Consider the following 48,113-nt stretch of genomic DNA (forward strand, 5'->3'; position numbering starts at 1 on the left):
TATCTGCGAAACAGGCTCGGAAGGCCTCGGGAATGACTCAGCCTGTTTATCTCTCCCTCAGGCGTCCCTGAGGATCTTAATACATGCAGACAACAAGGTCTGCACGTATAAGGAATGACGGATTTGGGGTCAGTATTGCGAATGCTTGCTTTGTCAATGTTCTGAAGCGCCAGTCAAACTGGCGCTTCAAACATTATCGGCGCAGCAGCGCGGGATCAGCCCGCCAGCTTCGGATACGCATCGGCAATCTTGTCGCCGGTGAAATGCGCTATCCAGCCTTCCGGGTTGTCGAACAGGCGGATGGCGGTGAAATGCGGCTCCGGCCCCATATCAAACCAGTGCGCGGTGCCGGCGGGAACGGAGAGCAAGTCGTTTTTCTCGCACAGGATCTGGAAAATCTTTCCTTGCAGATGCAGGCAGAACAAGCCGGCGCCCTCAACGAAGAAACGCACCTCATCCTCGTTATGCGTATGCTCGGAGAGAAACTTGGCGCGCAGCTCCGCGCGCTGCGGACTGTCCGCCCGAATGCTGATGACGTCCACCGACTGGTAGCCTTTTTCCGCCACCAGCCGGTCGATGTCGTGCTTATAGGCCGCCAGCACCTCCTCGGAGGAGGGATTGGCGCTTAACGGCTGCGTCGCCTGCCAGCGTTCAAACCGCACGCCGATATCGTCCAACTGCTGACGGATGGCCTGCGCGTCCTGGCTTTGCCAAATCGGTTGGCCGGCGTCGCTATCGCTAAAGATGGTCAGTGCGCTCATTGGGAATACTCCTCTACATCGATCTGGTCAAAACGTGCCACCTGGCGGTGACGGCTCAAATCATCAGCATCACCGCGGATCAGCTGACAGGTGTGCCACCCGGCCTGCTGCGCGGCATCCAGCTCCTGACGAATATCCGACAGGAACAGCAGTTCTCCGGCGGGCAAACCGATGGATTGGGCGATGGCGCGGTAAGACGCCGCTTCACGCTTGGCGCCGACGCGGGTATCAAAATAATCGCTGAACAGCGGGCGCAGATCGCCCGCTTCGCTGTAGCCAAACAGCAGTTGCTGCGCCTCCACCGATCCCGATGAATAGACATACAGCCGGATGCCCCGGCGCTGCCAGTCAGCCAGCTGTTGCGCCGCGTCCGGGTAAATCTGACCGCGAAAATCGCCGTTATGATAACCGCTGCGCCAGATAATGCCCTGCAACAGCTTGAGCGCCGTTGATTTGCGGTCCTGCTCCATAAAGCGGTGCAACGCCGAAATCAACGCCTCGTCGTCCGCCTCCGGCGCGTCCAGCTCCTGGCGCAGCAGCGTCAATGCATGCGCAATTTCCCCATCGTCGCCCTGCCGGCGCACCGTTGCCGCCAGCCGCTCGCGGGCATAGGGAAACAGTTGGTCGTGGACAAAACGGATATCGCTGGTGGTGCCTTCAATGTCCGTCACTATCGCCTTAATCACGCGGTTGTGGCTCATTTGGCCTCCAGCAGCAGACGCTGCAGTTCGCACTGAAACAGGAACTCCAGTCCTTCAAGATGGCGTCGCGCCTCTTGCACGCCGTCGCCCCAGCAATAAAGGCCGTGGCCGCGCACCAGAAAGCCGTAGCGCAGCGGCGTTTGCTCCGCGCGGGCCGCCACTTTCCGCGCCAGCGCCGCAATATCCTGATCGTTATCGAAGATGGGGATCGTCACGGCATCCAGATGGCTTTTCTGTCCCGCCAGCGACTTCTGCATTTCATAGCCGTGCAGCACCAGCTCCGCGCCGGCGATCGCCCTGGAGAGCACGGTCGCATTGACCGAGTGAGTATGCAGCACCGCCCCCGTCTGCGGGTAAGTGCGGTACAGCAGGGTATGCAGCCCGGTTTCCGCGGAAGGGGTGCGCCCGCTGGGCACATGGTTGGTGGCGATGTCCACCAGCAGGAAATCCTCCGCCTGTAAGCTGCCTTTGTCCTTGCCTGATTCGGTAATCAGGCATTGCCGCTCATCCAGGCGTACCGACATATTGCCGCCGGTCGCCGGACACCAGCCCTTCTGCCCTATCCAGTGACAGGCGGCAAGCAGCGCCGCACGTTGCAGGTTTTCTGTCATTGATACTTCCCGTTTTGTAGGTACTTAGTACCTTTAGTTATGAGTTAGCACTTAAAGGAATTTAGCCGTTTATACGTCCAAGCGGCTTGATTGCCAAATACTAACATCGTGATATATTGGCAGACAATACAGGCTTGCAGGAGTCCTTACCAGTCATGAGCGCCGCCCTTATTCCCGAAAGTAAACTGCCTTCCCTCGGCACTACCATTTTTACCCAGATGAGCATGCTGGCTCTGCAGCATAAGGCCATCAATCTATCGCAGGGATTCCCCGACTTCGACGGTCCCGACTATTTACAGCAGCGCCTGGCGTACCACGTCAGTCAGGGCGCCAATCAGTATGCGCCAATGACCGGCGTCGCCCCGCTGCGCGCCGTCATCGCCGAGAAAACCGCCGAGCTTTACGGCTGGCGGCCGGACGCCGATAGCGAAGTCACCGTCACCGCCGGCGCCACCGAGGCGCTGTTTGCCGCCATCACCGCCCTGGTTCGTCCCGGCGATGAAGTCATCTGTTTCGATCCCAGCTACGACAGCTACGCCCCGGCGGTGGAGCTGGCCGGCGGCGTACTGAAACGCCTGGCGTTGCAGCCCCCGGCCTTTCACGTCGACTGGGCCGAGTTCTCCACGCTGGTCAGCGAACGCACCCGCCTGGTGATCCTCAACACGCCGCACAACCCTTCCGGCACCGTATGGCGGCGAGAGGATTTTCAACAGCTGTGGCAGGCCATCGCCGCGCACGAAATCTACGTGCTGAGCGACGAAGTGTATGAGCATATTTGCTTCACCGAAGAGGGACACGCCAGCGTGCTGGCGCATCCGTCGCTGCGTCAGCGGGCCATCGCCGTTTCCTCATTCGGCAAAACCTTTCATATGACCGGCTGGAAAGTCGGCTACTGCGTGGCCCCCGCCGCGCTGAGCGCCGAAGTACGCAAAATCCATCAGTTTCTGACCTTCTCCGTCAATACGCCGGCCCAGTTCGCCATTGCGGATATGCTGCGCGAGCACCCCGAACACTGGCGCACCCTGCCCGACTTTTACCGCGCCCGCCGCGATCGTTTCGTCAATGCGCTGGCGCCGAGCCGGTTTGAGCTGTTGCCCTGCGAAGGCACCTACTTCCTGCTGGCGGATTACCGCGCCATTTCCGATCGGGATGACGTCAGCTTCTGCCGCTGGCTGACCGAAGACGTGGGCGTGGCGGCGATCCCGCTGTCGGTATTCTGCGCCGAGCCGTTCCGGCACACGCTGATTCGGCTATGCTTTGCGAAACAGGAACCCACTCTGGATGCGGCGGCGGAGCGCTTATGTCGACTTTAAAAATCACCCTATTGCAACAACCCCTGACCTGGCAGGACGCCGAGGCCAACCTGAAGCACTTTGATACGCTGCTGGCGGATATTACCGGCCGCGATGTGATCGTGCTGCCGGAGATGTTTACCAGCGGTTTTTCGATGGAGGCGGCGAAGAGCGGCGTTGAGCAGCCGGTGGTGGAAAAGTGGCTGCATCAGTGGGCGCAACGCAATAACGCGCTGATCGGCGGCAGCATTGCGTTACGGACGCCCAAAGGCGCGGTAAACCGCTTCCTGCTGGTCTCGCCCCACGGCGACGTTTACCATTATGACAAACGCCACCTGTTTCGTATGGCCGATGAGCACCATCACTATCAGGCGGGCGCGGAGCGGACCGTTATCGAGTGGCGCGGCTGGCGGATTTGCCCGCTGATTTGTTATGACCTGCGCTTCCCGGTGTGGTCGCGCAACCGGCAGGATTACGATCTGCTGCTGTATGTGGCCAACTGGCCGGCGCCGCGCGCGGCGCACTGGCAGACATTGCTGGCGGCGCGGGCGATAGAGAATCAGGCGTACGTTGCCGGCTGTAACCGCGTGGGCACCGACGGCAACGGCCACAGCTATCGCGGCGACAGCCTGATCGTCAACGCGCAGGGGGAAATCCTGACTTCCGCGCCGCCGAATCAGGCCGCCCGGCTGGATGCGGAGCTGTCGCTGGAGGCCCTGCAAAGCTACCGCGAAGCTTTCCCGGCATGGCGCGACGCCGACCGCTTTTCGCTGTAAAGCGCCAACGCCGGCGTCAGCGGCAAGGCGGCGATGACGCCGGCGCGTCGAGACAGATATCATCTTCCTCGACGCGCAGCGCCAGCCGCTGGATGATGTCCCGGCGCAGCAGATACTTTTTGATTTTTCCCGATGCCGTGCGCGGCAGCGAGTCGACGATAACCACCCGTTCCGGGTATTTGTATTTGGCGACCCGTTTGCGGCTGAAGAAAGCGACCACCTCTTCCAGCGTCAGCGTCCGGTAAGGCGCTTTCAGGACCAGATAGGCGCAGGAACGCTCTCCCAAACGCGCGTCCGGCATGGCGACCACCCCCGCGTCGCGCACGCGCGGATGCTGCAGCAGAATCTCCTCCACTTCCCGGCTGCTGATATTCTCGCCGCCGCGCACGATGATATCCTTTTTCCGGCCGGTGATTTTGATGTAGCCGTCCTCATCCATGCGGCAGAGATCGCCGCTGTAGTACCAGCCATCCTGATCCAGCGCGCGGGCGGTCAGTTCGGGTTCGTCCAGATATCCCATAAACACGTTGGGACCGCGGGACGCCTCTTCCCCCTCTACGCCCCGGGGCACCGTTTGGCGCGCCTTGTCGACGATCTTGATTTCCACCCCGGGGGCGGCGGTGCCGTCGGTATTGATCACCCGGGAGAGCGGATCGTCGAGCTTAACCACCGCATGGGGCGAACTTTCCGTCGCGCCGTAAACGCTCAATAACTTTATGCCGGCCTGTAAACAGTCGCGGCTGATTTTTTTCGGGATGGTGGTGCCGCCGCACAGGAAGAAGCGCAGTGAAGAGAGGTCGTAGCGGCGCTGCTGCACGCAACACAGCAGGTCGTAGACAAAAGGGGTGGCCCCCATCACGCAGGTGCATTTTTCCCGCTCCAGAAACGTCAGGCACTCCGACGGATTAAAAATATCCAGCAGCACGCTGCGCGCGCCGATGATAAAGGGCGCGGTGACGCCGTGCAGAAAACCGGTGGCATGAGCCAGCGGCGCGGGCATCAATATGGTGTCCAGCCAGCTCAGGTTCAGCGTCGCGCAGTAGGCGCGCTCGCTGGCGAGAATATTGTTATGGGTGAGCATAACGCCCTTGGGCACCCCTTCCGTACCGGAGGTGAACAGCACCGCGGCCAGGTCGTCGCCGTGCGTCCTGACGGGATTTTCCAGCGGGGAATAGTCTTGCAGCAGCTGGCTGAGCGCCGGCGTCGAGGCGGCGGGCGCCAGCTTATCGACGGCCACCACCCGCTGTAGGTGCGGCAGTTGAGAACGCAGCGGGGCGACCCGCTCCAGCGGACTGGCGTTCTTGAACAGGGTCGGGGCGAACAGGACGCGGGCCTGGCTCTTGTTAAGCGTCCAGATAAGTTCCGTCTCGCGGTAAGCGGGCAGCAGCGGAACCGAAACCGCCCCGGTTTTCAGGCAGGCCAGATAGATAATGGTGAATTCGCACCAGCCGGGAAGCTGAAAAGCCACCCGGTCGCCGGGCCGGATGCCCGCGTCCAGCAGGTAGGCGGCCACGCTTCCCGCCGCGCGATCCAGTTGCGCATAGGTATATGACGCCCCCTGATTGTCGAGGACGGCGATCTTTTGCGGGGCGACCTTAACCGACTGATGCCAATAGTCGGCGAGCGACGCGTCTCCCCAGAAACCCTGTTGTCGGTAATATTCCCTGCGCGCCGCGTTAAATTTTATCGTGACAGTCATTCGCGTTATCCCGGTTATCAATAACAACCGTGCAGTGCCGTTTATCGTTAATAGCCGACATATCGCCTAACCCAAGGGCGCCGTCGGCCGCCAGATTTCCCCGTTAGCAGGGGTTAGCCGAAACGGAACTCGATACCGAAGGTGCCCTGCGGATATTCCCACTTCTCCAGGATGGTATCGCCGCACAGCACCCGGCAGGTGCCGCACTCTAGGCACCCCGCGTAGTCAAAATGGATATTGCCTTCGGCGTCCTGTTTATACAGGCCGGCGGGACAGGCGTGCACCAACAGGCGGAACTGTTCCGCATCCGGGTTATCAACCAGTACGATGTGCGGGTTGCTTTCATCCACGCGGAATTTATCGACCCCCAGTTTCACATCCACATTTACCGTTTTGTCGTCGTTCATAGCGCGCCCGCCCCTTTAATGCCGTCTTTCAGCAGATTCATCAGCCCCACCTGTCTGGCCCGTTTCACTATTTTTGTCCTCAGGGGTTTAGCGGGGCTGCCGTCGATAATGAACATATCGCGCATGATGTCGGCGGCCATGCGCGGGTATTGGTCGAACAGGCGGGGGGTTTCCATCAGCGCCGGCAGCTTGCGGTAGTGATGCATATCGCGCAGCACAAAGCTCTGCTCCAGCTTTTTGCGGTATCCCGCCAGCCCGCCGGCGGAGAAATCCTGCTGGTTTTTCGCCTCAATGGCGGTCAACGCGGCCGCTTCCGCCGAGGCGACGGCCAGATCCATACCGCGCACGGTATAGCCCAGATTCAGGCACATCCCCGCCGCGTCGCCGACGATCATCACCCCGTCGTCCGCCAGCGGCGGCACCATCGCCAGGCCGCCTTCCGGTACCATATGCGCGGAATACTCCAGCAGTTCGCCGCCCGCAATCAACGGGCGGATGGCGGGATGGCGTTTAAAATCCTCCATCATCTGCGGGACGCTTTTGCTGGCGCGCGCCATATCGCCCAAGCCGCAGACCAGCCCTAGCGACAGCGTATCCCGATTGGTGTAGAGGAAACCGCCCCCCATCAGGCCGTTCGACGGCGCGCCGGCGAACAGCCAGGCCGCCCCTTCGCCGGCGGAGAGGTTAAAGCGGTCTTCTATCTGCGACGACGGCAGCGAGATCAGCTCTTTGACGCCCACGGCGTAGTGATGGGGCGACGGCGGCGGCACCATGCCGATAGAGCGGCCGAGCAGCGAGTTAACGCCGTCGGCCAGAATAACCACGCTGGCTTCCAGCGCATCGTCGCCGGCCTGTACGCCGGTAACCCTGTTGCCTTCCCGCAGCAGCGCATCCACCCGGACGCCGGGAATAAACTGCGCCCCCGCCGCCTCGGCTTTTTCCATCAGCCAGGGGTCGAACAGATTGCGCAGCACGGTGTAGGAGGCTTGGGACGGACTATCCGGCTGCTGGCTATGGAAATCCAGCGTGACGGCGCTGTCGTCGGTGAGAAAGGAGATTTTCTCCCTGGCGACCTTGCGCTCGACCGGCGCCTCCTGCGCAAAGCCGGGCATGATTTTTTCCAGGCTATGGGCGTAAAGACGCCCCCCGGTCATATTCTTACTGCCCGCGGAATTGCCGCGCTCGATGACCAGCACCTCCAGCCCGGCTTGCGCCATGATATAACCGGCGACGCAGCCCGCCACGCCCGCCCCGACCACGATGGCATCGAATTTTTCTTCCGACATGCTTTTGCTCCCCGGCCCGCTACCGTTTTTATGGGGCGGACCGTTTATTATTAGCGGTTTAGCTGTTCAATCAGGGCCGGCACGACCTTGTAGATATCCCCCACCAGGCCGTAGTCGGCGTACTGGAAGATCGGCGCGTTCTTGTCTTTATTGACGGCGACGATGATCTTGGCGCCGTTGCCGCCGACCATATGCTGGATCTGCCCGGAAATGCCCAGCGCCAGATAGAGATCGGATTTCAGCAATACGCCGGACACGCCGATATAGCGCTCGCGCTCCATCCAGTGTTCGCCCTCGGCGATCGGCCGCGAACAGCCCACTTCCGCCCCCAGAACGCTTGCCAGCTCCTGCACCATGCGCAGGTCGTCCTGCGCCGCCAGACCGCGTCCCACGCCCACCACGCGTTTGGCTTTGCTCAGATCCACGCTGCTCAACGATTTGCTGCGGCGCTCCTTGCACAGGATCTCCTGCCGCGGCGCGACATAATCCACCTGGCGGACGGGGCTGGGGTGAGCGGAATCGGCCGGGGCGGGCTCGACAGCGCCGGGAGCCAGCGTGACGACGGCAATCGGGGTATTGATTTTTTCCCGGCCGAAGGCCAGACCGCCGTACATCCGGTGTTCGGCATAGGTGCCGTCATCGTCGACGCTGAACGACGTAACGTCGTTGACCACCGCCGCATCAAGCAATACGCCCAGTCTGGCGGCCAGCGCTTTGCCGCGTTTGGTCGCCGCCAGCAGGATAAGCGTGGCGGGCCGCTGCTGAGCCGCGGGTTTCTCGATAAGGGAAACCAGGGTTTCCGCATAGTTTTCCACCCGCTGCAGGGCCGACTTCTCATCCAGCACGTAGAGCGCATCCGCCCCCAGCGGCAGAACGGACGGCACGGCGTCGGCCGTGGGCAGCAGTACGTCGACGCGTTCGCCCCACTGCCGGGCGCCGCTCAACAATTCGGCGTAGCGAGCGGGGTTGTCGCTGAATACCCATACGTTGGCTAATTTACTCATGATTGTTTTTCTCCGTTGCGGGTTAGTTCAGCGCTTTTTTCAGGTGTTCCGCCAATTCAGCAACCGCTTCCGGCGAATCACCTTCGATGATGACGTGTTTACGTTCCGCCTGCGGCGGTACGTGGATTTGGGTCAGTTCGGTATGGGGCGCCGCCGGCGACCAGTCGATATCGCCGCCCTGCCAGTGCGTGACCGGTTTTTTGCCCGCGCCGAGGATGGCCTTCATGGAGGGAATTTTCGGCACATTGATATCCGAAGTGACGCAGAGCGCGGCCGGAAGCGTCAATTCCAGCACTTCCACTTCATCTTCCAGGGTGCGTTCAACCAGGACGCGGTTATCGACCAACTGGATATTGCTGACGGCATTGACGGTGGGAAGCTGCAGCAGCTCGCCCACCAGCAGCCCGACCTGCTGGGCGTACAGGTCGCCGGAGCCTTCGCCGAACAGCAGCAGATCGAAGCCGATCTTGCGGGCGGCGGCGGCCAGCGCCCGCGCCGTGTCATAAGGCAGCGCGTGTTCCAGCTTTTCGTCCTGAACCAGATAGAGTTCCTGCGGGCCGCGCGACAGTACGTCTTTACGCACCTTGGTGTTGTCCAAAAACTTACCGCCGGCGCTGAGCGCGACGACCTGGTCGCCATCGCCGGCCAACTGCACGGCCGCTTCAATGGCATTCAGATCGAACTGGCTGATTTTGGCATCGGCGCGCTCAAAATTGAGCGTGCGCTGTGCGGTAACCACAATGTCTTGCTCTTCGGGAACCAGCTTGAAGCAGGTTATTACTTTCATGATCTCTCCTATCGGCAATAACGGATATCTGGGATAGCAGTGAAGGCTTCCGAAACAGAATGAAGATTTCGTCACGACAAACCCCATTTATCTCAGAGGGATATACAAAATCGTATGGTGATATAGTGATACTGCGGCGCAGAAAAAACGACATGATAATATGTTTTAGTTACCAACTATCTTGCAAAAAAACAGGCTGATGATTAACCCGGCCTAATCATTTATTTTTATTCTCTTCGTGCGGATAATTGGTAAGAAACAGCATGACGTTAAACATGAAATTAACACTCAAAGAGGCATGGGAATATCAGGATGTGATACACATCATAAATACTCGAAAAAAATCTTTAGCGAGATCGACAAAAGAAAAAATCAACTTTGCATTGTAAATTCGATGTATCTATTTTGTATGTTATGAGTCAATTCATGGCCTGAAATAGAGAAAATAAAAGGCTTCCGCGCGGTAACGTTCTGGCGTTTTATGCTGCTTTCAGGTTGACGTACTATCTTGCATGGCATACAAACAATCTTGTTTGGCGGCGCTGCTTTCGTGCTATATATTGTCATCGGTTGCTATATCGCACCCCTAATAATTGGCTTACACCTAAATGTGGAGGTAGTCATGTATCAGCGCTGGTTTGACGATAAAGCGGACGCCATTTTTGAAAACGGACGAACCCCTAAACTCTCCAGATTCGTCATTAGCGACGACCCCAACTGGGAATCCGGTCATCATGTACATGAAGCCGAAACCGAACTGATCTACGTAAAAAAAGGTGTGGTCAAACTGACCATCGACTCATCGAACTACGTCGCCAGAGAAGGCGATATCGTGGTCATTGAGCGCGGCAGCCTGCACGCCGTGGCGTCTGACGCCGCATCGCCCGCCACCACCTATACCTGTGCGGTTTATGGCTTCAAGATTAACGGACTGGAAGAAAATCGCCTCATGCAGCCAAACTGTTGTCCGGTGGTATCGGCGCTCAAAAATAAAGAGGTGATAACCAGTATTTTTCAAGAAATCAGCATTACCTTCCCCCAACAAAAGAACGGTATCTCATCGTCGGTTTATGATGCTTTTGGCTATGTGCTGACGGTGATGTTTTACGAGAACTTCAAAAGCGCGTATCGCTCCGACTCCGGGCAGATAATCAAAGACGCTTTGGTTAAAGATATTCTGGTTTATTTAAACAATAATTACCGGGAAAGAATTACTCTGGAACACCTGGCGAAAAAATTCCGCGCCAGCGTGAGTTATATCTGTCATGAATTTACCAAAGAATATCATATTTCGCCCATCAACTATGTTATTAAACGTCGAATCACCGAAGCCAAATTTGCGTTAACCAATACGGAATTATGCCTGAACGAAATATCTTTCCGCGTCGGATATGATAACGTCGATCACTTCACTAAATTATTTATTCGCCATGTCGGCTGCTCCCCCTCGGAATACCGGAAACAGTTTAAAAGCGATCTGAACGGGCTGGAATATAGCGCGGAATTTGACCGGAAGCCGGAAGTATTGATTTAACTATAATGCCGCGATACAACGCAATCAGTTCACCCAACCCGGCGTGAACTGATTGCCGATGATAACTACTTATTTTGATAATCCTTCAAAATCTGGCGCCCGGCGATATAGATCATAATCTCATCGGTGCCGCCGCCGATTCGTTCACAGCGCACGTCGCGCCAGAATCGGGAAACGCGGGCATCATCGGTATATCCCAGCCCGCCCATGATTTGGATCGCGTCATCAATCACTTCAAGCGCGGTGCGGGCGCAATACAATTTGCACAGCGCGGCGCTGGTTCTCAACGACTGCCGCATATCCGCCTGCCAGGCCACCTTCAACACCATATTGCGCATGTTTTCGGTTTTGATGGCCATCAGCGCCAGCTTTTCCTGAATCATCTGATTATGGCCGATGGGCTTGCCGAACTGAATGCGCTGGTTGGCATAGCGGGCGGCGTCTTCAAACGCGCACTCGGCGAAACCGGTGCTGCGCGCGGCGTTAATCAGGCGTTCCATTTCAAAGTTGTACATCACATTCAGGAAGCCCATGCCTTCTTCACCGACCCTGTCGCTCTCCTCCACCTCGACATTGTCCAGGTAGACTTCGCAGGTGCTCAGCATATGCCAGCCAATCTTGCGCAGCGGATTGATTTTGATGCCCGGACGATTCGATTCCACCCACCACAGGGTAAACGCCTTTTTCGGGTCCTGCGGCGCGGGATCCCGCGCCAGCACCAGCATATAGGGGTACTCTTTCGCCCCGGTGATAAAGGTCTTCTGGCCGTTCAAATACACTTTGCCGTTCTTGCGCGTGTAGGTGGTGGTGGCGCTATTGTTGTCCGAACCGGCGCCGGGTTCGGTGAGAGCCAGCGCATAGGCGGGATCGCCGGTGGCCAGGGTGCTTTCCGCCGTTTTCCGCAGCTGTTCCGGCGAACCGAACCGCAGCATACTGTGAATACACTGCCCGTTGGTGATCAGAAATGCGGGAGCGCCGCATTTTGACACCTCCATCAGCGCCAGCATTTGCGTGACATAGTCGGCGGGAATGCCGTTATATTCCTCCGGCACGCCCAACAGGGAAATACCGTTGTCGGATAGCGCCTTCATAAATTCTTTGGGATAGGTGCCCGTCTGGTCGCAGGTTCTGAAATATTCTTCGGGGAATTCATTGGTAATGAGTTCCCGAATACTGGCCAGCAGCAACTCTTGCTCTTCGGTTAAACCAAAGTTCATATTCTGTACTCCTGTTGTTAGTTACCTTCAGGTAAAACAAATCCCATGGCCCGGTCGAAAAACATTCTTTCATCCATTAACTTCAGGTCAGCGGATATAATCGGCTGGAAGTCCATTTGCGCTAATATATCTCTGTCCAGGTCGACGCCGGGGGCAATTTCAATCAAATGCAGGCCATCCGGTTTTAAGGTGAATACCGCGCGTTCGGTGATGTAACGCACATCCAGTCCGCGCTCCAGGGCGATTTTTCCGCTGAAGGTGACCTCCGGTATTTGTTTTATAAATTTCTTGACCCTGCCCTCCTGGACTATTTTCAGTTTCCCTTCGCCGACGTCGGTTTTTAAACTGCCCGCGGTTAAGGTTCCGCAAAAGATGATTTTCTTCGAGGTGGCGCTAATATCGATAAAGCCGCCCGTCCCCATAATTTTGCCGTTGAATTTATGCACGCCGACATTACCCTGGCTGTCCACTTCGGCAAAACTCAAATAGCAGACGTCCAGCCCTCCGCCGTGATAGAAGTCGAACTGCGAGGTCATGTCCAGAATGGCGCGCGTATTGACGTTGGCGCCAAAGGCGACGCCCTGGGTGGTGATGCCGCCGATAGGGCCGGTCTCCACCGTCAGGACGAAGTCGTCGGCGCAGCCCTCTTCTCTGGCGACCAGGCCGATGCCGTCCGCGATGCCGACCCCGACGTTACCCACCGCGCCTTTGCGCATCTCAAACAGGGCCCGCCGCGCCACCAGCTTGCGCTGATTGAGCGGAATAGCCATTTGCGTGCTGTCATCCAGCACGAAGTCGCCGGAAATAAAGCGGTTAACCGGCGCGCCGCCGTAAAGCTGCGTTTGCGTCGGATCGACGACGACGATATCCACCAGATAGCCGGGAATTCTCACCGATTTGGGATGCAGCGTGGCCTTTTTGACCATCTTCTGCACCTGCATCATCACAATGCCGCCCTGGTTATGCACCGCCTGGGCGATAACCAGGGCGTCCAGATACATCACCTCATCTTCAAAAGAGGCATAGCCTTCGCTATCGCAGGTCGTGGCGCGGATAAAGGCGACGTTCGGCGCGATGGCCTTATAGAAGAGGTATTCCTGCTTATCGATTTCCACCAGTTTGATCAGATCTTCCCTGGTCACTTCATTGAGTTTCCCGCCCTGCTGCCGCGGGTCGACGAAAGTGCCGATGCCGATATTGCTTAAAATACCGGGCTGGTGAGCGGCCGAGGCGCGGATGGCCTGGGTCAAAATGCCTTGCGGATAGTTGTAGGCGCTAATCTTGTTCTGTTCGGCCAGGTCGGAAATACGCGGCGATTGACCCCAATGACCGCACAGCGCCCATTTGACCAGTCCTTCCTGCGCCAGCGGGCTAATGCCTCTTTCCGCCCGATCCCCCAACCCCGTCGGGCTGATTAAGGCAAGGTTACGCGGCGACTGGCTGGTTTTATAGCGTTCGGCCAAGGCGGTAATTAACGTGGTCGCTTCAAGAATTCCCCCGCCTGCGCCTAATACGCAAAGCGTCGCTTCATCCGGAATATAGTTGACCGCCTCGGCGGCAGATAATACCGGGACCCTGCCATTTACTCTTTGCGGCTTTTCCAATTTCATAGGTACTCCTAATCATGACCGAATATACCCGATAACTTTTCAGATGCGGCAAGCCAACACACCTGCCGCTTGAATGCCAACGGGTATGGCTGTTTATTCAGGAACCCGGACGGATTCCTGTTTTAAGGTTTAAATAAACGCGGTTTTATGATTGATGTAATATATTTAAAACGGCCCTCAAATCTTTAATCGCTATCTGCCCGGGAGCCGATGCTTTTTTCAACGCGCCGAACGTTGCCGCCGACCCGAATACTTCACCCGATAAGCGTGAAATAATGCCCGACTGCGCCATAGACATGGTAATAATGGGGCGGTCGGCATATTTCTCATACATTTCCAGCGTGGCGGCCAGCAGCGTCAGAACATCGTTTTTGTTTTGCGGCATCAGGGCGATTTTCGGAATATCGGCCCCCAGCTGCTGCATTTTGCGCAAACGGCCGACGATCTCGTCTTTAGGCGGAGTTTTATGGAAATCATGATTGGAGACAACGACTTTCACCCCGCGGGCATGGGCATGGGCTATGGTCGCGCCGACGGCTTGATCGCCGGTAAAAAGCTCCAGGTCGATCATGTCTACCAGGCCGCTATCAATCAGCTTTTGATTCAGGGAAATATAATCATCGGACGATATCTCTTTCTCCCCTCCCTCCTTGGCGCTGCGGAAGGTAAAGAGGATCGGCCGGTGGGGAATGATGCCGCCGAGCTGGCGCGCCGCGTCAATCACGCTGTCGATATTCGCCACATCGGCAAAATGATCGCTACGCCACTCCAGAATATCGAAGTCGAAATCGCGGTAATATTGCGCTTCCGACTTCACCGCCGACACATCTTTTCCCATCAATGAGACGATAATTTTGGGCGCGCCCTCGCCTATCACCACGTTTTTCACTGTTACGGTTTTCATTCTTTTCCCTTCCATTAATGCCTTGCAGCCATAAATATAAACCACGCATCCGCCGTTCTATTCTTTGGCGATAAGAGACGTAACATAATCCGTAACCGATAATTATGCGTTGAACCCCATAACCTTTTTAATATATTCCAGCGGAAAATCTTTCCCGGTCCACAGCTTGAACTGTTCCGCGCCCTGCCATAACAACATCCCATAGCCATCGACCGTTTTACAGCCGACCTCCGTCGCCATTTGCAATAGCTTGGTGATATGGGGGTTGTAGACGCATTCGGAGACCAGCAAATCAGGGCGCAGCATCGATTTGTCGCTGACGACGCATTCATTTTCCAGCGGCTTCATCCCCACCTTGGTGCCGTTGGTCAGGATATCGGCATCGGCAATCGCCCGGGCGAACGCTTTCTGGTCGGCCAGATCGGTAACCGTTACCGTACAATCCGTATTGTCGTTAACCCGTTTCGCAAAGGCGAGCGCCTCTTCGTAGAACTCATCGCGGCGGTTAAACAGCATGATTTCCCTGATGCCTTCGATAGCCGCCTGCGCGCCGATGGCGGTAGATGCCCCGCCGGCGCCCACCAGCACCATTTTTTTACCGACAATATCAAAACCGGTTTCTTTAATGGCCCGAATATGTCCGGTTCCGTCGGTGTTGTATCCTCTGAGGTAATCATTGTCGTTTACAATGGTATTAATGGCGCCAACCAATTTGGCCGCGGGGGTTAATTCATCCACATATTTACAAGCCAGCTGCTTGTTAGGCATGGAAACGCCGGTACCGCGCATTTTTAAGGCCTTAAGCCCCTCAATCGCCTTGCCAAAAGTGGTGTTGTCGACCTCGAAAGCCATATAGGTATAAGGCAAGCCGACTTTTTCCAGCGCTTTATTCTGCATTTCGGGAGACAGACTGTGTCTGATGGGATAAGCCATTAATCCGATCAGCTCATATTTTGCAGTAACATCCATTATAAACTCCTCACTGTATTATTATACTGCCTGATTCACGCCCTATATTCTTTACACTTCAAGATAACGGGCGTATTTAATTTTCGATAATGCTCACGTCTATTGATAAGATTACTGAAAGAATCGCTCGCCAAAACGCAAATCATTTTCTGGAATTTTGAATACCTTATAGTAACGAACAAAGACCACTATCGCGGTGATAAAGGCGATGCTGGCGAATACCACATCCAGTAATATGATGTATTGCAAGCCAATGGTGGATAAATAACCGGTAATCAGCGGAATAACGAAATTGGCCAATCCGCCCATCATCATATAAACGCCGGTGACTTTGGCTTTGCTTTTGGGAAAAAACTCCGACATAACGGAAACGCCAAGCTGTAATATCCCGCCGGCGGCGGAGAACCCGATGATAAACGACCCCACATTACACACCAGCGGCGACGGATAGAGATAAATAACGATCCCGGTAATAACGGCTAATCCGGCGTTAAAGACATTGGCCCACACCGGGCGAACCATGCTTTTGAGCAGGAAGGCAAAGAAAAATACGCACACCAGCGAGCCCAGGCTATAGTAGGAGATGGTTTTTAACGCCTCGGCTTCCCCCATGCCGCCAAAGGCCATCGCGTATTTCGGCATCCACACCACGATGACGTAAAAGGTCGAGAATGCCGCCACGCCAAACACGATGGAGGCCACGCCTTCCAGCCATGCCAGCGGCTTGCTGTTCATCTGCGGCAGCTCTTTGGCGATGCTGGCGTCCACCAGTTGGCTGGGGAATTTACTCTTCAGCACCAGCAGCGTGACCAGAAGGAACAGCACGCCGGGTATAATCATCGCGTAGCCGTACCATATCTGACTGACCAGCAGGTAGCTGACCAGCATGGGATAAAACATCTGACCGAAAGAGACCATGGCCTTAACCAGGATCACCGCGGAGCCCGACGTTTTGGGATAGCACTCCATCAGCGCCGGATAACCGCCGGTGTCCAATGCCGCATTCGCCGCGCCGACGCAGAAAGCCAGCACAAACGCCACGATCAGATTAGGACTGAGCAGGATGCCGAAGAAGAACAGCAGATATAGCGCGATACCCAGGAAAATAACCGAGCGCCGGCCAAATTTATCCGAGATGACGCCGAAGAACAGGATGCTGATCAGCCTCCCCAGCCCTATCCCGGAAATCACGTAGGCGATCCCGGCGCTATCGGTGTTAAACTTTTCCGCCAGAGGCGTCATATTCTGCGCCAGGGTAATAACGCTGACGCCGTGAAGAAAATAGCTCAAATATATGCCGATGACGGCTAATAAAAATGGCGTGTTGAAGGCCTTGTTCTGGCTCATGCTTTTCTCCGCTTATCGTTAATGTTTTCATTACATAGATTTTCCGGACGGGATTATGCTGGCCGTCTTACTTTTCTTTTTGCTGTTTTTTGTCAGGTTGAAATCACAGTTCTTATAAAACACCGTTAAATTAATACCTGTATTTAATGTATATAACCATGACAATGATTAACACGTAAGATAAGGTTTTTGTTTTCAATTTTATTGCATGGCGCAGGGAAGGCCCCCGCCTCCCTTGTTGATAATTTGTTTGTTATTTTACAAAATCAACACATAGCCTGAATGATAAAGGACGCGCCGTGGCGGCGCGGCACAATTTTTTCATTTTGCGAAGTAGTTAAAACTTATTTAAGCCAAAGAGTGATGGATAACGTAAAATATTTTTATCCGCAACCCGGCGGCCAGGTCACGATTATCATTATCTCTGTTTGGCTGCGTCTTAAATTAACAACTTATTTACCGTGCCATGCCGCCTTAAGCGGTAAAAAGGACATGCTATATTGCACGGCGCCATAATAATTTTGCACGCCGCTCGCCGGGGTCCTTGCGCTTCCCTTCCACTCTGTATAATTCTTCGATGTTATTAAGCGACCGGATATCCCTCAGCGCCGGGTAATATGACTCGGCCAGCGGCAGATGCCGCCGGCCGGCAGTAGAGTGAATAGCGCGTTAATGCCACGAGAAACCGTATGAATTTAAAGCAATTACACTATTTTAAGCGTCTGGCTGAAAAGCAGCATTATACGGAAGCGGCGTCGAGCCTGTTTATCGCCCAACCTTCGTTAAGCCATGCGATATCCGAGCTTGAAAAAGAGCTGGGAGTGACGCTATTTGAAAAATCCGGCAGGAATGTGCGCATAACGCAGTGCGGCAAAATATTTTTACCCTATGTGGAAAATGCGCTGCTTGAGCTGGAAAACGGCCGTTTTGCGCTACGCCAGATAAGCGGTACTCAGGAGGACGTTATCAGCCTGGGTTTTATCTATACCATGGGAGAGACGGTGGTTCCACGGCTGATCGACCGTTTTATCCGTCTCCCCGGTAATGAAAACAAACGCTTTCGCTTTTATCAGGGAACCACCGCCTCGATTGTGCAAGACCTGAAGGCGGACAAGTTCGATCTGGCGCTCTGTTCTCTGGCGCCGGAAGAGCCGGAAATCGAGTTTATCCCGTTAATCAGTCAGGAGCTGGTGCTGGTGACCGCCCGCAACCATCCATTGGCGCAGCGCCGTGAAAGTGAAATCGCCCTGGAGGAGGCCATCCCCTATCCGTTTATCTTTTATTCGCCGGAAAGCGGATTACGTCAGTTTATCGACAGGATGTTTATGCAAAAAAAACTGCTCCCTGAGGTCGCCTGTTACGTCGAGGAGGATACGGCGATGGCAGGGCTGGTGAGCATTGATTACGGTATTGCGATTATGCCGCGCACCGGTACGCTGTCGCGTGCCGACGTTCACGTCATGGGCATTAAAGATCCCGGTCCGACGCGCTATATCCATCTGGCGACCCGGAAAGACCAGGCGTTATCGCCCGCCGCGCTGGCGTTCAAGAAATTTATCTTCAGCGATTGCCAGCGGATGCAGTTCAGGTAGCGCGGCCATTGCGCGTCAAACCTGAAGCTGATTTATCTTTATCGCGCCGCGGCGCTCCTTCATATTGCGATAGCCGATAAACAACGCGATCAGGAAACCGACGGCCGAGAGGCCGACATCAAACCACATAATACTGGCGATGCTGGTTTGCGATAATTTAGCGGTGATCAACGGAATAGTGAAAGTGGCCAGGCTGCCGGCGCTATAAAAAATACCGGTGGCCTTCCCTTTGGCATGAGGGAAACGCATCGCCATCAGCGTCAGCCCCAGCTGCATTACGCCCCCCGCGGCGGAAAAGCCGATCACGAAGGCGAAGACCATCACGGTCGTCACGGTAGGATGCAGGCACACCGTCAACAGCGCCACAAAGGATATAAACGTATACAGCATCAACAGGGTGGTTGAACTGACCGTTTTTTTCACCAGACCGGCGGTGATAAACACGCACAGCAGGGAACCCACGGTATAGATACTCAGCAGCCTGATCGACGAGGTATAGGGCATCCCCGCCACAAACTGCCCGTACTGCGCCAACCATTGGCTGACCAGATAGAACGTCGCCATGGAAATGTAGCCATAAAGGGTAAAGCTGACGAGATCCAGCATCCTACAGGGGCTGCCTTCGGCCATCGGCGGTTCGGCGATATTGGTTTCTTTCTCCGCCTCGGGCTGGGAGCCGTGAGGCGGAAAAGGACATCGGAACAGGCACAGTGCGTTAAGCAACATAATGCTGGCGGCAATCAGGAACGCCCAGCCGAACCAGAGTTCGAACCAGACCAGCACGCTGATGATCATCGGTAAAATAAACTGACCGCCGGAAACAAACGCTTTGATCAGGATATTGGCGGTACTGGGGGTATTGGGAAACGCTTCCATCAATGTCGGATAGGTGCCGGAGTCGAGAAAACTGTTCGCCATCCCGGCCAGAAAACCAAAGCAGTAGGCGACGACGATGCTTTCCGTACTGAGGATCCCCAGAAAAAACCCCAGATAGCAGGCCATCCCCAGATAGATAAAAGGCCGCCGGCCGAAGCGATCGGAAAGCATGCCCGCCACGAGCAAAACACTTAACCTGCCAATCCCCAGAGAGGAAATCACTACCGATACCCCGGCCGCATCGGTCTGCCACTGTTGCTGCAAATGGGCCATATTCAGACTGATCAGGATAACGCCCATACCGTGGACCAGATAATTGAGATATAACCCGAAAGATGTTGCTATGTACTTGTTTTTCATAATAAACCTTTTTGGAAAGGATGTTTTTATGGCGTCGCCGCTATTTCCTTTCCTGTACTTGCCGCAAAAAACTGTCTGTCAGGCACGCTCTCGCCCCTTTTCCCGCTGGAGGTTCGGCAAATCAGTTTAAAGCGTGAATAAATATATGAGTCAGCGCATGACAAATATCATTTCTTAATGTATTCCCATGCTAGCAACTCTCCCCATCAATAAATAATTCATTTTTTGAGGCTAATTCATAGATTGTATCTATAGACTGTATTTATAAAAGAAAACAAGCGTATTTCCGACATAAAATAGCGTATGTCAGGGTTATTTTTTAAAATTTGTGACAAAGGAAACATATTGTTTATTTTTATGACGCGGGTCATATTTTTCATACATTACATAGGACAAATCGTGCAATATTTCGGCAGTCGAGAGCGTTATTTTTACGCCGCAATATCCATATCTGAAAATATATTTATTCCGTTAACGGCGGTATCATCGCTGCGGCATCATTAGCGGCGTCGTTCAGCAAGGTATGGTAAATGGCGTTAATTTCCTGCGCGACCTGTTCTTTCCCGTTATTGGCGTTAATCACAAAGTGAGCGCTTTCCAGATAGAGCGGATCGCGCGTTTTGATAATGCCGCCAATCTCTTCGGTAATCGATAATCCCGTCAGGGAGGGGCGCTGGCTCACCGCCGGATTCGAGCGCAGGCGCTTGACCACCGTCTCTGCCGATGTCGCAAGATAAAAAACAATACCTTTGCTTTTCATGTGATTGCGGTTCTCCTGCGCGATCACCATCCCGCCGCCGGTGGCAATGATGCAGCCAGAGAGGGTAACCTCTTTCAATATCCGGCCTTCGATTATGCGAAAGTTGTCCCACCCCTGTTCATCGACGATTTGCGCGATAGTCTTGTTGGTTTTTTTCTGCACCACCTCGTCCGTATCAATGAAATCCAGTTTTAAACGGGCCGCCAGCATCTTTCCTACCGTGGTTTTACCTGACGCGCGCGGGCCGACAAGTATGATGGTATTGATCATGAATTTGTCCTGTTAGCACAATCGTTCCAGATTATGGGAATAGAGTTCGGCCGCCACGGATTGATATATCTTCCACGCTAAATAATCCCCGTCGGTATAGACCGCACGAAAAGCGTCGTAATCGGGAAAAAAACGCATGGTGTTATTCCCGATACGATTATTTATCTTTTCAATGATGGCGCTGATCCTTTCTTTGCGTTTTTTGTTCATCAGCGTCAGGGTTTCGCTGACGGCGGGAGGTATTTCCCGCTCTCCCTTTTCCCATTTGCGCCACATTTCCGTATCATTATCACCCGCAATATAGTTTGCCGCTTCGTCGATGCTCATAAAAAAAAGCTGGCGCAGAGCCTGTAGTTCCAAATGGTTCATAATACGCTGACTCCAGGAATGATTTGGATGAGTTGCTAACTAGATAGCACTCTATTTTGCCACGGGGAATGATCGTCATCATAATAATGCAGAATGACAAGAGTGTTATAAGAAAGTCATGATGACCGTCTTAAAATAAATAACATCGCGCCGCCTGACGGAGGAAGGGAATTTTTCGTCGATGACGGGCGGCGAGCGATACGTGAAAAGGCGGCCGGCCCCGCTGAGGGCCCCCGCCGCGGCTACTTTATCATCCGGCAATACTGACGGCGGACGCCTCATCCCGATAGCCGAGTACTACCTCCTCCAGCGCTCTTAGCGCCTGCGCCACGTCCGCCGTGCTTACCGACTCGTCGGGATGATGGCTGATGCCCCCCCGGCAGCGAACGAACAGCATGGCGACCGGCCAGCGTTCGGCTATGGCTATCGCGTCGTGCCCCGCGCCGCTCGGCAACAGCGGCGCGCGCCCCTGCACCTGCGTCACCGCCCGGCTCAACCGCTGCTGCAAAGCCGCATCGCAGCGGGTGGCCGCAATCCGGTAATACTCTTCGGCGCCGAACCGGCAGCCGCGCGCGCCGCCAATCTCGTCGCCCAGCGCCAGCAGCTTGTGCAGCAACGCATCCAGCGCCGTATCGTCCGGACCGCGGATATCCAGCGTCAAACGCACCTCGCCGGGAATAACGTTGGCGGCCCCCGGCAAACATTGCAGGGTGCCGAAGGTGGCGACCAGGTAGGGATCGCTCTCCCGCGTCAGGCGCTCCGCCCGCACCATCCAGTGCGCCGCCGCAGCCAGCGCATCCTGACGCTGCGTCATCGGCACCGTCCCGGCGTGTCCCGCCACGCCGTGAAAGGCGCAGTTCAGCCGCCGCGCCCCGTTGATGGCCGTGACCACCCCCAGCGCCAGATCCTGCTGTTCCAGGCAGGGGCCCTGCTCGATATGCAGCTCAAGGTAGGCGGCAATATCGCCGGCCGGACGCGCCGCCCGGGCAATCGCCTGCGCATCCAGCCCGGCGTTTCGCAACGCCTGTTCCACCGTGATGCCCTGCGCGTCCCGACGGCTCAGCCAGTTCGCCGGCCAGGTGCCGGTCAGCCCGCGGCTGCCCAGCAGGGTAATGCCGAAGCGGGTACCCTCTTCATCGCCGAACCCGACGATCTCCAGGGCGACCGGCAGGCGAATGGCCCGCCGGTGCAGAGAGCGTACCGTTTCAATCGCCGTCAATACGCCCAGCATACCGTCGTAGCGTCCGGCATTGCGCACCGTATCCAGATGCGAGCCCAACAACAGCGCCGGCGCGTCCGGCCGCCGGCCTTCATAGCGCCCGCAGATATTGCCGACGCTGTCCTGCCAGACCCGCATCCCGGCTTCACGCATCCATTCGCCCACCAGCGCATTGGCGCGCAGGTGTTCCGGCGACAGGTATACCCGGGTGAGCTGCCCGGCGGTTTCACTGATTTCCGCCAGCGCGTCGCAGCGGGCCATCACCTGCCCGGCGGCGGCGAGCGCGGCGGACGCCGACATCGGGGCATCACTCATGCAGATTCCTCATTGGCGGCGTAGCAATCCCACGCGGCCTGCAACGCCGCCCCCTGCGTCGAGCGGAACCCCAGCCGATTCAGCACCGCTTCCAGCGCGCTCAGCGTCTGCATCACGCAGTCTTTGCGGGCGTTATAGCCCATGGTGCCGATGCGCCAGATCTTGCCCTGCAGCGGTCCGAACGAGGTGCCGATCTCAATGGCGAAATCCTCCAGCAGCATTTTACGCACCTGCTCGCCGTGGATCCCCTGCGGGATCACCACCCCCAGCACGTTGTTCATCCGGTGGTCGAGATCGCCGAAGGTGCCGAGCCCCATCGCCTGAATACCGGCCACCAGCGCCGCCCCCTGCAAGGCATGGCGGGCGATACAGCGATCCAGCCCCTCTTCCAGAATGATCCGCGCGCATTCGCGGGCCGCGAACAGCATGCTGGTGGCTTCCGTATGATGGTTGAGACGCTCCGGCCCCCAGTAGTCCATCACCATGCCGAGATCAAAATAGTTGGAGTAGATCATTTCGTCCTCGCCGTCCCGATGGGCGTCGGTACGGATCCCCTGCTCGACGCATTTGCGGCGGCGGATCGTCGCCTCCATCCGCGGGCTCAGGGTAATGGGCGAACTACCGGACGGTCCGCCCAGGCATTTTTGCAGCCCGGCGGAAACCGCATCCAATCCCCAGCGATCGGTTTCCAGCGCGTTGCCGCCGAAAGAGGCGGTGGCATCGGTATAAAACAGCACGCCGTGACGGCGGCAAATATCGCCCAGTTCTTCCAGCGGTTGCAGCATGGTGGTCGAGGTATCGCCCTGCACCGTCAGCAGCAGGCGGGGACGCACGGTTTTGATGGCGTCTTCGATGCGATCCGGGGTAAACACCTCGCCCCAGGGCGCCTCGATGGTATGCACCTCGGCGCGGCAACGGCGGGCGATTTCGCACAGCAGATGGCCGAAGCGGCCGAACACCGGCACCAGCACTTTGTCGCCGGGGCGAATGGCCGACAGCAGAATCGCCTCTATCCCGGCCCGCGACGTGCCGTCCACCAGCATCGTCCAGCGATTTTCGCTACGGAACAGCCGGCGGTACAGTTCCATCACCTGATTCATATAGTCGGTCATCGCCGGGTCGTACTGACCGACCAGTTGACTGGCCATCGCCCGCAACACCCGCGGGTCGGCATTGATTGGCCCCGGCCCCATCAGCAGGCGATGGGGAGGATTGATCTGCGCAGACAGCTCGCTATTCATTGTGGTTTGCTCCAAGCTTTTGTTTTATCGAAATACTCTTTTTCAAAGGGCGCAAAGTATTACGCCTCCGCCAGCCCGCGCACCGAGGCGATAAACTGCTTCAGCTCCGCGGTCTGCGGGCTGGCGAACAGCGTTTTGCTGTCGCCCTGCTCCCACACCTTGCCCTGATGCATAAACACCACCCGATCGCCCACTTCCCGGGCAAAGTTCATCTCATGCGTCACCAGAATCAGCGTCATGCCTTCGGCGGCAAGCTGTTCCAGCACTTTCAGCACTTCGCCCACCAGTTCCGGGTCCAGCGCCGAGGTAATTTCATCGCACAGCAACACCTTCGGGTTCATCGCCAGCGCCCGCGCAATGGCCACGCGCTGCTGCTGACCGCCCGACAGGCTGGCGGGGTAATAGTCGATTCGTTCCCCCAGCCCCACCTTGTTCAGCACCTGTTCCCCCAGCGCGCGGCATTCGGCGGCGCTTTTTCCCAGCACCCGGCGCGGCGCCAGCATCACGTTCTCCAGCGCGGTCATATGGGGAAACAGGTTAAAATTCTGGAACACCATTCCCACGGAACGGCTGATTTCGCGCGCCTGTGAGTCGCGGTCGGTCACCGTCATGCCGCCCAGCTTGATGCTGCCTTCCTGATACCCTTCCAGGCCGTTGATACAGCGCAGCAGGGTGCTTTTGCCGGAACCGCTGCGCCCGATAATCGAAATGACTTCGCCCATTTCAATATCCAGATCCACGCCTTTCAGCACATGGTTGCGGCCGTAATATTTCTGCACCTGATTAATGGTGATGAGCGGCATTGAATTTCTTCTCCAGATAACGGCTGTAATAGGAAAGCGGATAGCACATCAGGAAATAGCCCAGCGCCACCAGACCGAAAACCTTGAACGGCTGATAGGTGACGTTGTTCAGCATGGTGCCCGCCTTGGTCAGTTCGACGAAACCGATAATCGACGCCAGCGCCGTGCCCTTGATTACCTGCACGGAAAAGCCTACCGTCGGCGCGATGGCGATACGCATCGCCTGCGGCGCAACTACCCGGTAGAGCGTTTGCCCGAAATTCAGCCCCAGACAGCGCGACGCCTCCCACTGCCCTTTGGGCAACGCCTCTACGCTGCCGCACCAGATATCCACCAGAAACGCGCTGGTAAACAGCGTCAGCGCCAGCGCCGCCGCCGTCCAGGGGCTGACGTCGATGCCGAACAGCGCCAGTCCGAAAAAGGCGAGGAACAGCTGCATCAGCAGCGGCGTGCCCTGAAACAGCTCGGAATAGAGACGGATAGCGCGCGTCGGCCATTTGCGCCTGGTGAGCCGCAACAGCATCAGCGGCAACGTCACCACGGCGCCGCCGATAAAGGCCGTCAGCGACAGCAGCAGGGTCCAGCGCGCCGCCAGCAGCAGGTTGCGGACGATGTCCCAGTCGGTAAAAGTCATCATGACGGCTGACTCCCCAGAAAGCGCCGGCCCGCCAGCAGCAACAGTTGACGCATCAGGACCGACAGCGCCAGATAGCACAGCGTGGTCGCCAGATACACCTCGAAACTCAGGAAAGTACGCGACTGGATCAGGTTGGCGGCAAAGGTCAGCTCCTCATAGGCAACCTGCGATACCACCGACGATCCCAGCATCACGATAATGCACTGGCTGACCAGCGCCGGATAAATCCGCTGCAGCGACGGCGGCAGAATCACCCGGAAAAACGTCTGCCAGCACGACAGCCCCAGCACTCTGGCCGCTTCCCATTGACCTTTCGGCGTCACCTGAATGCCCGCGCGGATAATTTCCGTGCTATAGGCGCCCAGATTGATCAGCATCGCCAGCAGCGCCGCCTGCCCGGCGGTAAGTTTCCACCCCAGGCTGGGCAGGCCGAAGACGATAAAAAACAGCTGCACCACAAACGGCGTATTGCGGATCGCCTCGACATAGAGGCCCCACAGCCTGCCCGGCAGCGTGGGTTTTCCGCTGCGCAAGGCGGCGCCGCAGATACCGATGGCGATGCCGCCGATGGTTGCCAGCGCCGTCAGCTCAATGGTGACCCATAAGCCCGCCAGCAGCTCAGGCCAGAACGGCAACAGGGCGGTAAAATCAAGCTGATAGGTCATCGCCGGCCCCCGTTATGCCTTGATGCTGTCAGGCAGCGGCGCTTTAAGCCATTTTTCCGACAGGGCGTTAAGGGTGTTGTCTTGCAAAGCCTTGTCGATTAACGCGTCCACTTTGGCTTTTAACGCCGGCTCATTTTTTTTCAGGCCGATGTAGCACGGCGAATCTTTCAGCATAAATTTCGCCACCGGCGCTTTGGTCGGATTCTGCGCGGCGATGGCCGCCACCACCAGGTTGCCGGTAGCGATGTATTCCACCTGGCCGGACAGATAAGCGGACAGCGTGGTGTTGTTATCTTCGTAGCGTTTAATCCGCGCCTCTTTCGGCGCAATCTCCGTCAGCACCATATCTTCCACCGCCCCGCGCGTTACCCCGACGTTCTTGTCCCGCAGCGCCTCCGGCGCGCCGACCTCGCCTGCCTGCGGACCAAACACGCCGAGGAAGAACGGCGCGTAGGCGCGGCTGAAGTCGATCACTTTTTCGCGCTCGGCGTTTTTACCCAGGCTGGAAATCACCAGATCCACTTTATTGGTTTGCAGATAGGGGACGCGGTTGGCGCTGGTGACCGGCACCAGCTGCAACTTCAGTTTCATCTCCTGCGCCAGATAGCGCGCAATGTCGATGTCATACCCCTGCGGCTGTAAATCCGTCCCCACCGATCCAAACGGCGGGAAATCCTGCGGCACCGCCACGCGCAGCACGCCGCGCTTCTCGATATCCTGCAGCTGGTCGGCCATCACGCCGCCGGCATGTGTCAGTAACAGCGCGGCGCCGGCTATCGCCAGCAAACATTTTTTAATGCCCAGCTTTTTGATCAACATCGTATCTGCCCCCGGTTAAATTATTTTGAAACGAAAGATTCTTTAAACGCAAAAATTGAAACCATCGTTGCAAATTCAAGCAAGGAGCATGCCAGCATTAATGAACGGCGGGAGATAGCGTAACCGCTGCCGTTATGGTTCGCCTAGCGGACAAAAGCGCAACGGAGTTGAACCAAATTGGTGCGTCAGCACCATTTTCGTGCCCCGCTATCGCTGTTCCAGTTCGTCCAGCTCGCTATAAAGAGCGGCAATATGATGAATGCGCTGGCGGCCGTCGCGCAGCATTTCATGCAGTAACGCGTTGCTGAGCAGATTGACCAGGCTCATGGCGGAGGCGTAGCTGTCAAAGGCGGAAACGCTGTCCAGGGGCGCGTACAGCGACCAGGTTGCCAATGACGGCAAGGCGTGCGCCTGCGGTTCGCACAACAACAGTACCGGGATCCGCCTGGCGTGCAGCTCCGCCAGTAACGGTTGGATAATCCGGGAGCGGCGGCGGAAAGCCACCACCACCACCACATCCTCTTCATTCACATCCACCAGCTCCTCCGACAGCGTTTGCCCCGGCTGAACCAGCAGCATCACCTGCTGGCGGATCTGCACCAGCTGCTGGCGCAGATGCAGCGCCACCGGATAGCTGTTGCGCAGGCCGACGATGCACAGGCGCCGCGCCCGCATCATGGCGGCGATAACCGCCCCGAAACACGCCGGATCGATCTGATTGATCCACTGGGTCAGATTCGCCATTTCCTGTTTGTAATGGCGCGCCAGCAGGGTATTGCCCTGCACCGCGTCACGGTGATCCGCCAGCGGCATCCCGCTCTGGCGCAGCGTGCGCAACTCCTCGCGCATGGCGCGATAGCTGGCGTAGCCGAGGCGCTTGAACAAGCGGCTGACCGTGGCTTTGGATACGCCGCTCAGCCGCGCCAGCTCAGCGCTGTTGTAGCCGATCAAATCATCGATATGGTCGAAAATAAAATCCGCAACCCGCTGTTCCTGTGGGGAAAGTTCGCTGTAGCGATGCCGTAACCGTTCATCAATCTGCTTCATGACGCTATTCACCTATCGGCTGTAACTTTCGTTTCAGTTTATTTCATCGCAACATACCACAAGCCGACGATGATTAAACAGCCGGCAAAACTGGAACGGCGTTTGCTTAACACCAGGGTGACTTGATTTCCCCAACCGCCGGACAAAAAAGGAACCACGGCATGATGCAAAGCAATAGCGCGCCACTGGGCATGGCGGTGACGCCACATCATTTGGCCAGCGCCAGCGCGCAGGCCATTCTGCGCGAAGGGGGCAACGCCATTGAAGCGATGGTGGCGGCGGCGGCCACTATCGCGGTGGTTTATCCCCATATGAACGGACTCGGCGGCGACGGATTCTGGTTAATTCTGCCGCCCCAGGGCGAGCCGATCGCCATCGACGCCAGCGGCGCGGCGGGCCGGCTTGCCAGCCGCGACTTTTATCAGGGCGAAACCCGCATTCCGCATCGCGGCCCCAAGGCCGCGCTGACCGTCGCCGGAACGGTGGGCGGCTGGCAGGAAGCGCTGAAATTCTCTCAGGAACTGGGGGACAGCGCGCTGCCCGTCGCCCGTTTACTCTCCGACGCCATCCGCTATGCGGCCGACGGCATTCCCGTTACGCAGTCGCAGGAGGACGCGCTCACCCAGCACTATCACGAGCTGGCCGACCTGCGGGAGTTCAGCCGGGTTTTCATGCCGCAGGGCGCCATTCCCCGCGCCGGCAGCCGCTTCACCCAGCCCGATCTGGCCGATACGTTGACGCTGCTGACGCTGGAAGGACTGGACGGCTTTTACCGCGGTTCGCTGGCTGAGCGTTTCGCGCAGCAAATGACCCTGGCCGGCATGCCGCTGACTCATGATGATTTGGCGAACTACCGCGCCAGACGCACTACGCCGCTGCGCCTGCGGCACAGCAAAGGCGATATTTATAACCTCGCGCCGCCGACCCAGGGGCTGGTGTCATTAGCCATCCTCGGCCTGACCGACCACCTCGCCATGGCGGATTTAAGCGACAGCCAGACCGTGCACCGCATTGTCGAAGCCACCAAGCTGGCTTTCGGCCTGCGCGACCGGTTTATCACCGACCCCAAAATGATGACCCAGGACGTTCAGGCGCTGCTGGCGCCCGACAGGCTCGGCATCATGGCGCACCGGATCGATACCCGCCGCGCCGCGCCGTGGAACGCGGGCAAAGGCCCCGGCGATACGGTATGGATGGGGGTATGCGATAGCAGCGGGCTGTGCGTCTCTTTTATTCAGAGCATCTACCACGAATTCGGCAGCGGCGTGGTACTGCCGGGAACCGGGGTGCTATGGCAGAATCGCGGCGCCGCTTTCAGCCTTGACCCCGGCCATCTGCTGGCGCTGGAGCCCGGCAAACAGCCGTTCCATACCTTAAATCCGGCGGCGGCAAGGCTGTCGGACGGCCGCACCATGGTCTACGGATCGATGGGCGGCGACGGCCAACCCCAGACGCAGGCCGCGCTGTTTATCCGCCACGTGCTTCAGGGATTACCGCTGCAACAGGCAATCACCGCCCCGCGCTGGCTGCTGGGCCGCACCTGGGGGCAATCTTCCGATACCCTGAAACTTGAAGATCGCTTTAATCCCGCCACCGTCGACGCGCTGCGCGCACTGGGTCATGACGTCGAGTTGCTGAGCGGCTTTAGCGAAACCGTCGGCCATGCGGGGGCCATCGTCCGCCATACCAACGGCATGCTGGAAGGGGCGTTCGATCCCCGCAGCAACGGCAGCGCCGCGGGCTTTTAATTTTGTTAAACGTTGTTCTTCTCAGGAGCCGTTCCGATGCAACTTGATGACATTAACCATCCCAGCGTACTGGCCGACGTAAGCGCCGCCTTTTACCGCTATGAAAAAGCCTTGACGAGTAACGATATAGAAGTACTGGATGAACTGTTCTGGTCCCACGGCCACACCGTTCGCTATGGGGCAAGTGAAAACCTTTACGGCATCGATGAAATACGCGCGTTCCGTCTTGCCCGTCCGTCCGCCGGACTGGAGCGCACGCTGCAAAATACGGTGATCACCACTTACGGCGACGATATGGCGGTGGCCAGTACGGAATTCCGCCGCGAGGGCAGCGCTAAAATCGGCCGCCAGATGCAAACCTGGGTGAAACTGCCTGAGGGATGGCGCATCGTCGCCGCGCACGTCAGCCTGATGAGCGAGTAGGCGAATGACGGGAAATATCCACGCCCCCTCCACGCCGTAATGGGTAAAAAATCCCCCTCCGCGGCGGGAGAATATTGTTAACTGAATCACACTCCCGCGGCGGGCAATATTCCCCCAGGATTGCCCCTGCGCCATATATCAAATTACGCGAGAAAACCACCACGCCTATTTTTGCTATAATTAACGCAATGGCGACGATTTCCCCAAATTATATTGGGCGCAAATCGCCCGTCGCCACTTCCCGACCGGCACATTATATCGCCCCGTAGTTTATTGATAAAACAAACAATAATCGGCAATTGACGGCCTGAGAAAAATGCTTATTCCAGACGAATAAGCTCAGCGAAAACAGGTCGCATAACCAATTGTTTTAAATAATATACGTGGAAAATTCTTCAATATTAAAATCCGTCCCCTTATCCAATTATATGAAAATGATAGTATTAAAATCGCACTATTTATTATGTAAGGGTTACGACAAATTCAGAACATGGGGGGTTGTCTCAGAATTTCATTATGGTAGGGTATAGGGCGTTTAATCATTACCAGGACAGCGCTATAGAATTATAAATGACCATAGGAAAACAATAATTTCATGGCAATTAAACTTGAAGTAAAGCATCTTTATAAGATATTTGGCGAGCATCCTAACCGGGCATTTAAACTGATTGATAAGGGTTTAAGCAAGGATCAGATTTTTGAAAAAACGGGTCTGACGCTCGGTGTGAAAGATGCCAATCTGGCCATTGAAGAAGGCGAGATATTTGTCATCATGGGGTTATCCGGTTCCGGCAAATCAACCATGGTACGCCTTCTCAATCGTCTGATAGAACCGACCCGCGGTCAGGTTCTGATTGATGGCGAAGATATCGCCCAAATATCCGACGCGGCGCTGCGCGACGTGCGGCGTAAGAAAATCAGTATGGTGTTTCAGTCGTTTGCGCTGATGCCGCATCTGAATATCCTCAACAACACCGCATTCGGTATGGAGTTGGCGGGGATGGCGAAAGAAGAACGCGAGCAGAAAGCGCTGAACGCCCTGCAACAGGTCGGCCTGGAAGCTTACGCCACCTCCTACCCGGATGAACTGTCCGGCGGGATGCGGCAGCGCGTCGGGCTGGCGCGGGCGTTGGCCAACGACCCCGACATCCTGCTGATGGACGAAGCCTTCTCCGCGCTCGACCCGCTGATCCGCGCCGAAATGCAGGATGAGCTGATCAAGCTGCAATCGCGCAACCAGCGCACCATCGTCTTTATCTCGCACGATCTGGATGAAGCCATGCGCATCGGCGATCGCATCGCCATTATGCACGGCGGCGAAGTGATTCAGGTCGGCACGCCGGACGAAATTCTCAATAACCCGGCCAATGACTACGTGCGCACCTTCTTCCGCGGCGTGGACATCAGCCACGTATTCAGCGCCAAGGATATCGCCCGCCGCCGTCCGGTGACGCTTATCCGCAAAACGCCGGGCGTCGGACCGCGCTCGGCGCTGAAAATCCTGCAGGACGAAGATCGCGATTACGGCTACGTGCTGGAGCGCGGCCAGAAATACATCGGCGTCGTCTCTATCGATTCACTGAAACAGGCCCTGAAGGAGCAACAGCCGCTGGAACACGCGCTGTTGTCCGATCCGGCTCCCGTGCCCGCAGATATGTCACTCAACGAACTGATCTCCCAGGTGGCGCAAGCGCCTTGCGCCGTCCCTGTGGTCGGTGAAAACAATGAGTACATCGGCATCATTTCCAAGGGAATGCTGCTACAGGCACTGGATAAGGAGGGAGCGACCAATGAGTAAATCAACGCCCGATTCATGGGAAAACAGTAACGCGCCGCAGCCAGACGCCGATCAGGCCGCTAACCAGCAGGAAAACGCGGCGCAGAACGATCCCTGGGCGACCACCCAGCAGGATACGCCGCCGGCGGAGAACGCCCCGGCCCCCGACGCCGGCGGGCAGGGCGATCCCTGGTCCACGCCTCAGGATGCGCCCGCCAACGGCGCGGATGCCTGGAGCACAGGGACCTCCGACGCGGCCTCGTCCGGCAGCGACTGGCTGAGCAGCGCCCCGCCGGCCGAGCCTGAACATTTCAGCCTGCTCGATCCGTTCAAAGATACGCTGATTCCGCTGGACCATTGGGTAACCAACGGCATCGACTGGGTGGTGGTGAATTTCAGACCGCTGTTTCAGGGCATTCGCGTCCCGGTCGATTTCATCCTCAGCGGCTTTCAGCAATTTCTGCTCGGCATGCCGGCACCGGTCGCCATCCTGGTGTTCGCGCTGATCGCCTGGCAGATGTCCAGCCTCGGCATGGGCGTCGCCACGCTGATTTCACTGATTGCCATCGGCGCCATCGGCGCATGGTCGCAGGCGATGGTCACCCTGGCGCTGGTGCTGACCGCCCTGTTCTTCTGCGTGCTGATCGGGCTGCCGATGGGGATCTGGCTGGCGCGCAGCGAGCGAGCGGCCAAAGTCATCCGGCCGTTGCTGGATGCGATGCAGACCACCCCGGCCTTTGTCTATCTGGTGCCGATCGTCATGCTGTTCGGGATCGGTAATGTGCCGGGGGTGGTGGTCACCATCATCTTTGCCCTGCCGCCGATTATTCGTCTGACCATTCTGGGTATCCGTCAGGTGCCGGAAGATCTGATTGAGGCCGCCGAATCCTTTGGCGCCAGCCCCAGGCAGATGCTGTTTAAAGTTCAGCTGCCGCTGGCGATGCCGACCATTATGGCCGGCGTGAACCAGACGTTGATGCTGGCGCTGTCGATGGTGGTTATCGCTTCCATGATCGCCGTGGGCGGTTTAGGCCAAATGGTGCTGCGCGGCATCGGACGCCTGGATATGGGCCTGGCGGCCGTCGGCGGCGTGGGTATCGTTATTCTGGCCATCATCCTTGACCGCCTGACTCAATCGTTGGGTCGCGACAGGCGCAGCAAAGGCAATAAGAGCTGGTATAGCACCGGCCCCATCGGCCTGGTTACCCGCCCTTTCATCAAAAAATAACCGCCATGCGTCCGTTGCCCGTCCCAGGGCGGGCAACGGAACCCTCGACGGTTAGACCGAGATAAAACCTGCGCGACTAAACAGGAACGAGGAAATAACTATGTTCAAGACAAAAATCTGGGCCGCCGCCCTGACCACCGCGCTGCTGAGTACGCCGCTTTTCGCCGCCGATACCGAGCAGCCCGGTAAAGGCGTGACGGTTATACCGTTGCAGAGCACCATCTCCGAGGAAGCCTTCCAGACGGTGCTGGTCAACAAGGCGCTGGAGAAACTGGGCTACGACGTGCAGCCTATCCGTGAAGTGGATTATAACGTGGCTTTCGCCTCCGTCGCGGGGGGGGACGCGACCTTTCTCGCCGTCAACTGGGATCCGCTGCACGCCGACCAATATCAGGCCGCGGGCGGCGACGCCAAATTCTACCGGCAGGGCGTCTATATAGCCAATGCGGCTCAGGGTTATCTGATCGATAAAAAGACCGCCGAACAGTACAAGATCACCAACGTCGAGCAGTTGAAAGATCCCAACATCGCCAAACTGTTCGACACCAACGGCGACGGCAAAGCCGACCTGACCGGCTGTAACCCCGGCTGGGGCTGTGAAGCGATGATTAACCACCACCTGCAAGCCTATGGCCTGACCAATACGGTTGAGCATAACCAGGGTAATTACGCCGCCATGCTCGCCGATACCATCACGCGCTATAAAGAAGGCAAACCGATTCTGTATTACACCTGGACGCCATACTGGGTGAGCAACGTGCTGGTGCCGGGAAAAGATGTGGTATGGCTACAGGTTCCCTTCTCTTCCCTGCCGGGCAAGCAGGAAGGTACCAGTACCAAACTGCCCAACGGGGTCGATTATGGCTTCCCGGTCAATAATATGAGAATCGTCGCCAACAAGGCCTGGGCGGCAAAGAACCCCGCCGCGGCCAAACTGTTCGCCATCATGAAGCTGCCGCTGGCCGATATTAATGCGCAAAACCTGCGTATGCATAACGGCGAAAATTCCGAACGGGATATCGAGCGCCACGCCGACAGTTGGATCAAGGCTCACCAACAGGTGTTTGACGGCTGGGTGAAAACCGCGGCCGAAGCGGCCAAATAAGCGCTGACGCCGCACGTCTGCCACTCTCGGAAAGGCGGTGGAAACCGCCTTTTACCCCCCTGACCGAAAATGTCTTTCCTGTTCAACAAGGTAAATCTACGCGACTAGAGTAAGAAGAGGGAATAACTATGTGCAAAACCAAAATTTGGGCCGCGACCCTGACCACCGCGCTACTGAGCGCGCCGCTTTTCGCCGCCGATACCGAGCTGCCGGGTAAAGGCGTGACGGTCACACCGTTGCAGAGCACCATCTCCGAAGAAGTCTTCCAGACCGTGCTGGTCAACAAAGCGCTGGAGAAACTGGGCTACGACGTAAAGCCTATCAGCGAAGTGGATTATAATGTGGCTTTCGCCTCCGTCGCGAGCGGTGACGCGACCTTTATGGCCTCTAACTGGGATCCGCTGCACGCCGACCAATATCAGGCCGCCGGCGGCGACGCCAAATTCTACCGTCAGGGCGTCTATATTTCCGGCGCGGCGCAGGGTTACCTGATCGATAAAAAGACCGCCGAACAGTATAAGATCACCAACATCGGCCAGTTGAAAGATCCCCAGATAGCCAAACTGTTTGACGCCAACGGCGACGGCAAGGCCGATTTGACCGGCTGTAACCCCGGCTGGGGCTGCGAGGCGGTGATTAACCACCAGGTGCAAGCCTATGACCTGAGCAAAACGGTTACCCATAATCAGGGCAATTACTCCGCCATGATCGCCGATACCATCACGCGTTATAAACAGGGCAAACCCATTCTGTATTATACCTGGACGCCGTATTGGGTCAGCGACGTGCTGGTTCCCGGCCGTGACGTGGTATGGCTGCAGGTGCCCTTCTCTTCCCTGCCGGGCTCTCAGCAAGGCATCAGCACCAAGTTGCCCAACGGGGCCGACTATGGCTTCCCGGTCAATAACGTGAGAATCGCCGCCAATAAAGTCTGGGCGGAGAAAAATCCCGCCGCGGCCAAGCTGTTCTCCATCATGAAGCTGCCGCTGGCCGACGTGAATGCCCAAAACCAGCGTATGCATAACGGCGAAAATTCCGAACAGGATATCGAGCGTCACGCCAACGGCTGGATCAAGGCTCACCAGCAGTTGTTTGACGGTTGGGTGAAAACCGCGGCCGAAGCGGCTAAATAGGCGTTACGCTTCGACCTTGGCGGCCTGAACCCCCTCCCGGCCTCCCCCTTGCCAGGGGGAGGAGCTAAACTCCCCTGCGAAGAGGAGGGCCGGAATGGGGTCATCACCCCCCCCTTATTTCCCCTATCGCAATCTCCGCCGGCATCTCCCCATCTCCTGCCTGATACTGTATCGCCATTAACACCATATTAACCTTCGAAAACTATGCCCAATCAGCAACAGCAGGGACTCAGCCTGTCTCCGACCCTTATCATGTCTGCGGCCACACGCTGCTGTTGCTGGCGTTTGCGCGGCGGGCGGCATTATCAGCCTGTTAAACCTGCTGGCGTGGCGGCAAGGACGCCGGTTGAACCGCACGGATGCCCCCATCGGCCAACGTAGACAAAGCGTGATATTTTAACGGCGCTTTGGTAGTGTTATCAGTCCGTTGTCAACCCGGCCATCAACGCCTGAGCGCACAGTGAATACACCAGAGCAGCAGAAGCTTTCCGATTTGACCCCAGGCGCCGCCTCATTCGGCGAAGGGGTGTTCGACAGCCTGCCCATTGTCGTGGGCTATCTGCCGGTGGCCTTCGCTTTTGGCATGAATGCCGTCAAGCTGGGTTTCACGCCGCTGGAGGGGATTTTTCTTTCCTGCATTATTTATGCCGGCGCCAGCCAGTTTGTGATCACCGCGCTGCTCAGCGCCGGCATGTCCATATGGGTCGCCGCCCTGACGGTGATGGCGATGGATGTCCGTCACGTACTCTACGGACCGGCATTGCGCCACCGTATTTTGCAGCGGCTTCCCACCGGTAAAACGGCGCTATGGGCTTTCGGTCTGACGGACGAAGTCTTTGCCGCCGCCATCGCCCGTCTGGCGCGCAATAACCGCCGCTGGTCGGAAAACTGGATGCTGGGCGTCGCGCTTTGCGCATGGCTGTCATGGGCCATAGGCACCGTTATCGGCGCCCTGTTCGGCAACGGTCCGCTGAACGATTACCCGGCGGTGGAAGCCGCGCTCTCTTTTATGCTGCCGGCGCTTTTTCTGAGTTTCCTGCTGGCGTCATTCAAACGCAGACAAAGTCTGGTGGTTATCGGCGCCTTAGGGGGCGCGCTGCTCGGTCTGCTGCTTTCATCCATTCCTGCGGCTATTCTGATCGGCATCGGCGGCGGGTGTCTGGCCGCGCTTTTGCAGCCCGCCCCAGCCACGCGGGAGCATTTATGAGTACGCAAATTATTCTTATCGGGCTGCTTGTCGGCCTGGTTAATTACCTATTCCGTTATCTGCCGCTACGTCTGGGCTCTTCCCGCGCCTCCGGTTCTTTGCAGCGCGGCAGGACCGCCCTGCTGCTCGACAGCATCGGCATCGCCTCGATTTGCGCCCTGCTGATCGTCTCCAGCGTACCGGATATCCTCAGGCACGGCGAAAAGCTGCCGCCGACGCTGGTCGGATTCGCCACGCTGACGGTTGGCTTTTATAAAACCCGCAGTATCGTATTTGCTACCCTGCTTGGCGCATTTTGTTACGGAATCGCAATCAAATTATTCTGATTCCCCCACGCATAGTTATTCTCTAACATCATGATATTAGCCTTTATGGCAGCGGGTTTTCTTATTACTCTCGCCGGCTCGGCGCTTACTTTCTGTCACATATTAAGTGAGCTTGTCTAACCTAATACCGTTTACCCAAGTAGTAACATTCGTTACTATACTGGCCGTGATTAATGAGGTTAATACCAAGATGGACAGTTCGTTTACGCCAATAGAAAAAATGCTAAGCCTGCGTGCTTCACGTAAACCCGATTTCCCGTATCAGGAGGTTTTGCTGCTGCGTTTATGCATGCACATGCAGAGCAAGATACTGGAACACAGAAATAAAATGCTTAAAGAACAAAATATTAATGAAACCTTGTTCATGGCATTAATCACCCTGGAATCACAGGAATCTTACAGTATCCAACCTTCGGAACTCAGCGCCGCGCTGGGGTCGTCACGCACCAACGCCACCCGCATTGCCGACGATCTGGAGAAAAGAGGCTGGATAGAAAGGCGTGAAAGCAATAGCGACCGGCGTTGCCTGCATTTGCATATGACCGAAGAGGGCAAGAACTTCCTGGGTCAGTTGCTTCCTCCGCAGCATAAAAGCCTGCATTTCCTCTGGTCCACGCTCAGCGTCGATGAGCAAAAACAGCTTGAAACATTAATGCGCAAGCTGCTGACCCGTCTGGATGAAATGGACGCAAGAGAAGAAATATAATCCATTGATTTTAAAATAAAATAATCACATCACCTTTATTATGGCTGAAATATCCCAATGCACATCGCATCGGGCCGCTAATGTTTGTCACCAGAAACGCCCGTTTACTTTGCAGGTCAGGCAAAGAAAAGAACAAGAAGAGAGAACACCATGAGTGAAAGTGTGGAAAATCAGGCGCCACGGCCAGCCCGGAAAAACAAGAAAAGACAGCGCAAACGCATCCTGACGCTGTTGACCTTTATTTTTATCGTCCTGGGCTGCATCTGGTTTATTTACTGGTTCCTGATCCTCAGACATCACCAGAGTACCGATGATGCCTACGTGGCCGGCAATCAGATTCAGATCATGTCGCAGGTGACCGGCAGCGTCACCCGCGTGAATGTCGATAATACCGACTTTGTTAAACAGGGCGACGTTCTGGTGGAACTGGACCCGACGGATGCCCAGCAGGCTTTTGCCCGAGCCAGGACGGCGCTGGCCAACAGCGTGCGCCAGACGCATCAGTTAATCATCAACAGCAAACAGTATCAGGCGAATATTGAGCTGCGCCAGACCGAGCTGAATAAAGCGCTGAGCGATTTAAAGCGCCGTGAAACCCTGGGCAATGTGAACGCCATCGGTCGTGAAGAAGTCCAGCACGCCCAGGATGCGGTTGCCGGCGCCAGAGCCTCGCTGGAAGTGGCGAAACAGCAATATCAGGCTAATCAGGCCATGATCCTGAATACCCCACTGGCGCAGCAGCCGGCGGTGCAACAGGCGGCGGCGGAAATGCGCGACGCCTGGCTGGCCTTGCAGCGGACAAAAATCGTCAGTCCGGTCAACGGCTACGTTTCGCGCCGCAGCGTGCAGGTCGGCGCCAGAATCGCCACCACCTCCGCGCTGATGGCCGTGGTGCCCGCCGATCATCTGTGGGTTGACGCCAACTTTAAAGAGACGCAGTTAGCCAATATGCGCATTGGTCAACCCGCCACCGTTATCGCGGATATCTACGGCGACGACGTGGTTTATCAGGGCAAAGTGGTGGGCCTGGATATGGGAACCGGCAGCGCCTTTTCCCTGCTTCCGGCGCAGAACGCCACCGGCAACTGGATAAAAGTCGTACAGCGGCTGCCGGTTCGCATCGAGCTGGACCCGCGGCAGATCGCCGAGCATCCGTTGCGCATCGGCCTGTCCGCGCTGGTTAACGTCGATACCGCCGATACCGAGGGCAAAGCGCTGGCGGAAACCCCGCGCGGCGCCCCGGCTTATCAAAGCGATGCGCTGGCGCTGGATCTCGCGCCGGTCGATAAAATGATTAGCGACATCATTCAGGCTAATGCCGGTTAATCCGTCAGGAGAGAAGCGTGCAGAAAAAACCGCTTAAAGGCGCCAGCCTGGCCTGGATGACCGTTGCCCTGTCATTGGCAACGTTTATGCAGGTGCTGGACTCCACCATCGCCAACGTAGCCATTCCGACCATCGCCGGTAACCTGGGCGCCTCCAATTCGCAGGGCACCTGGGTCATCACCTCGTTCGGTGTCGCCAACGCCATCTCCATTCCCATCACCGGCTGGCTGGCCAAACGCTTTGGGGAAGTTCGCCTGTTCCTGCTGTCTACCGCGCTGTTCGCTTTCACCTCCTGGCTGTGCGGCGTGTCCACCAGTCTGGAGATGCTGATTTTCGCCCGCGTGCTGCAGGGGATCGTCGCCGGACCGCTGATCCCGCTGTCACAGAGCCTGCTGCTAAACAACTACCCTCCCGCCAAGCGGAGCATCGCGCTGGCGCTTTGGTCGATGACCGTGGTGGTCGCCCCGATTTGCGGGCCGATTCTGGGGGGCTGGATTAGCGATAACTACCACTGGGGCTGGATATTCTTTATCAACGTCCCGCTGGGGGTGGCGGTGGTGGTCATCACCCTGCAGACGCTGCGCGGACGGGAAACCAAGACGGAAATCAAACCCATCGACACCATTGGCCTGGCATTGCTGATCGTCGGCATCGGCAGCCTCCAGATGATGCTTGACCGGGGCAAGGAGCTGGACTGGTTCAACTCCAACGAGATCGTCGTCCTTACCGTGGTGGCCGTCATCGCGCTGGCGTTTTTAATCGTCTGGGAATTGACCGACGACCACCCGGTGGTGGATTTGTCGCTGTTTAAATCCCGCAATTTCACCATTGGCTGTTTATGTATCAGCCTGGCCTACATGTTCTATTTCGGCGCCATCGTTCTGCTGCCGCAATTATTGCAGGAGGTATACGGCTACACCGCGACCTGGGCGGGACTGGCTTCCGCGCCCGTCGGCCTGATGCCGGTGATATTGTCGCCGATTATCGGTCGCTTCGCGCCGCGTCTGGATATGCGCCAGTTGGTCACCTTCAGCTTTATTATGTATGCCGTCTGTTTTTACTGGCGCGCCTACACCTTTGAACCGGGAATGGACTTCGGCGCCTCCGCGTGGCCGCAGTTCGTGCAGGGGTTTGCCGTGGCCTGTTTCTTTATGCCGCTGACGACCATCACGCTCTCGGGCCTGCCGCCGGAGCGTATGGCGGCGGCGTCCAGCCTGTCCAACTTTACCCGCACGCTGGCGGGCTCTATCGGCACGTCCATCACCACAACACTGTGGACGCAGCGGGAATCATTACACCACGCCCATCTGACGGAGTCGGTGACGCCCTATAATCCGCTGGCGCAGGAAACCTATCAGCAGCTACAGGCGATGGGAATGAGCCAGTCGCAGGCGTCGGCGTATATTGCGCAGGAGATTACCGCGCAGGGGCTGATTATTTCCGCCAATGAGATTTTCTGGGCGGCGGCGGGGGTATTCCTGGTGCTGCTGGTGCTGGTGTGGTTTGCCCGCCCGCCGTTCACCTCGGGAGGCGGCGGCGGCGCGCACTAAACGGAAAACAAAAAGGTGGCGCGGCCACCTTTTTGGATAGTAGATCCCCGCCTGCGCGGGGATGACTATTCGGGGGTGGATTGTCAGCCACCTTTTTGTTTATGCGGATCAGGCCTTATTCTGCCGCCACCATTCAGACAGCAGAATCCCCGTCGCCACTGAAATGTTCAGGCTTTCCACCCGGCCGGTGCCGTCGATGGAGATCTTGACGTCGCCCTGTTGCCAGGCGCTGTCCGACAGGCCGTCGCCCTCCTGCCCCAGAACAATCACGGTCTTGGCCGGGAAGGTGGTTGTCGATAATGGCGTTCCTTTGTGACTGGAAGTGGTCACGATGGTATAGCCGGCGTTACGGAACTCGGCCAGCACGGAAAGGAAATCATCGGCGTTGATGGCTTTAACATGCTCAGCCCCGCCTTCCGCCGTACGCACCGCCGCACCGGACTCCAGCGCCGCCGCATCCTGCACCAGTACGCCGTTCACGCCGAAGTGCGCGCAGCTGCGCATAATGCCGCCGAGATTGTGCGGATTGCCGATTTCTTCCAGTGCCAGTACGCAATCGCGCTCCCCGGCCGTTTGCAGGTACTCGCGCACATCCAATCCCTGACGCTTTTTAATCAGGAAACAGACGCCGCCGTGATGCTCCGTGCCCGAGGCTTTGATCAGCTCGTCATCTTCCACCACGTGGTAGGCCTTGCGGTTAGCCGCCATCCAGCGCAGCGCTTCACGAAAACGCGGCGTAACCTCCTGCAAAAACCAGGCGCGGACAATCGCCTCCGGACGGCTTTTAAACAGCGCGTGACAGGCATTTTCCCCGTAAACCCGCGTTTCTTCCTGACGCTGACGGCGAATCTGCGCCGGGTCTATCTGGCTTTTACCGCTGATACCGCCGTGATCCGGCTCATCGCCTTCGCCCGGTGCGCGGGAAACCGTTTTCCATGGCGAATCATAAGCGCCGCTTTCCTCGCCGCGCGGGCGACGCGGCCGCTCGCCGCCGCGATCGTTACGGTTGCCCCAGGGGCTTTTTTCACGCCCGTCGCCTTCACGGGGGGGATTCTCACGGGCGTGACGCGGATTCTTGTCGCGCGGGTTCTGCGGCTTATCGCGATTATCCCGCGCGCCGGCGCCTTCACGCTGGCCGCGTCCGCTCTCACTGCGACGATCTTTACCAGCCGGACGCTTGTTTTTATTCTCTTTTTCGCCCTCATCATCGCTGCGGACGTACATCACGCGGACTTTGCCGCTTTTACTATTAAATGAATCGCTCATCGTTCTCTCCACCTACGCGCTGGGCGCGAAGATTACCTTATGTACACTCGCTTAGCTACCGGCTTGTGGAAAAAGCCAAAAACTATCATAGCTATTGAGCAAACCACGTTGTTGCCTACCCACCTGGCCGCGATAATTAATCAACCATCAAGTAACACATTATTTAACTAACGCTCATTTTTAACACGCTGTTGACATCAGATTGCCTGCCCGCAACCGTTTTCATCAACGGCACACTTTTAGCACTTTTATCTGAGGCCTCTTATGAATACGGTATGTGCATCCTGCCACACCACCAATCGTTTGCCCGAAGAACGCACCAACGACCACGCCAAATGCGGCCGCTGCGGCGACCCCCTGTTTACGGGCGAGGTTATCAACGCCACCGAAGAAACACTGGATAAACTGCTGCAGGACGATCTGCCCGTTGTCGTCGACTTCTGGGCGCCGTGGTGCGGCCCCTGCGTCAACTTTGCGCCGATATTCGCCAGTGTCGCACAGGAGCGCGGTGAAAAAATACGCTTTGTTAAGGTTAATACAGAATCAGAGCCCGCGCTGAGCGCCCGTTTCCGTATTCGAACCATTCCCACGCTGATGCTGTTTAAACAAGGAAAGCTGCTCGATATGCTCAATGGCGCGCTGCCTAAAGCGCCTTTCGAAAGCTGGCTGGATGAGTCGCTGTAGCTCCGAAGCCCGGGGTTTCCGACCCCGGGTCTTTTGGTCAGGCCGGATATCGATTAGAATGGCGTCTTTCCGAGCCCGTGCTTATCCATATTCCCGGCAACCGCAGTAGGCACGGGTCCCTGGCTGAATTTAATGATCCCCAAGACCCCATGATTAACAACGCCGTTCTTCGCCTGCGTCAGCAGCGTCTTGAGCAATCCACCAAACCGTTCCGCGCCCGCGGCTGCCGCGTGCTGCGCTGTCAGCGCTGTCTGTTGCCGCGCAAAAGATGCCTGTGCGATACCATTCAGCCACAGGATGCCCGCAGCCGTTTCTGTCTGGTCATGTTTGATACCGAGCCGCTGAAGCCGAGCAATACCGGGCGGTTGATCGCCGACATACTGCCGGATACGCAGGCTTTTCTCTGGTCCCGCACCGCCCCCGACCCGCAGTTGCTGGCCGCGGTGAAAAACCCGGCGTATCAGCCCTATCTGGTCTTTCTGACCGATGGCGCGGAAGCCGGGCGCGAAATATTTCAACAACTCCTTCCGCAGGGAAAACCGCCGCTGTTTGTCCTGCTTGACGGCACCTGGCCGGAAGCGCGGAAAATGTTCCGCAAGAGCCCTTATCTCGACGGATTGCCCATTCTGTCGCTGACCGTCGAGGCGCTTTCCCGCTATCAGCTGCGGGAAGCCAGCAACGCCGGACAGCATTGCACCGCTGAAATCGCCATCGCCCTGCTCGGGCAGGCCGGCGACCACCTCGCGGCGGAGGCGCTATCGGCCCACTTCGATCGCTTCCGCAGGCACTACCTGGCCGGCAAGTCACACCATAGCGTACGGGAAATTCTACCCGCCATCACAGCAGGATCGGCGAAAAGCGTTTAGTATCAAATAGTCTTCTGCTAAAAGGGTGACTTATGAGCCAGCGCGGATTGGAAGCACTATTACGTCCCAAGTCGATAGCCGTTCTGGGCGCCTCGGAAAAAGCGGGTCGGGCGGGCTTTCTGATGATGCGCAACCTGCTGGATGGCAATTTCAGCGGACCGGTGCTTCCCGTCACCCCGCAATACCGGGCCGTCTGCGGCGTACTGGCCTATCCGAACGTCGCCAGCCTGCCGATGACGCCCGATCTCGCCGTTATCTGCACCAACGCCGAGCGCAATCTGCCGCTGCTGGAAGCGCTCGGACAGCGCGGTTGTAAAACCGTTATCGTTCTGTCCGCGCCCCCCGCCCAATTCAGTGAGTTAAAAGCCTGCGCCATGCGCTATCACATGCGTTTATTAGGCCCGAACAGTCTGGGTTTACTCGCTCCCTGGCAGGGACTTAACGCCAGTTTTTCTCCCGTGCCCATTATGAAAGGCAAACTGGCGTTTATTTCTCAATCCGCCGCGGTCTCCAACACCATCCTCGACTGGGCCCAGCAGCGGGGGATTGGCTTCTCCTACTTTATCGCCCTGGGCGACAGCCTGGACATCGACGTTGACGATCTGCTGGATTTTCTGGCCCGTGACGGCAAGACCAGCGCCATTCTGTTGCATCTCGAACACATCGGCGACGCCCGCCGTTTTCTTTCCGCCGCCCGCAGCGCCTCAAGAAACAAACCCATTCTGGTGATAAAAAGCGGCCGCAGCCGGCAGGCGCAGCAATTGCTCAGCGGCCAGCATCAGGGATTGGACGCCGCCTACGACGCCGCCATCCAGCGTGCGGGGCTCTTGCGGGTGCATGACACCCACGAGCTGTTTTCGGCGGTGGAAACCCTTAGCCATCTGCGTCCGCTGCGCGGCGAGCGTTTGCTGCTGGTCAGCAACGGCGCATCCCCGGCGGCGCTGGCCCTCGATCAGTTGCTGAGCAGACAGGGCAAACTGGCGGAGCTCAGCGAAACCACCCGGCAAGCGCTGCGGGATAAATTACCGCCGCACGTCGCCATCGGCAACCCGCTCAATCTGCGTGAGGACGCCACCACCGCATGCTATCTGGCCGCGGTTTCCGTTCTGTTGGATAGTCAGGACGTCGACGCGCTGCTTATCATTTACGCGCCCAGCGCCGCCGCGCCTGGAACCGCAAGCGCCGCGCAGCTGATCACGCTTTTTCAGCAACACCCGCGCGGCAAACGCATTACGCTTTTGACAAACTGGTGCGGCGAATTCTCGTCGCAGGAAGCGCGGCGTTTATTCAATGAAGCGGACATTCCCACCTACCGCACGCCGGAAGGGGCGGTAACGGCATTTATGCACATCGTCGAATACCGGCGCAACCAGAAGCAACTGATGGAAACCCCGGCGCTGCCGCAGAATTTGACCGCCAATGCCAGCCAGGCGCACAAGCTTATTCACCAGGCGCTGGCGGACGGCGTTACCCAGTTGGATACCCATGAAGTCCAGCCGATTCTGCAGGCTTATGGCTTGAACACCCTGCCGACCTGGATTGCCAACGACAGCACCGAGGCGGTCTATATCGCCGAGCAAATCGGCTATCCGGTCGCCATCAAGCTGCGATCGCCGGATATTCCGCATAAGTCCGAAGTTCAGGGCGTCATGCTTTACCTGCGAACCGCCAGAGAAGTGCAGCAGGCCACGGATGCGGTTCTCGATCGGGTAAAACAGACCTATCCCCGGGCGCGTATTCACGGCGTGCTGGTTCAGTGCATGGCAAACCGCGCCGGCGCCCAGGAGCTGCGTATTGCCGTCGAGCAGGATCCGGTGTTTGGGCCGTTGATCATGCTGGGGGAAGGCGGCGTTGAATGGCGGGAGAAACAGGCCGCCGTGGCGCTGCCGCCGTTGAATATGACGCTGGCCCGCTATCTGGTGCTACAGGCGGTTAAAGGAGGGAAAATCCGCGGACGCAGCGCGCTGCGTCCTCTGGATATTCCGGCGCTCAGCCGGTTGCTGGTACAGGTTTCCAACCTAGTCCTCGATTGCCCGGAAATATCCCGGCTGGATATCCATCCCCTGCTGGCTTCCGCGGATGAGTTCACCTTGCTGGATGTCACGCTGCAACTGGCGCCGTTTAGCGGCGATCCGCAATCGAGGCTGGCGATCCGGCCTTATCCGCAGGAGTTGGAAGAAACCGTTGTTCTCAAAGATCGCTCAACCTGTCTGTTCCGTCCGATTCTGCCCGAAGATGAGCCCTTACTGAGCAAGTTCATCGCCAAGGTCACCAAGGAAGATCTCTATTATCGTTATTTCAGCGAAATTAATGAATTTAATCACGAAGACTTAGCCAATATGACCCAGATTGACTACGATCGGGAGATGGCTTTCGTCGCCATACGCCAGTCGGAAGACGGCGCGGAGATTATTGGCGTCACACGCGCTATTTCCGATCCGGATAATACCAGCGCCGAATTCGCCGTTTTGGTACGTTCCGATTTAAAAGGATTAGGCCTGGGCAGACTGCTGTTGGAGAAGCTGATCGGCTATGCGAGATTACATGGGCTGGGACAGCTGAACGGCATCACCATGCCGCATAATCAGGGGATGATTACCCTGGCCAGGAAGCTGGGCTTTAAGGTGGACGTCCAGTTGGAAGAGGGTATTGTGACGCTGGAATTCCCGTTGAAAGATTAATCACCATACGTGATATAGCTCCCGCATCAAGAGACGATCTGGCTATCAATGGCAAAACTTGCTCACAGCGGCAGGAAAGTAATGGTATTATCGCCCGATTCGGCTATTCCCTAACTTTTGATGGTGACCTACGGGTCATACACTGATGAGAGAAGAAACGCACTGTGATGTTGTCAAAATTTAAACGCAATAAATACCAACAACACCTTGCACAACTGCCCAAAATCCCTCAGACAGGTGATGACGTTCAGACACTTCATACCCCTGAACTCTTCCGTACCACGCTGGTAGATGCCATTCTGAATGCCACAAAACGTATTTATCTGGTGGCGTTATATCTGGAGCATGACGACGCCGGCAGGGGGATTTTGTCTGCGTTATATGAAGCTAAACGGCAGCGTCCCGAACTTGATATCCGCATATTGGTAGATTGGCATCGCGCGCAGCGTGGACGAATAGGCGCGGCGGCGGAAAATACCAATGCCGACTGGTATTGCGATATGGCGCAACAATACGCCGACACGCAATTTCCTATCTACGGCGTCCCGGTCAACACGCGCGAGGCCCTGGGCGTTCTGCATCTGAAAGGCTTTATCATTGACGATACCGTGATATACAGCGGGGCAAGCCTGAACGATGTTTATCTGCATCAACACGATAAATACCGCTACGACCGCTATCAGATCATTCATAACCCGATATTGGCCGATACCATGGCCCAATATATTCAAAATCTATTGTCCGCTCCGGCGATACATCGGTTAGATCGTTGCGATCGGCCGAAAAGCCTGGAAATCAAAAATGAAACCCGGCAATTTCGGCAGGCATTACGTACGGCGACCTATCATATACCCGACTGCGGCGACGTTAACCACCGACTGACCGTTACGCCGCTGGTAGGGTTGGGCAAACAGAGCCCGCTGAATAAAACCATCCACCACCTGATGTATTGCACGGATAATCATCTGGTGATGTGTACGCCCTATTTCAACCTGCCCGCCCTGCTGGTCAGGAACATCATTCGGTTATTACGGGAAGGGAAGAAAATAGAAATCATTATCGGCGATAAAACCGCGAATGATTTTTATATACCGGAAGACCAGCCGTTTAAAATCATCGGCGCCTTACCCTATCTTTATGAAATCAACCTGCGCCGCTTTCTGAGCCGGTTGCAGCGCTATATTGATAACCAGCAGCTGGTCGTGCGCCTATGGAAAGATGGCGACAACAGTTTCCATCTGAAAGGTATGTGGATTGATGATAAATGGCAGCTACTGACCGGAAACAATCTTAATCCCCGCGCCTGGCGCCTGGATCTGGAAAACGCCATTCTCATTCATGACCCTGAACAGGTCCTGCTGGCGCAGCGCCTACGGGAGCTGGAGTGCATCAGAGTTCATACTCATGTGATAGCCAACTATATGGAACTGGAGAGCATCGCTCAATATCCGGTAAAAGTAAGAAAGCTTATCCGCCGCTTACGCCGTATCCGCATAGATCGGCTTATCAGCCGTATTCTCTAATCCTGCCGGCCACTGCATACAACCTATCTAAAGCACAAGCCCCAGTCTTACGACTGGGCCTTGTGCTTTATTTGATACCTGGCAGTTTACGGCCCACGTCCCTGTGGGCCGCCCTTCGGGCCGGTGCGCAGCACCGACAAACCACAGGCAAAGCAAAAGGCCCAGTCTTGCGACTGGGCCTTTTGCTTTATTTGATACCTGGCAGTTCCCTACTCTCACATGGGGAGACCCCACACTACCATCGGCGCTACGGCGTTTCACTGCTGAGTTCGGCATGGGGTCAGGTGGGACCACCGCGCTATCGCCGCCAGGTAAATTCTTTTTAACCGAAACATTAACCCATAAATCTGGTGCTGATACCCAGAGTCGAACTGGGGACCTCACCCTTACCAAGGGTGCGCTCTACCAACTGAGCCATATCAGCGCACCGAGTTATTTGATGCATACTACATAATTGATGCCTGGCAGTTTATGAATCATTTCATGATTCACCCTGCGGGCCGTTGCTGCGCAACGTTTAAAAGCCTTCGGCTTTTTTCCTACTCTCTATCGAGTAGTGAACTGCCCGTCGGACTTCACTGCTACTTCTAATTTGATGCCTGGCAGTTCCCTACTCTCACATGGGGAGACCCCACACTACCATCGGCGCTACGGCGTTTCACTGCTGAGTTCGGCATGGGGTCAGG

43 protein-coding genes, 1 tRNA gene and 2 rRNA genes are annotated in these 48,113 nt (G+C 56.8%); 19 read left to right on the forward strand and 27 right to left on the reverse strand.

The window, feature by feature from the left end; all coding sequences use genetic code 11:
- Window positions 1–215: 215 nt before the first annotated feature.
- Genes MFP24_RS01105 through MFP24_RS01115 form a run of 3 tightly spaced genes read right to left on the reverse strand, consistent with a single transcriptional unit; the run spans window position 216 to window position 2,073 of the window.
- Complete coding sequence (locus MFP24_RS01105; RefSeq protein ID WP_249228837.1) at window positions 216–761, reverse strand: 1,2-dihydroxy-3-keto-5-methylthiopentene dioxygenase; 546 nt, start codon at window positions 759–761, stop codon at window positions 216–218.
- Complete coding sequence (mtnC, locus tag MFP24_RS01110; protein ID WP_249228874.1) at window positions 758–1,447, reverse strand: acireductone synthase; 690 nt, start codon at window positions 1,445–1,447, stop codon at window positions 758–760. Before mtnC ends, MFP24_RS01105 begins: the two co-directional genes overlap by 4 nt.
- Window positions 1,448–1,458: 11 nt before the next feature.
- On the reverse strand, window positions 1,459–2,073 hold the full coding sequence (locus tag MFP24_RS01115) for a methylthioribulose 1-phosphate dehydratase (RefSeq protein WP_136167610.1): 615 nt from the start codon (window positions 2,071–2,073) through the stop codon (window positions 1,459–1,461).
- A gap of 155 nt (window positions 2,074–2,228) precedes the next feature.
- On the opposite strand from MFP24_RS01115, the gene MFP24_RS01120 reads away from it, so the two are divergent.
- Both MFP24_RS01120 and MFP24_RS01125 read left to right on the forward strand, forming a co-directional pair.
- A complete protein-coding gene (locus tag MFP24_RS01120) occupies window positions 2,229–3,386 on the forward strand; it encodes a pyridoxal phosphate-dependent aminotransferase (RefSeq protein WP_249228838.1) in 1,158 nt (385 codons plus the stop codon).
- Window positions 3,374–4,141 (forward strand): amidohydrolase, encoded by a 768-nt coding sequence (locus tag MFP24_RS01125; protein ID WP_249228839.1) that lies wholly within the window; start codon window positions 3,374–3,376, stop codon window positions 4,139–4,141. The genes MFP24_RS01120 and MFP24_RS01125 overlap by 13 nt, the downstream gene beginning before the upstream one ends.
- Window positions 4,142–4,157: 16 nt before the next feature.
- Here the strand turns inward: MFP24_RS01125 and fadK are convergent, their stop codons facing one another.
- The 5 genes from fadK to MFP24_RS01150 all read right to left on the reverse strand — a co-directional run bounded on the left by fadK (window position 4,158) and on the right by MFP24_RS01150 (window position 9,324).
- The gene (fadK, locus tag MFP24_RS01130) at window positions 4,158–5,840 is read right to left on the reverse strand and encodes a medium-chain fatty-acid--CoA ligase (protein ID WP_249228840.1); all 1,683 of its coding nucleotides are present in this window, start codon (window positions 5,838–5,840) and stop codon (window positions 4,158–4,160) included.
- Between the two features lie 113 nt (window positions 5,841–5,953).
- Window positions 5,954–6,247 carry a ferredoxin family protein gene (locus MFP24_RS01135; RefSeq protein ID WP_249228841.1) on the reverse strand — a complete coding sequence of 98 codons (294 nt, stop codon included), beginning with the start codon at window positions 6,245–6,247 and terminating at the stop codon, window positions 5,954–5,956.
- Entirely contained in the window at window positions 6,244–7,533 is a 1,290-nt protein-coding gene (locus MFP24_RS01140) for an FAD-dependent oxidoreductase (protein ID WP_249228842.1), read from the reverse strand. The genes MFP24_RS01135 and MFP24_RS01140 overlap by 4 nt, the downstream gene beginning before the upstream one ends.
- A gap of 50 nt (window positions 7,534–7,583) precedes the next feature.
- Window positions 7,584–8,537: an electron transfer flavoprotein subunit alpha gene (locus MFP24_RS01145; protein WP_249228843.1), complete on the reverse strand. Its 954-nt coding sequence runs from the start codon at window positions 8,535–8,537 to the stop codon at window positions 7,584–7,586.
- 22 nt (window positions 8,538–8,559) lie between these two features.
- Window positions 8,560–9,324 (reverse strand): electron transfer flavoprotein, encoded by a 765-nt coding sequence (locus tag MFP24_RS01150; protein ID WP_249228844.1) that lies wholly within the window; start codon window positions 9,322–9,324, stop codon window positions 8,560–8,562.
- A 622-nt stretch (window positions 9,325–9,946) separates the two neighbouring features.
- On the opposite strand from MFP24_RS01150, the gene MFP24_RS01155 reads away from it, so the two are divergent.
- Window positions 9,947–10,858 carry an AraC family transcriptional regulator gene (locus MFP24_RS01155; RefSeq protein ID WP_249228875.1) on the forward strand — a complete coding sequence of 304 codons (912 nt, stop codon included), beginning with the start codon at window positions 9,947–9,949 and terminating at the stop codon, window positions 10,856–10,858.
- A gap of 65 nt (window positions 10,859–10,923) precedes the next feature.
- Here MFP24_RS01155 and MFP24_RS01160 read toward each other — a convergent pair whose 3' ends face one another.
- From MFP24_RS01160 to MFP24_RS01180, 5 genes are all read right to left on the reverse strand, one after another.
- Window positions 10,924–12,075, reverse strand: coding sequence for an acyl-CoA dehydrogenase (locus MFP24_RS01160; protein WP_249228845.1), 1,152 nt, complete (start codon window positions 12,073–12,075; stop codon window positions 10,924–10,926).
- A gap of 17 nt (window positions 12,076–12,092) precedes the next feature.
- Window positions 12,093–13,685 carry an acyl CoA:acetate/3-ketoacid CoA transferase gene (locus MFP24_RS01165; RefSeq protein ID WP_249228846.1) on the reverse strand — a complete coding sequence of 531 codons (1,593 nt, stop codon included), beginning with the start codon at window positions 13,683–13,685 and terminating at the stop codon, window positions 12,093–12,095.
- 145 nt (window positions 13,686–13,830) lie between these two features.
- On the reverse strand, window positions 13,831–14,589 hold the full coding sequence (aroD, locus tag MFP24_RS01170; protein WP_249228847.1) for a type I 3-dehydroquinate dehydratase: 759 nt from the start codon (window positions 14,587–14,589) through the stop codon (window positions 13,831–13,833).
- A 102-nt stretch (window positions 14,590–14,691) separates the two neighbouring features.
- Window positions 14,692–15,558 (reverse strand): quinate/shikimate dehydrogenase, encoded by an 867-nt coding sequence (gene ydiB, locus MFP24_RS01175; protein WP_249228848.1) that lies wholly within the window; start codon window positions 15,556–15,558, stop codon window positions 14,692–14,694.
- Between the two features lie 111 nt (window positions 15,559–15,669).
- Window positions 15,670–16,905, reverse strand: a complete 1,236-nt coding sequence (locus MFP24_RS01180) for an MFS transporter (protein WP_249228849.1) — start codon at window positions 16,903–16,905, stop codon at window positions 15,670–15,672.
- A 689-nt stretch (window positions 16,906–17,594) separates the two neighbouring features.
- Between MFP24_RS01180 and MFP24_RS01185 the strand changes: the two genes are divergently transcribed.
- The gene (locus MFP24_RS01185; protein ID WP_249228850.1) at window positions 17,595–18,497 is read left to right on the forward strand and encodes a LysR family transcriptional regulator; all 903 of its coding nucleotides are present in this window, start codon (window positions 17,595–17,597) and stop codon (window positions 18,495–18,497) included.
- A 15-nt stretch (window positions 18,498–18,512) separates the two neighbouring features.
- On the opposite strand, the gene MFP24_RS01190 is transcribed toward MFP24_RS01185, so the two are convergent.
- The 10 genes from MFP24_RS01190 to MFP24_RS01235 all read right to left on the reverse strand — a co-directional run bounded on the left by MFP24_RS01190 (window position 18,513) and on the right by MFP24_RS01235 (window position 27,878).
- Complete coding sequence (locus MFP24_RS01190) at window positions 18,513–19,733, reverse strand: MFS transporter (protein WP_249228851.1); 1,221 nt, start codon at window positions 19,731–19,733, stop codon at window positions 18,513–18,515.
- A gap of 463 nt (window positions 19,734–20,196) precedes the next feature.
- Window positions 20,197–20,763, reverse strand: coding sequence for a shikimate kinase AroL (gene aroL / locus MFP24_RS01195; RefSeq protein ID WP_249228852.1), 567 nt, complete (start codon window positions 20,761–20,763; stop codon window positions 20,197–20,199).
- A gap of 12 nt (window positions 20,764–20,775) precedes the next feature.
- Window positions 20,776–21,132, reverse strand: coding sequence for a YdiL family protein (locus tag MFP24_RS01200; protein WP_249228853.1), 357 nt, complete (start codon window positions 21,130–21,132; stop codon window positions 20,776–20,778).
- 250 nt (window positions 21,133–21,382) lie between these two features.
- Window positions 21,383–22,666, reverse strand: coding sequence for an allantoate amidohydrolase (gene hpxK, locus MFP24_RS01205; RefSeq protein WP_249228854.1), 1,284 nt, complete (start codon window positions 22,664–22,666; stop codon window positions 21,383–21,385).
- Window positions 22,663–23,907 (reverse strand): pyridoxal-phosphate-dependent aminotransferase family protein, encoded by a 1,245-nt coding sequence (locus MFP24_RS01210; RefSeq protein WP_249228855.1) that lies wholly within the window; start codon window positions 23,905–23,907, stop codon window positions 22,663–22,665. The genes hpxK and MFP24_RS01210 overlap by 4 nt, the downstream gene beginning before the upstream one ends.
- 59 nt (window positions 23,908–23,966) lie before the next feature.
- Complete coding sequence (locus MFP24_RS01215) at window positions 23,967–24,710, reverse strand: amino acid ABC transporter ATP-binding protein (RefSeq protein ID WP_249228856.1); 744 nt, start codon at window positions 24,708–24,710, stop codon at window positions 23,967–23,969.
- Window positions 24,691–25,344: an amino acid ABC transporter permease gene (locus MFP24_RS01220; protein WP_249228876.1), complete on the reverse strand. Its 654-nt coding sequence runs from the start codon at window positions 25,342–25,344 to the stop codon at window positions 24,691–24,693. The genes MFP24_RS01215 and MFP24_RS01220 overlap by 20 nt, the downstream gene beginning before the upstream one ends.
- The gene (locus tag MFP24_RS01225; RefSeq protein WP_249228857.1) at window positions 25,344–26,012 is read right to left on the reverse strand and encodes an amino acid ABC transporter permease; all 669 of its coding nucleotides are present in this window, start codon (window positions 26,010–26,012) and stop codon (window positions 25,344–25,346) included. The genes MFP24_RS01220 and MFP24_RS01225 overlap by 1 nt, the downstream gene beginning before the upstream one ends.
- Before the next feature lie 12 nt (window positions 26,013–26,024).
- The gene (locus MFP24_RS01230) at window positions 26,025–26,810 is read right to left on the reverse strand and encodes a transporter substrate-binding domain-containing protein (RefSeq protein WP_249228877.1); all 786 of its coding nucleotides are present in this window, start codon (window positions 26,808–26,810) and stop codon (window positions 26,025–26,027) included.
- A 228-nt stretch (window positions 26,811–27,038) separates the two neighbouring features.
- The gene (locus tag MFP24_RS01235) at window positions 27,039–27,878 is read right to left on the reverse strand and encodes a MurR/RpiR family transcriptional regulator (RefSeq protein ID WP_249228858.1); all 840 of its coding nucleotides are present in this window, start codon (window positions 27,876–27,878) and stop codon (window positions 27,039–27,041) included.
- A 161-nt stretch (window positions 27,879–28,039) separates the two neighbouring features.
- On the opposite strand from MFP24_RS01235, the gene MFP24_RS01240 reads away from it, so the two are divergent.
- The 11 genes from MFP24_RS01240 (at window position 28,040) to emrB (ending at window position 40,407) form a co-directional block, all read left to right on the forward strand.
- The gene (locus tag MFP24_RS01240) at window positions 28,040–29,626 is read left to right on the forward strand and encodes a gamma-glutamyltransferase family protein (RefSeq protein ID WP_249228859.1); all 1,587 of its coding nucleotides are present in this window, start codon (window positions 28,040–28,042) and stop codon (window positions 29,624–29,626) included.
- Between the two features lie 36 nt (window positions 29,627–29,662).
- Complete coding sequence (gene hpxZ, locus MFP24_RS01245) at window positions 29,663–30,049, forward strand: oxalurate catabolism protein HpxZ (RefSeq protein ID WP_249228860.1); 387 nt, start codon at window positions 29,663–29,665, stop codon at window positions 30,047–30,049.
- A 595-nt stretch (window positions 30,050–30,644) separates the two neighbouring features.
- The gene (gene proV / locus MFP24_RS01250) at window positions 30,645–31,847 is read left to right on the forward strand and encodes a glycine betaine/L-proline ABC transporter ATP-binding protein ProV (protein ID WP_249228861.1); all 1,203 of its coding nucleotides are present in this window, start codon (window positions 30,645–30,647) and stop codon (window positions 31,845–31,847) included.
- Complete coding sequence (proW, locus tag MFP24_RS01255; protein ID WP_249228862.1) at window positions 31,840–33,054, forward strand: glycine betaine/L-proline ABC transporter permease ProW; 1,215 nt, start codon at window positions 31,840–31,842, stop codon at window positions 33,052–33,054. Before proV ends, proW begins: the two co-directional genes overlap by 8 nt.
- Before the next feature lie 100 nt (window positions 33,055–33,154).
- Window positions 33,155–34,159: a glycine betaine/L-proline ABC transporter substrate-binding protein ProX gene (gene proX / locus MFP24_RS01260; protein ID WP_249228863.1), complete on the forward strand. Its 1,005-nt coding sequence runs from the start codon at window positions 33,155–33,157 to the stop codon at window positions 34,157–34,159.
- A gap of 128 nt (window positions 34,160–34,287) precedes the next feature.
- Complete coding sequence (gene proX / locus MFP24_RS01265; protein WP_249228864.1) at window positions 34,288–35,292, forward strand: glycine betaine/L-proline ABC transporter substrate-binding protein ProX; 1,005 nt, start codon at window positions 34,288–34,290, stop codon at window positions 35,290–35,292.
- Between the two features lie 460 nt (window positions 35,293–35,752).
- Entirely contained in the window at window positions 35,753–36,499 is a 747-nt protein-coding gene (locus tag MFP24_RS01270; RefSeq protein ID WP_318011309.1) for an AzlC family ABC transporter permease, read from the forward strand.
- Window positions 36,496–36,825, forward strand: a complete 330-nt coding sequence (gene ygaH, locus MFP24_RS01275; RefSeq protein ID WP_249228865.1) for an L-valine transporter subunit YgaH — start codon at window positions 36,496–36,498, stop codon at window positions 36,823–36,825. The genes MFP24_RS01270 and ygaH overlap by 4 nt, the downstream gene beginning before the upstream one ends.
- Window positions 36,826–37,015: 190 nt before the next feature.
- Complete coding sequence (gene mprA, locus MFP24_RS01280) at window positions 37,016–37,531, forward strand: transcriptional repressor MprA (protein WP_249228866.1); 516 nt, start codon at window positions 37,016–37,018, stop codon at window positions 37,529–37,531.
- Window positions 37,532–37,681: 150 nt separating this feature from the next.
- Complete coding sequence (gene emrA / locus MFP24_RS01285; RefSeq protein ID WP_249228867.1) at window positions 37,682–38,857, forward strand: multidrug efflux MFS transporter periplasmic adaptor subunit EmrA; 1,176 nt, start codon at window positions 37,682–37,684, stop codon at window positions 38,855–38,857.
- A 17-nt stretch (window positions 38,858–38,874) separates the two neighbouring features.
- Window positions 38,875–40,407: a multidrug efflux MFS transporter permease subunit EmrB gene (gene emrB, locus MFP24_RS01290; RefSeq protein ID WP_249228868.1), complete on the forward strand. Its 1,533-nt coding sequence runs from the start codon at window positions 38,875–38,877 to the stop codon at window positions 40,405–40,407.
- Between the two features lie 108 nt (window positions 40,408–40,515).
- Here the strand turns inward: emrB and MFP24_RS01295 are convergent, their stop codons facing one another.
- Window positions 40,516–41,673 (reverse strand): tRNA/rRNA methyltransferase, encoded by a 1,158-nt coding sequence (locus tag MFP24_RS01295; protein WP_249228869.1) that lies wholly within the window; start codon window positions 41,671–41,673, stop codon window positions 40,516–40,518.
- Window positions 41,674–41,937: 264 nt separating this feature from the next.
- Between MFP24_RS01295 and trxC the strand changes: the two genes are divergently transcribed.
- The 4 genes from trxC (at window position 41,938) to pssA (ending at window position 47,427) form a co-directional block, all read left to right on the forward strand.
- Window positions 41,938–42,357: a thioredoxin TrxC gene (gene trxC, locus MFP24_RS01300; RefSeq protein WP_249228870.1), complete on the forward strand. Its 420-nt coding sequence runs from the start codon at window positions 41,938–41,940 to the stop codon at window positions 42,355–42,357.
- Window positions 42,358–42,506: 149 nt separating this feature from the next.
- On the forward strand, window positions 42,507–43,223 hold the full coding sequence (locus MFP24_RS01305) for a tRNA-uridine aminocarboxypropyltransferase (protein WP_249228871.1): 717 nt from the start codon (window positions 42,507–42,509) through the stop codon (window positions 43,221–43,223).
- Window positions 43,224–43,255: 32 nt separating this feature from the next.
- Entirely contained in the window at window positions 43,256–45,904 is a 2,649-nt protein-coding gene (locus MFP24_RS01310; protein WP_249228872.1) for a bifunctional acetate--CoA ligase family protein/GNAT family N-acetyltransferase, read from the forward strand.
- 167 nt (window positions 45,905–46,071) lie between these two features.
- Window positions 46,072–47,427, forward strand: a complete 1,356-nt coding sequence (pssA, locus tag MFP24_RS01315; RefSeq protein WP_249228873.1) for a CDP-diacylglycerol--serine O-phosphatidyltransferase — start codon at window positions 46,072–46,074, stop codon at window positions 47,425–47,427.
- A gap of 196 nt (window positions 47,428–47,623) precedes the next feature.
- On the opposite strand, the gene rrf (MFP24_RS01320) is transcribed toward pssA, so the two are convergent.
- The 3 genes from rrf (MFP24_RS01320) to rrf (MFP24_RS01330) form a co-directional block, all read right to left on the reverse strand.
- Window positions 47,624–47,739 (reverse strand): 5S ribosomal RNA (gene rrf / locus MFP24_RS01320).
- Window positions 47,740–47,775: 36 nt separating this feature from the next.
- A tRNA-Thr gene (locus MFP24_RS01325) sits at window positions 47,776–47,851 on the reverse strand.
- A gap of 173 nt (window positions 47,852–48,024) precedes the next feature.
- Window positions 48,025–48,113, reverse strand: a 5S ribosomal RNA gene (gene rrf, locus MFP24_RS01330); the annotation flags it as partial.

It is taken from the genome of Brenneria tiliae (assembly GCF_023347575.1).
Classification (GTDB): domain Bacteria; phylum Pseudomonadota; class Gammaproteobacteria; order Enterobacterales; family Enterobacteriaceae; genus Brenneria; species Brenneria corticis.

Coding starts and splice junctions, on each gene's coding strand:
- MFP24_RS01105 (WP_249228837.1), bottom strand. CDS start 761: ATGAGCGCACTGACCATCTTTAGCGATAGCGACGCCGGCCAACCGATT.
- MFP24_RS01115 (WP_136167610.1), bottom strand. CDS start 2,073: ATGACAGAAAACCTGCAACGTGCGGCGCTGCTTGCCGCCTGTCACTGG.
- MFP24_RS01120 (WP_249228838.1), top strand. CDS start 2,229: ATGAGCGCCGCCCTTATTCCCGAAAGTAAACTGCCTTCCCTCGGCACT.
- MFP24_RS01125 (WP_249228839.1), top strand. CDS start 3,374: ATGTCGACTTTAAAAATCACCCTATTGCAACAACCCCTGACCTGGCAG.
- fadK (WP_249228840.1), bottom strand. CDS start 5,840: ATGACTGTCACGATAAAATTTAACGCGGCGCGCAGGGAATATTACCGA.
- MFP24_RS01135 (WP_249228841.1), bottom strand. CDS start 6,247: ATGAACGACGACAAAACGGTAAATGTGGATGTGAAACTGGGGGTCGAT.
- MFP24_RS01140 (WP_249228842.1), bottom strand. CDS start 7,533: ATGTCGGAAGAAAAATTCGATGCCATCGTGGTCGGGGCGGGCGTGGCG.
- MFP24_RS01145 (WP_249228843.1), bottom strand. CDS start 8,537: ATGAGTAAATTAGCCAACGTATGGGTATTCAGCGACAACCCCGCTCGC.
- MFP24_RS01150 (WP_249228844.1), bottom strand. CDS start 9,324: ATGAAAGTAATAACCTGCTTCAAGCTGGTTCCCGAAGAGCAAGACATT.
- MFP24_RS01155 (WP_249228875.1), top strand. CDS start 9,947: ATGTATCAGCGCTGGTTTGACGATAAAGCGGACGCCATTTTTGAAAAC.
- MFP24_RS01160 (WP_249228845.1), bottom strand. CDS start 12,075: ATGAACTTTGGTTTAACCGAAGAGCAAGAGTTGCTGCTGGCCAGTATT.
- MFP24_RS01165 (WP_249228846.1), bottom strand. CDS start 13,685: ATGAAATTGGAAAAGCCGCAAAGAGTAAATGGCAGGGTCCCGGTATTA.
- aroD (WP_249228847.1), bottom strand. CDS start 14,589: ATGAAAACCGTAACAGTGAAAAACGTGGTGATAGGCGAGGGCGCGCCC.
- ydiB (WP_249228848.1), bottom strand. CDS start 15,558: ATGGATGTTACTGCAAAATATGAGCTGATCGGATTAATGGCTTATCCC.
- MFP24_RS01180 (WP_249228849.1), bottom strand. CDS start 16,905: ATGAGCCAGAACAAGGCCTTCAACACGCCATTTTTATTAGCCGTCATC.
- MFP24_RS01185 (WP_249228850.1), top strand. CDS start 17,595: ATGAATTTAAAGCAATTACACTATTTTAAGCGTCTGGCTGAAAAGCAG.
- MFP24_RS01190 (WP_249228851.1), bottom strand. CDS start 19,733: ATGAAAAACAAGTACATAGCAACATCTTTCGGGTTATATCTCAATTAT.
- aroL (WP_249228852.1), bottom strand. CDS start 20,763: ATGATCAATACCATCATACTTGTCGGCCCGCGCGCGTCAGGTAAAACC.
- MFP24_RS01200 (WP_249228853.1), bottom strand. CDS start 21,132: ATGAACCATTTGGAACTACAGGCTCTGCGCCAGCTTTTTTTTATGAGC.
- hpxK (WP_249228854.1), bottom strand. CDS start 22,666: ATGAGTGATGCCCCGATGTCGGCGTCCGCCGCGCTCGCCGCCGCCGGG.
- MFP24_RS01210 (WP_249228855.1), bottom strand. CDS start 23,907: ATGAATAGCGAGCTGTCTGCGCAGATCAATCCTCCCCATCGCCTGCTG.
- MFP24_RS01215 (WP_249228856.1), bottom strand. CDS start 24,710: ATGCCGCTCATCACCATTAATCAGGTGCAGAAATATTACGGCCGCAAC.
- MFP24_RS01220 (WP_249228876.1), bottom strand. CDS start 25,344: ATGACTTTTACCGACTGGGACATCGTCCGCAACCTGCTGCTGGCGGCG.
- MFP24_RS01225 (WP_249228857.1), bottom strand. CDS start 26,012: ATGACCTATCAGCTTGATTTTACCGCCCTGTTGCCGTTCTGGCCTGAG.
- MFP24_RS01235 (WP_249228858.1), bottom strand. CDS start 27,878: ATGAAGCAGATTGATGAACGGTTACGGCATCGCTACAGCGAACTTTCC.
- MFP24_RS01240 (WP_249228859.1), top strand. CDS start 28,040: ATGATGCAAAGCAATAGCGCGCCACTGGGCATGGCGGTGACGCCACAT.
- hpxZ (WP_249228860.1), top strand. CDS start 29,663: ATGCAACTTGATGACATTAACCATCCCAGCGTACTGGCCGACGTAAGC.
- proV (WP_249228861.1), top strand. CDS start 30,645: ATGGCAATTAAACTTGAAGTAAAGCATCTTTATAAGATATTTGGCGAG.
- proW (WP_249228862.1), top strand. CDS start 31,840: ATGAGTAAATCAACGCCCGATTCATGGGAAAACAGTAACGCGCCGCAG.
- proX (WP_249228863.1), top strand. CDS start 33,155: ATGTTCAAGACAAAAATCTGGGCCGCCGCCCTGACCACCGCGCTGCTG.
- proX (WP_249228864.1), top strand. CDS start 34,288: ATGTGCAAAACCAAAATTTGGGCCGCGACCCTGACCACCGCGCTACTG.
- ygaH (WP_249228865.1), top strand. CDS start 36,496: ATGAGTACGCAAATTATTCTTATCGGGCTGCTTGTCGGCCTGGTTAAT.
- mprA (WP_249228866.1), top strand. CDS start 37,016: ATGGACAGTTCGTTTACGCCAATAGAAAAAATGCTAAGCCTGCGTGCT.
- emrA (WP_249228867.1), top strand. CDS start 37,682: ATGAGTGAAAGTGTGGAAAATCAGGCGCCACGGCCAGCCCGGAAAAAC.
- MFP24_RS01295 (WP_249228869.1), bottom strand. CDS start 41,673: ATGAGCGATTCATTTAATAGTAAAAGCGGCAAAGTCCGCGTGATGTAC.
- trxC (WP_249228870.1), top strand. CDS start 41,938: ATGAATACGGTATGTGCATCCTGCCACACCACCAATCGTTTGCCCGAA.
- MFP24_RS01305 (WP_249228871.1), top strand. CDS start 42,507: ATGATTAACAACGCCGTTCTTCGCCTGCGTCAGCAGCGTCTTGAGCAA.
- MFP24_RS01310 (WP_249228872.1), top strand. CDS start 43,256: ATGAGCCAGCGCGGATTGGAAGCACTATTACGTCCCAAGTCGATAGCC.
- pssA (WP_249228873.1), top strand. CDS start 46,072: ATGTTGTCAAAATTTAAACGCAATAAATACCAACAACACCTTGCACAA.